Source organism: Candidatus Methylomirabilota bacterium (assembly GCA_035764725.1).
In the GTDB taxonomy this organism is placed as follows: domain Bacteria; phylum Methylomirabilota; class Methylomirabilia; order Rokubacteriales; family CSP1-6; genus DASRWT01.
In genome coordinates, this window is the sequence record DASTYT010000010.1 from 1 (window position 1) to 56,376 (window position 56,376).

At 70.9% G+C, this 56,376-nt stretch carries 53 protein-coding genes (1 of these 53 only partly in view); 21 read left to right on the forward strand and 32 right to left on the reverse strand.

The annotated features are described in order from the left end of the window. Nucleotides 1-503, forward strand: a 503-nt coding sequence (locus tag VFX14_00990; protein HEU5188241.1) for a DUF5110 domain-containing protein, incomplete at its 5' end; no start/stop codon positions are given. Here VFX14_00990 and VFX14_00995 read toward each other — a convergent pair. After that, nucleotides 493-2,574: an ABC transporter substrate-binding protein gene (locus VFX14_00995; GenBank protein HEU5188242.1), complete on the reverse strand. Its 2,082-nt coding sequence runs from the start codon at nt 2,572-2,574 to the stop codon at nt 493-495. The genes VFX14_00990 and VFX14_00995 overlap by 11 nt on opposite strands. Before the next feature lie 28 nt (nt 2,575-2,602). Beyond that, entirely contained in the window at nt 2,603-3,400 is a 798-nt protein-coding gene (locus tag VFX14_01000) for an enoyl-CoA hydratase/isomerase family protein (protein ID HEU5188243.1), read from the reverse strand. Between the two features lie 80 nt (nt 3,401-3,480). Here VFX14_01000 and VFX14_01005 point away from each other — a divergent pair, with 80 nt between their 5' ends. The 4 genes from VFX14_01005 (at nt 3,481) to VFX14_01020 (ending at nt 7,010) form a co-directional block, all read left to right on the forward strand. Further along, nucleotides 3,481-4,257 (forward strand): SDR family oxidoreductase, encoded by a 777-nt coding sequence (locus tag VFX14_01005; protein ID HEU5188244.1) that lies wholly within the window; start codon nt 3,481-3,483, stop codon nt 4,255-4,257. Between the two features lie 81 nt (nt 4,258-4,338). Then, nucleotides 4,339-4,650, forward strand: a complete 312-nt coding sequence (locus tag VFX14_01010) for a hypothetical protein (GenBank protein ID HEU5188245.1) — start codon at nt 4,339-4,341, stop codon at nt 4,648-4,650. Nucleotides 4,651-4,701: 51 nt separating this feature from the next. Further along, the gene (locus VFX14_01015) at nt 4,702-5,937 is read left to right on the forward strand and encodes an acyl-CoA dehydrogenase family protein (GenBank protein HEU5188246.1); all 1,236 of its coding nucleotides are present in this window, start codon (nt 4,702-4,704) and stop codon (nt 5,935-5,937) included. Then, on the forward strand, nt 5,934-7,010 hold the full coding sequence (locus VFX14_01020; GenBank protein ID HEU5188247.1) for a hypothetical protein: 1,077 nt from the start codon (nt 5,934-5,936) through the stop codon (nt 7,008-7,010). Before VFX14_01015 ends, VFX14_01020 begins: the two co-directional genes overlap by 4 nt. Here VFX14_01020 and VFX14_01025 read toward each other — a convergent pair. Together VFX14_01025 and VFX14_01030 are read right to left on the reverse strand one after the other, a co-directional pair. Then, nucleotides 6,965-7,264, reverse strand: a complete 300-nt coding sequence (locus tag VFX14_01025) for a hypothetical protein (protein HEU5188248.1) — start codon at nt 7,262-7,264, stop codon at nt 6,965-6,967. The two genes, VFX14_01020 and VFX14_01025, sit on opposite strands and share 46 nt — an antisense overlap. 53 nt (nt 7,265-7,317) lie before the next feature. Further along, entirely contained in the window at nt 7,318-8,979 is a 1,662-nt protein-coding gene (locus tag VFX14_01030) for a hypothetical protein (protein ID HEU5188249.1), read from the reverse strand. A 67-nt stretch (nt 8,980-9,046) separates the two neighbouring features. Between VFX14_01030 and VFX14_01035 the strand changes: the two genes are divergently transcribed. After that, nucleotides 9,047-9,985 carry a glycosyltransferase gene (locus VFX14_01035; GenBank protein ID HEU5188250.1) on the forward strand — a complete coding sequence of 313 codons (939 nt, stop codon included), beginning with the start codon at nt 9,047-9,049 and terminating at the stop codon, nt 9,983-9,985. Here the strand turns inward: VFX14_01035 and VFX14_01040 are convergent, their stop codons facing one another. Together VFX14_01040 and VFX14_01045 are read right to left on the reverse strand one after the other, a co-directional pair. Next, nucleotides 9,986-10,492, reverse strand: a complete 507-nt coding sequence (locus VFX14_01040) for a pyridoxamine 5'-phosphate oxidase family protein (protein ID HEU5188251.1) — start codon at nt 10,490-10,492, stop codon at nt 9,986-9,988. 54 nt (nt 10,493-10,546) lie between these two features. Next, nucleotides 10,547-12,625: a C1 family peptidase gene (locus VFX14_01045; protein HEU5188252.1), complete on the reverse strand. Its 2,079-nt coding sequence runs from the start codon at nt 12,623-12,625 to the stop codon at nt 10,547-10,549. A 279-nt stretch (nt 12,626-12,904) separates the two neighbouring features. Between VFX14_01045 and VFX14_01050 the strand changes: the two genes are divergently transcribed. Next, nucleotides 12,905-14,326, forward strand: coding sequence for an amidase (locus VFX14_01050; GenBank protein HEU5188253.1), 1,422 nt, complete (start codon nt 12,905-12,907; stop codon nt 14,324-14,326). Between the two features lie 23 nt (nt 14,327-14,349). Further along, nucleotides 14,350-15,147: a class I SAM-dependent methyltransferase gene (locus VFX14_01055; GenBank protein ID HEU5188254.1), complete on the forward strand. Its 798-nt coding sequence runs from the start codon at nt 14,350-14,352 to the stop codon at nt 15,145-15,147. Nucleotides 15,148-15,174: 27 nt separating this feature from the next. On the opposite strand, the gene ppc is transcribed toward VFX14_01055, so the two are convergent. The 12 genes from ppc to VFX14_01115 form a co-directional block, all read right to left on the reverse strand. Beyond that, complete coding sequence (gene ppc / locus VFX14_01060) at nt 15,175-17,883, reverse strand: phosphoenolpyruvate carboxylase (GenBank protein ID HEU5188255.1); 2,709 nt, start codon at nt 17,881-17,883, stop codon at nt 15,175-15,177. A gap of 89 nt (nt 17,884-17,972) precedes the next feature. Next, complete coding sequence (locus VFX14_01065; protein ID HEU5188256.1) at nt 17,973-18,824, reverse strand: ABC transporter permease; 852 nt, start codon at nt 18,822-18,824, stop codon at nt 17,973-17,975. Further along, a complete protein-coding gene (locus VFX14_01070) occupies nt 18,821-19,765 on the reverse strand; it encodes an ABC transporter permease (protein ID HEU5188257.1) in 945 nt (314 codons plus the stop codon). The genes VFX14_01065 and VFX14_01070 overlap by 4 nt, the downstream gene beginning before the upstream one ends. 9 nt (nt 19,766-19,774) lie before the next feature. Further along, entirely contained in the window at nt 19,775-21,337 is a 1,563-nt protein-coding gene (locus VFX14_01075; GenBank protein HEU5188258.1) for an ABC transporter substrate-binding protein, read from the reverse strand. A gap of 2 nt (nt 21,338-21,339) precedes the next feature. Beyond that, nucleotides 21,340-22,512 (reverse strand): amidohydrolase family protein, encoded by a 1,173-nt coding sequence (locus VFX14_01080; protein ID HEU5188259.1) that lies wholly within the window; start codon nt 22,510-22,512, stop codon nt 21,340-21,342. Nucleotides 22,513-22,515: 3 nt separating this feature from the next. Further along, on the reverse strand, nt 22,516-24,198 hold the full coding sequence (locus VFX14_01085) for a hydantoinase B/oxoprolinase family protein (protein ID HEU5188260.1): 1,683 nt from the start codon (nt 24,196-24,198) through the stop codon (nt 22,516-22,518). 3 nt (nt 24,199-24,201) lie between these two features. Then, a complete protein-coding gene (locus VFX14_01090) occupies nt 24,202-26,223 on the reverse strand; it encodes a hydantoinase/oxoprolinase family protein (GenBank protein ID HEU5188261.1) in 2,022 nt (673 codons plus the stop codon). 63 nt (nt 26,224-26,286) lie between these two features. After that, entirely contained in the window at nt 26,287-27,303 is a 1,017-nt protein-coding gene (locus tag VFX14_01095; protein ID HEU5188262.1) for a DUF481 domain-containing protein, read from the reverse strand. An 87-nt stretch (nt 27,304-27,390) separates the two neighbouring features. Continuing rightward, the gene (locus tag VFX14_01100; GenBank protein ID HEU5188263.1) at nt 27,391-27,777 is read right to left on the reverse strand and encodes an EthD domain-containing protein; all 387 of its coding nucleotides are present in this window, start codon (nt 27,775-27,777) and stop codon (nt 27,391-27,393) included. Further along, on the reverse strand, nt 27,774-28,877 hold the full coding sequence (locus VFX14_01105) for an Ldh family oxidoreductase (protein HEU5188264.1): 1,104 nt from the start codon (nt 28,875-28,877) through the stop codon (nt 27,774-27,776). The genes VFX14_01100 and VFX14_01105 overlap by 4 nt, the downstream gene beginning before the upstream one ends. A 9-nt stretch (nt 28,878-28,886) precedes the next feature. Continuing rightward, entirely contained in the window at nt 28,887-29,837 is a 951-nt protein-coding gene (locus tag VFX14_01110; GenBank protein HEU5188265.1) for a catechol 1,2-dioxygenase, read from the reverse strand. A gap of 11 nt (nt 29,838-29,848) precedes the next feature. Beyond that, nucleotides 29,849-31,006, reverse strand: coding sequence for a cobalamin-independent methionine synthase II family protein (locus VFX14_01115; GenBank protein HEU5188266.1), 1,158 nt, complete (start codon nt 31,004-31,006; stop codon nt 29,849-29,851). 137 nt (nt 31,007-31,143) lie between these two features. Here VFX14_01115 and VFX14_01120 point away from each other — a divergent pair, with 137 nt between their 5' ends. The 4 genes from VFX14_01120 to VFX14_01135 are packed head-to-tail and all read left to right on the forward strand — an operon-like array spanning nt 31,144 to nt 35,650. Next, a complete protein-coding gene (locus tag VFX14_01120) occupies nt 31,144-32,352 on the forward strand; it encodes an amino acid ABC transporter substrate-binding protein (protein HEU5188267.1) in 1,209 nt (402 codons plus the stop codon). Nucleotides 32,353-32,356: 4 nt separating this feature from the next. After that, nucleotides 32,357-33,208 (forward strand): branched-chain amino acid ABC transporter permease, encoded by an 852-nt coding sequence (locus tag VFX14_01125; protein ID HEU5188268.1) that lies wholly within the window; start codon nt 32,357-32,359, stop codon nt 33,206-33,208. Continuing rightward, nucleotides 33,205-34,944: a branched-chain amino acid ABC transporter ATP-binding protein/permease gene (locus tag VFX14_01130; protein ID HEU5188269.1), complete on the forward strand. Its 1,740-nt coding sequence runs from the start codon at nt 33,205-33,207 to the stop codon at nt 34,942-34,944. Before VFX14_01125 ends, VFX14_01130 begins: the two co-directional genes overlap by 4 nt. Further along, entirely contained in the window at nt 34,934-35,650 is a 717-nt protein-coding gene (locus tag VFX14_01135; GenBank protein ID HEU5188270.1) for an ABC transporter ATP-binding protein, read from the forward strand. Before VFX14_01130 ends, VFX14_01135 begins: the two co-directional genes overlap by 11 nt. Nucleotides 35,651-35,658: 8 nt before the next feature. On the opposite strand, the gene VFX14_01140 is transcribed toward VFX14_01135, so the two are convergent. Next, nucleotides 35,659-36,324: a UdgX family uracil-DNA binding protein gene (locus VFX14_01140; protein HEU5188271.1), complete on the reverse strand. Its 666-nt coding sequence runs from the start codon at nt 36,322-36,324 to the stop codon at nt 35,659-35,661. A 149-nt stretch (nt 36,325-36,473) separates the two neighbouring features. On the opposite strand from VFX14_01140, the gene VFX14_01145 reads away from it, so the two are divergent. The 3 genes from VFX14_01145 (at nt 36,474) to VFX14_01155 (ending at nt 40,987) form a co-directional block, all read left to right on the forward strand. Next, nucleotides 36,474-36,998 carry a DUF4142 domain-containing protein gene (locus VFX14_01145; protein ID HEU5188272.1) on the forward strand — a complete coding sequence of 175 codons (525 nt, stop codon included), beginning with the start codon at nt 36,474-36,476 and terminating at the stop codon, nt 36,996-36,998. Nucleotides 36,999-37,190: 192 nt separating this feature from the next. Further along, nucleotides 37,191-38,276 carry a DNA topoisomerase IB gene (locus VFX14_01150; GenBank protein HEU5188273.1) on the forward strand — a complete coding sequence of 362 codons (1,086 nt, stop codon included), beginning with the start codon at nt 37,191-37,193 and terminating at the stop codon, nt 38,274-38,276. Nucleotides 38,277-38,323: 47 nt separating this feature from the next. Next, entirely contained in the window at nt 38,324-40,987 is a 2,664-nt protein-coding gene (locus VFX14_01155) for an ATP-binding protein (protein ID HEU5188274.1), read from the forward strand. 4 nt (nt 40,988-40,991) lie between these two features. Here the strand turns inward: VFX14_01155 and VFX14_01160 are convergent, their stop codons facing one another. Next, entirely contained in the window at nt 40,992-41,414 is a 423-nt protein-coding gene (locus VFX14_01160) for a cupin domain-containing protein (protein HEU5188275.1), read from the reverse strand. A gap of 32 nt (nt 41,415-41,446) precedes the next feature. Between VFX14_01160 and VFX14_01165 the strand changes: the two genes are divergently transcribed. Next, nucleotides 41,447-42,340, forward strand: coding sequence for an EamA family transporter (locus VFX14_01165; protein HEU5188276.1), 894 nt, complete (start codon nt 41,447-41,449; stop codon nt 42,338-42,340). On the opposite strand, the gene VFX14_01170 is transcribed toward VFX14_01165, so the two are convergent. Then, a complete protein-coding gene (locus VFX14_01170) occupies nt 42,328-43,158 on the reverse strand; it encodes a TauD/TfdA family dioxygenase (protein ID HEU5188277.1) in 831 nt (276 codons plus the stop codon). The genes VFX14_01165 and VFX14_01170 overlap by 13 nt on opposite strands. An 89-nt stretch (nt 43,159-43,247) precedes the next feature. Between VFX14_01170 and VFX14_01175 the strand changes: the two genes are divergently transcribed. Continuing rightward, nucleotides 43,248-44,957, forward strand: a complete 1,710-nt coding sequence (locus VFX14_01175) for an amidase family protein (GenBank protein ID HEU5188278.1) — start codon at nt 43,248-43,250, stop codon at nt 44,955-44,957. Nucleotides 44,958-44,973: 16 nt separating this feature from the next. After that, the gene (locus tag VFX14_01180; protein HEU5188279.1) at nt 44,974-46,512 is read left to right on the forward strand and encodes a lytic transglycosylase F; all 1,539 of its coding nucleotides are present in this window, start codon (nt 44,974-44,976) and stop codon (nt 46,510-46,512) included. Nucleotides 46,513-46,522: 10 nt separating this feature from the next. Here VFX14_01180 and VFX14_01185 read toward each other — a convergent pair whose 3' ends face one another. The 5 genes from VFX14_01185 to VFX14_01205 all read right to left on the reverse strand — a co-directional run bounded on the left by VFX14_01185 (nt 46,523) and on the right by VFX14_01205 (nt 49,260). After that, the gene (locus tag VFX14_01185; protein ID HEU5188280.1) at nt 46,523-47,413 is read right to left on the reverse strand and encodes an alpha/beta hydrolase; all 891 of its coding nucleotides are present in this window, start codon (nt 47,411-47,413) and stop codon (nt 46,523-46,525) included. After that, complete coding sequence (locus tag VFX14_01190; protein HEU5188281.1) at nt 47,413-47,865, reverse strand: dienelactone hydrolase family protein; 453 nt, start codon at nt 47,863-47,865, stop codon at nt 47,413-47,415. Before VFX14_01190 ends, VFX14_01185 begins: the two co-directional genes overlap by 1 nt. Next, a complete protein-coding gene (locus VFX14_01195; GenBank protein ID HEU5188282.1) occupies nt 47,862-48,095 on the reverse strand; it encodes a hypothetical protein in 234 nt (77 codons plus the stop codon). Before VFX14_01195 ends, VFX14_01190 begins: the two co-directional genes overlap by 4 nt. A 370-nt stretch (nt 48,096-48,465) precedes the next feature. Continuing rightward, on the reverse strand, nt 48,466-48,636 hold the full coding sequence (locus tag VFX14_01200) for a hypothetical protein (GenBank protein HEU5188283.1): 171 nt from the start codon (nt 48,634-48,636) through the stop codon (nt 48,466-48,468). Nucleotides 48,637-48,789: 153 nt separating this feature from the next. Further along, on the reverse strand, nt 48,790-49,260 hold the full coding sequence (locus VFX14_01205) for a hypothetical protein (GenBank protein HEU5188284.1): 471 nt from the start codon (nt 49,258-49,260) through the stop codon (nt 48,790-48,792). Between the two features lie 139 nt (nt 49,261-49,399). On the opposite strand from VFX14_01205, the gene VFX14_01210 reads away from it, so the two are divergent. Next, the gene (locus VFX14_01210; GenBank protein HEU5188285.1) at nt 49,400-50,065 is read left to right on the forward strand and encodes a class I SAM-dependent methyltransferase; all 666 of its coding nucleotides are present in this window, start codon (nt 49,400-49,402) and stop codon (nt 50,063-50,065) included. A 205-nt stretch (nt 50,066-50,270) separates the two neighbouring features. Here VFX14_01210 and VFX14_01215 read toward each other — a convergent pair whose 3' ends face one another. The 4 genes from VFX14_01215 to VFX14_01230 are packed head-to-tail and all read right to left on the reverse strand — an operon-like array spanning nt 50,271 to nt 52,422. After that, nucleotides 50,271-50,711, reverse strand: coding sequence for a hypothetical protein (locus VFX14_01215; GenBank protein HEU5188286.1), 441 nt, complete (start codon nt 50,709-50,711; stop codon nt 50,271-50,273). Between the two features lie 36 nt (nt 50,712-50,747). Continuing rightward, nucleotides 50,748-51,128, reverse strand: coding sequence for a hypothetical protein (locus VFX14_01220; protein HEU5188287.1), 381 nt, complete (start codon nt 51,126-51,128; stop codon nt 50,748-50,750). A gap of 18 nt (nt 51,129-51,146) precedes the next feature. Next, entirely contained in the window at nt 51,147-51,677 is a 531-nt protein-coding gene (locus VFX14_01225; protein ID HEU5188288.1) for a cupin domain-containing protein, read from the reverse strand. Nucleotides 51,678-51,699: 22 nt separating this feature from the next. Further along, nucleotides 51,700-52,422, reverse strand: a complete 723-nt coding sequence (locus tag VFX14_01230) for an aspartate/glutamate racemase family protein (GenBank protein ID HEU5188289.1) — start codon at nt 52,420-52,422, stop codon at nt 51,700-51,702. Nucleotides 52,423-52,497: 75 nt separating this feature from the next. Between VFX14_01230 and VFX14_01235 the strand changes: the two genes are divergently transcribed. Then, nucleotides 52,498-53,598, forward strand: a complete 1,101-nt coding sequence (locus tag VFX14_01235) for a ResA-like WAxxUGC motif-containing protein (protein ID HEU5188290.1) — start codon at nt 52,498-52,500, stop codon at nt 53,596-53,598. A gap of 21 nt (nt 53,599-53,619) precedes the next feature. On the opposite strand, the gene VFX14_01240 is transcribed toward VFX14_01235, so the two are convergent. Continuing rightward, nucleotides 53,620-54,567, reverse strand: a complete 948-nt coding sequence (locus VFX14_01240; protein ID HEU5188291.1) for a cyclase family protein — start codon at nt 54,565-54,567, stop codon at nt 53,620-53,622. A gap of 35 nt (nt 54,568-54,602) precedes the next feature. On the opposite strand from VFX14_01240, the gene VFX14_01245 reads away from it, so the two are divergent. Continuing rightward, on the forward strand, nt 54,603-56,147 hold the full coding sequence (locus VFX14_01245) for an ABC transporter substrate-binding protein (GenBank protein HEU5188292.1): 1,545 nt from the start codon (nt 54,603-54,605) through the stop codon (nt 56,145-56,147). Between the two features lie 9 nt (nt 56,148-56,156). Here the strand turns inward: VFX14_01245 and VFX14_01250 are convergent, their stop codons facing one another. Next, nucleotides 56,157-56,376, reverse strand: the 3' end of a protein-coding gene (locus VFX14_01250; protein ID HEU5188293.1) for an acyl-CoA dehydrogenase family protein. Its footprint extends 932 nt past the window's final position; 220 of the gene's 1,152 nt are visible here — the last part of the coding sequence; the start codon falls outside the window, past its right edge; its stop codon occupies nt 56,157-56,159.

The following is a 56,376-nucleotide window of genomic DNA, read 5'->3' on the forward strand; positions in this document are numbered from 1 at the left end:
GCGCGCGCCACGCGGGCCCCGGCGGCGTCACGGTGGACGCGCCGCTCGAGCGCCTCCCCCTCTTCGTGCGCGCCGGCGCCATCCTGCCCATGGGCCCCGTGATGCAGCACTCGGGCGAACGGCCCCTGGACGAGCTGATTCTGCGGCTGCACCCGGAGAGGACGTCGCGCTTCGAGCTCTACGAGGACGATGGCCGGACCCAGGGCTACCGCGAGGGGAGCTACGCGCGCACCATCTTCGAGTGCGCGGTCGCGGCCGACGAGGTGACGGTGCGGATCGGCGCTCCCGCGGGGGACACGAGCGTGCTACCCGCGCGGCGGCGCTATACGCTCGAGCTCGGCGCCCCCGCGCCTCGCGCCGTCTCGGTGGACGGCCACGGCGACCTGCCGCGCCGCGACGGTCCCGACGAGGCGGGCGCGGGCTGGTGGGTGGACGCGCGGGGCTTCACCCTCGTGCGCCTTCCCGACCGGCCCGCGCCGCTGACGGTGCGGCTCAGGACTTGAAGTACCAGGTCTCCGTGTGAGCGATGTGGGGGTTGTCGCTCACCGCGCTGTTCCAGAGGCGTTCGGGGATATTGCCCATGTTGGTCTTGATCACCCGCACGCCCTGCGAGGCGGGTGAGTTCGATACCACCGGGATCATCCACAGCTCGTCGAGCACGATCTTCCACACGTCCTTCGCCATCTTCACCCGCTCCGCGTCCTTCACGCTGAGCGACTTCCGGTACTTGTCCATCAGCTCGCGCATGCGCGGCGGCGGCGTCTTGCCCTTGGCGCCGGCGGAGGAGTACCAGTCGCCGTAGAGCGGGCCCAGCGGTATCCCGCGCTCCGAGGCGAAGATCCACGGGGTGTGGCCGTAGATGTTGTCCGCGCCCCACTGGGTCTCGAAGTAGATCTGATGCTCGTTACTGGTCATCCGGGCCGTCGCTGCCCCGCGCTCCATCTCCTGCACCTCGCCACGGATGCCGATCTTCTTCCAGTGCTCCGCCACCATCTCGGCGATCTGGCTGAAGGGGAGGAAGCCCACGTAGGTAGTGAGGGCGAGACGCAGCCGGCCCCCGCCGTCCAGGCGCAGGCGATAGCCCTCCGAATCCTTCTTGGTCAGTCCCAGCTTGTCCAGCATCTCATTGGCCTTCTTGACGTCGAGCGTGGCGTGGAGCGTCTTGTACTCCGGGCCCGGGAAGTAGAGGGTCCGCTCGCCGGGTGCGCCCGAGCCCGTCTGGCCCAGGCTCAGGACGAAGGTCTCGTTGATCTGGGCACGGTCGATGGCCTGGGACAGCGCGATGCGGAACTCGCGCGTGCTCAGCCACTTCGCGACCTCCGCGTCCTTCTCGTAGGACTGATTGCAAAACAGGCCCACGTCGGCGCCCTGATCGGACGGATCGAGGTACACGCGGTAGCCGCCCTTCTGCTGGTTCTCGAGCAGCACCGGCAGCTTGCTGATGTCGATGTGGCGCGCCTGCGAGTCGTACTCGCCCGCGATGGCGCGCAGGTTGATGACCTCGAGATTCTCGCCCAGGGTCATGCGGATGCGGTCGATGTAGGGGAGCTGATTGCCGTCGGTGTCCACCCAGACGCTGTAAGGATTACGCTCGAACACCCAGCTCGGGCTGGTGATGGGCGACGTCGTCTTCCACGGCGTCACCACCGGAAGGTCGGCGTTCCGGCAAGCGTCGTTGCGGTTCTTGAACAGCGTGACCCAGCTGTCCACACCCTGCTCGGCCGCCTTCTTGCTGAGCTCGTCCTGGGACGAGTACTTCGGGAGGAACTGTTTCATGTAGTGCGCGGGGGCGAAGCCGCCCAGCGCAGAGCGGCCGAACCGCGCGTGATGCCCGATGCCCCACACGGAGGCGAGGACGATGGGGAGCGCGTAGTACGGCTCGGGCGAAATAAATCGGATGGTGCTCGCGTCTGCTTTCTCCATCATGATCGGCTTGCCGCCCACCGTCATCACCGAGAGGGGAGTGGGAACAAGGTCCTTGTTCAGGTACACATCCTGGTACCAGAAGATGAAGTCGTCCGCGGTGAAGGGCTGACCGTCACTCCACCGCATGCCGCGGCGGAGGAGGAGCGTCGTGACCTTGCCGTCGGGGCTGACCTCCCATCCCCGGGCGATGTTGGGAACGAGCTTGGTGCCCGTGTAGTCGTAATAGAGGAGCTTGTCGTTCTGGGCAACCCGGTGCCCGTTGGAAGTGTCGAAGGGCCCGGTGAAGCCGCGGCGCCACGTGCCGCCGTACTTTCCGATCTCGCGCAGCGGCTTGATGACGAGGGGGTCCTCGCCGATGCGCTGCTGCACCGGCGGCAGCTTGCCCGCCTTCACGAGCTCGGCGAGCTGCGGCGCCTCCTTGAAGGTCTTCGGGAAGCGCGCGGGGTCCGTGATCACCTCCGCCCCCTCGAGCTTGCCGATCAGATTGGCCCCGAGCTTCATGGGCGTCTGGGTGGCGCCGGGCGGAGCGAAGGCGAGCGCCCCCTGCGAGGCCGCCGCGGTCAGGAGGCCGAGCTTCAGGAGATCGCGCCGGCTCAGGCCGAGACTGTCATGGTCGGATGCACGATCCACTTCGTCGTGGTCGCTCATTAGGAGCCTCCTCGTCGGGAAGGGCGCTTCACATGGCGGATGGAAAGCGCGGCGCCCGCTTTTCACGGATCGCTCGCGCGCCCTCGCGCACGTCCTCGTCCATGAACGTCAGCATCTCGAGCGCGATGGACTGATCGAAGATCGGCCCCGCCATCCGGAGCCAGTTGTTCAGGGAACGCTTGGTCCAGCGAATAGCTTGCTGGGCGCCGGTGGCCAGCTTGTCGGCCACCTCGAAGGCCTTCGGCAGCACCTCGGCGGCGGGCAGGCTCATGCTGACCAGCCCGATGCGCTCGGCCTCCTTGCCGTCGATGAAGTCGCTGGTGAGGAGGTAGTACTTGGCCTTGGCCATCCCGCAGAGGAGCGGCCAGATGATGGCGGCGTGGTCACCCGCCACCACGCCGAGCTTGGTGTGCCCGTCGGTGAAGCGGGCGGTCTCGGAGATGATGCTGATGTCGGAGAGCAGCGCGACCACCAGCCCCGCGCCCACCGCCACGCCGTTGATGGCGGAGATCACGGGCTTGTCCAGGTTGATCAGGTTGTAGACGAGGTCGGAGGCCTCGCGGGTCATACGGGCCAGGCGCTTGGGGTCGCGGGCGTTGGCGTCCACCATGTCGAGGTCACCGCCCGCGGAGAACGCGCGCCCCGCGCCGGTGATCACCGCCACCCGGGCGCTCTCGTCGGCGTCGAGGGTGAGCCACACCTGGGTGAGCTCCCAGTGCAGGCGGTCGTTGGTGGCGTTGAGCACCTCGGGCCGGTTGATGGTGATGAGCACCACGCCGTGGGGGCGCCGCTCGAAGACGAGGTGCTGATAGTCCTTGTAGTCCATGGGGTCGAGCCTCCTGGGTCGGTGCCAGGAGGCTAGCACAGGGTCTTGCCCCGCGGCCGACCCAACGGTACAAGGGGGCCATGACTACCCCCGGCCGGTTCGAGGGCAAGGTGGTGGCGGTGACGGGCGCGGCCAAGGGATTCGGCGAGGCCATCGCCCGCCGCTTCGCCGCGGAGGGCGCGCGGGTGGTGCTGGGCGACGTCGACGAGGCGGCGGGCACGGCGGTCGCGCGGAGCATCGAGACGGCCGGCGGCCGCGCCCGGTTCCGCCCGTGCGACGTGGCGGCGGCCGCGGACGTAGAAGCGTTGGTGGGCGCCGCGGTCGAGGGCGAGGGCGGGCTCGACGTCATGGTCAACAATGCCGGCTTCTCCCACACGTCGATGCCGCTGTGGGATCTGCCCGAGGCGGACTTCGACCGGCAGATCGCGGTGAACTTCAAGGGCGTGTTCCTGGGCTGCAAGTACGCGGTGCCCGCGCTGCGCAACCGCGGCGGCGGCGTCATCGTGAACACCGCGTCCATCGGCGCGCGGCGGCCCCGCCGCGGCGTCACCGTGTACAACGCGACGAAAGGCGCGGTGCTGACCCTCACGCGCGGCCTTGCCGGCGAGGTCGCTCGCGACGGGATCCGCGTCTGCGCGGTGTGCCCGGTGGCGGCCGACACCGCCTTTATGGTGACCGCGCGCGGCGGCACGCCCCTCGACGACCGCACGCGCGAGAGCCTGGTGCGCGGCATCCCGCTGGGACGCCTCTGCGCCCCGGACGACGTGGCGGGCGCGGTGACGTTCCTCGCTTCGCCGGACGCGGCGTTCCTCACCGGGGTGTGCCTCGACGTCGACGGGGGGCGGTCGATCGAGTAGGGGGCGTCGCGGCGGGGCTCGGCGGTTCGCTTGACGCCGCGGGCGGCCGGGCGGACGATCGGAGGGCAGGAGATCCCGCGTATGGCTGCCGCGCTCGAGCTTCCGACGCTGACCGACGTGATGGCGGAGCTCGCCGCACGCGGCTTCACCGATCAGTTCCGGGTTGCCGGAGACCGGCTACGCGCGGTCAGCAGCGGCACGCTCTACGCGCCCGGCGATCTGCGCCTGGTCGACTTCCATCGCTTCGAGGGCGTGTCCGATCCCGACGACATGGCCATCGTGTATGCCCTGGAGACACGCGGCGGAGTGCGGGGCACCCTGACCGACGCCTTCGGCGTCTACGCCGAGCCCGGCGTGGGGGCGTTCATGGAGCAGGTGAAGCGCGCCGCCTAGCTCACGCCGGGCTTGCGCTGGCGGCGGGGATGGGTGACACAATGGCTGCCCATGGACCTCGCCCCCTCGCCCCGCCAGCGTGAGCTGATCGACCTCGCCCGCCGCCTCGCCCGCGAGCGCTTCGCGCCCCGCGCCGAGCGCCACGACCGCGAGGCCTCGTTTCCCTTCGACGACTATGCGGACCTGCGCGCGGTGGGCCTGCTCGGCCTCTGCGTGCCCGAGCGCTTCGGCGGGCTCGGCGCGGACTACGAGACCTACTGCCTGGTCGCCGAGCAGCTCGCGCAGGGGAACGCCTCGACCTCGCTCACCTTCAACATGCACTGCCTCACCATGCTGATGATGGGCCCCATCGCCGACACGATGCCGTTGCCGCCGGCCGTGCGCGAGCGCCACGACAAGCTGCGCGCGGCCAAGTTCCGCGAGGTGGTGGAGCAGGGCGCCTTCTACGGTCAGCCGCACTCGGAGCCGGTGGAGCAGGGGCAGACCGACACCAAGCTCAGCATGGGCGGGCGGCGCTTCGGCACCACCGCGAAGAAGGTGGACGGCGGCTACGTGGTGAACGGGCGAAAGTTCTTCGTGTCGCTCGCGGGCTCCGCGCCCTACTTCGCCACGCCGGCGATCCGCCTGGGCGACGAGCCGTGGATCGAACGGACGCTCTACCTCCAGGTGCCCAAGGACGCGCCGGGGGTGTCGTTTCCCGGCGAGTGGGATCCCATGGGCATGCGGGGAACGGTGAGCCGCGACATGGTGCTCGAGAACGTCTTCGTGCCCGACGACGGCGAGGTGCTGCCGCCGGGGATGTTCGGCGCCATGTATAACGCCTTCCCCCATCTCTCGCCGCTCACGTTCTGCGCCACCTTCCTCGGCCTCATGCAGGCGGCCTACGACGGCGCCCTCGCATACCTCCGGGGCGAGCTGGCGGGCTCGCCGGGGCTGCACACCGAGGCGGCGGTGAAGGGCCACGCGGTGGCCGAAATGCTCTTCACGCTGGAGGCGACCCGCGCCCTCTACTACCGCGCGATCTCGGAAGCCCGAGTCGACGCGCCCGCGGACGCCGTGCAGCGCGCGCGGGCGGCCCACGTCACCGTGCAGCGCTCGACGGTGACGGTGACCCAGGAGGCCATTCGCGTGTGCGGGGGGCGCGGTCTCCTCAAGCGCTATCCGCTCGAGCGCTACGCGCGCGACGCGCGCGCGGGGGCCCTCATGCGGCCCTGGACCCAGGAGATCGCCACCCAGCAGGCGTGGGAGTCCGCGCTCGGGCTCGGAGGCGCCGCGGAGGCCCGATGACCGCCGCCTGGGCGCACGATCCGGGCGGCGTGCACCTGATCGGCAGCGTGCCGATGGCGGATGCGGAGTCGGTGTTCCGCGCCGTGGCGGACGCGCTCGGTCGCCACCTGCGCCGCCTGCCCGACGGTGAGACGGGCGAGCGCCGGCGCTGGATCTTCTTCCAGAACCTGATGCTGCGGCGGCATCCGGACATGGAGGACGATCCGACGGTGCCGCCCTTCGCGCTGCGCCAGTGGGATGGCAAGCTCCTGCGCGAGATGACGCTGCTGCGCTTTCGCTCCGGCGTGGACCCGGAGCGGGTGCGCTTCGAGACCGGCTACGCGGAGGCCGCGCGCGCCTCCTTCACGGTCTTCGCGCGCCTCCAGGCCGAGGGCGTCCTCCCCGCCGGCGTGCGCTTCCAGGTGTGCCTGCCCACGCCGATGGCCAGCGGCTACATGTACGTGAGCCCGCGGGCGCGCGCGCCCTATCTGCCCGTCTACGAGCGGGCGCTGCGCGGCGCCCTCGAGGAGATCGTGGCGACGATTCCCGCCGAGCGCCTCGCAATCCAGTGGGACGTGTGCCAGGAGGTGCTGATCCACGAGGGCTTCTTCCCGGACCGGCCCGCCGATTTTGCGGCGCAAATCGCGGCCGAATTGGCCCGTCTCGGTGATGCCGTGCCCGCGGCGGTCGAGATGGGCTATCACCTCTGCTACGGCTCACCCGCGGACGAGCATCTCGTGATGCCGCGGGACCTCGGCGTCTTGGTGGACATGACGCGGGCTCTCCGCCGCTCGCTCCGCCGGCGCATGGACTTCCTGCATCTGCCCGTGCCGAAGGATCGCACCGATGCCGCATACTTCCGGCCGCTCGAACGGCTCGAGGGCGATTCCGAGACCGCGCTCTACCTGGGTCTGATTCACTACGGCGATGAGGCGGGCGACACCGCCCGGATCGCCGCCGCGCAGGTCTTCGTGCGCGACTTCGGTGTGGCGTCCGAATGCGGCTGGGGGCGCACCGACCCCGGGCGCGTGCCCGGCCTGCTGGAGAGTCACCGGCGCGCGGCGGAGCGCCTCGCCGGCTCCCGCTCCCGGTAGCGAGCCTCGACGAGGCGCCGGAGCGCTCGGCGGCTCGTCGCCGTGATCGGGGTGGGCAGCTCGAGCGAGGTCCAGCCGTCGCGCCCCCGTACATCGGCGCGGCGCTCGCCCTCGCGTGTGAGGTGGAAGTGGAGGAGCGGCTGGCGGCGTGCGTAGAACACGGCGCGCGATTTCTCGACCACGCCCGGCCAGCGGCGCAGGTCGGCGAAGAGGGGGGCCAGATCCTTCAGGAGCGCGGGCGGGCAATGGGCCATTGGTCGCGCATTGCCTCGTGTGCTATCTCTACCGCGTCACCATGCGAGCGCGCTCACTGGGACGTGGACGCGGCGGCGAGGAGGCTAGCGCCACACACATGGGCTGGCGGGGGGCATCCCAGGAGATCGAGCACGGTGGGCACGACGTCGAAGGCCGAGTGCTCGCCGCGATCGCCGGGGACCAAGCCCGGCGCGGCGATGTACGCCATGCCGTGCCGTCCGGTATGGCCGCCCGTGCGCCGCAGAGCCACCGGCCCCACGACTCCCAGGCGCGGGTGCTCGAGCGCGGCGGCGGGGCCTCGCCACACCACGATGAGGTCGCACTCGGAGCCCGCGAGGGCGAGGGGATCGCGCGTCGCGGAGCGCTCGATGTCCTCCACCGCCTGCTCGCCGGTGCGCGGGTCGCGGCATTCGCGGAGCAGCGCCTCGATCTCACGGCACGTCTCCTCGTAGCGCGCGGGGTCCACGAGGCCGTCGCGCTCGCGCCCACGCAGGTTGATTCGGATCCGCCCGTCGTAGAAGGACGGCAGCGCGAAGGCGCGCATGCGAGGCCACTGCTCGCGATAGTGCGTGGCCGGCTGCCACGTCAGATCGGGCCGTGGGGCGGGGGCGCGGCCTGATCGCCACCGCTCGACGCCGGCCCGCGCGCCCTTGAGCGCCGCCCGGATCGGCCGAGGGAGCGAGCGGGCCAGCGTGTGCAGCGCGGCCGCCCCATCCGTCGCCGCAGCGGGGTGCGGAATGAGCCGCACAGGCTCCCAGCGTTCGTCCGCCTCCAGGATAGGAACGGCGCCGGGCGCCGCCGCCCAAGCGCCCGGCACTGTCAGCAGGGATCGGCCGAAGGCATGGCGATAGAGCAGCTCGGGCAGGAGCACCATCGACTGCACGTCGGAGTGGTTGGTCCCCATGCCGCCCATGGTGAAGGCGACCACCGCCGCCCCCCCGGCCGTGCGCGTGAGTTCGCCCACCATGCGGTCGAGCCCCCGGTGAACGGCGAGCAGGGCTTCGGCCGCGGCGGGGGCCGAGGGATGAGTGTGAAGAGGATGCCGGGGGTCGACTCCGTGCCACAGCCCCTCCACCGAGCCGTGCAGCTCTCCCGCCACCGCGATGAAGAGATCCCAGTCGGGCAGCCGCTCGGTCATGAGCCAGCGCGCCGCGCGCGTCCGGACGTCGAGGGCCCCGCTAAGGGCCTCACCCATGGTCTGAGCGCGCTCAGCGGAAGGCCACGGAATCCCGTACGTCCAGGGCGCCGCGGGGTAGCGACCGAAGCGCGCCAAGAACTCGTCGAGCACCCCGGCGGGGCGACCGGTGAGGAAGGTCCCCGGGTCGTGGGCCCCCCACGCCACGATGCCGCGGGTCCTGGGCGCGCGTCGGAGATCCACATAGGGTGTGTCGAAGACGACGGGGCGGCGGTCGATGCGCTCCCACCACGGCTCGAAGCGAGCCCCGTCCTGCCAGACGCGATAGGTCGAGGGGTCGAACTCCACGGCAGCCCAACGGCGCGCCGCGTCTGGCGTCTGTCCGGACGCCACGTGCTCCCATGCCAGGCCCGTCCGCTGCGCGGGGCCGTGGTCGAGGAGGAAGCGTGCGGAGCGCCGTCCCAACTCGGCGAGTGCCGGCAGCTCGCCCGCCGCCATCAGTCGCTCGGCATGGGTCACCTCGAGGCCGTCGAGCCCGATCACCACGACGCGCTGCCCTCTGGCGTGCCCCTTCTCCACGAGCGTCAGTCTAGCGCACCGTGGACGCCCCGCGAAGCCGGCGCGACCGTGTCCTAGCCCCTCCGTCATGGACGTCTCCGTCATCCTCTGCACCTACAATCGCGCGCGCTCCCTCGGGGTCACACTGCGGGCCCTCGACGAGCAGGTGGTGCCCACCGGGCTCAAGTGGGAGCTGCTGATCATCGACAACAAATCACCCGACGGGACGCGGGCCGTGGTGGAGGCCTTCGCAGCTTCCGCGCGCATCGACGTGCGCTATTTCTTCGAGGCGCGCCAGGGCCTGAGCCACGCGCGCAATGCCGGCATCGCGCGGGCCGGGGGCGCCATCATCGCCTTCACGGACGACGACGTGAGCCCGGCCCCGGACTGGGTGGCAAACGTGACGGCCGCGATGCGCGGGACCGACGCGGACATCGTAAGCGGGCGCATCCTGCCCCAGTGGGAGCATCCTCCACCACCGTGGCTGGTCGGTCGGCCTTTCCTGCACGGCGCCTACGCGATCATGGAGCATGCAGAGCCAGGAGAGGTAGTGGCCTTCCGGAGACTGCCCCGGGTGTGGGGCGCCAACATGGCGTTTCGCCGCGGTGTCTTCGCCACCGCGGGGCTCTTCGACGCAGATCGGGGCGTCAGGGGCGGGAAGCTCTATGGCGGCGAGGAGTGGGAACTGGTGAAGCGCGCGCTGGCCAGCGGCCGGCGCGCCTTCTACGATCCGCGCATCGTGGTCTGGCACCGCATCGCCGCCCACCGGATGCGGCGGCGGTATGTGTCTCGTCACTACTTCGAGCGGGCCGAGGGCGAGGCGCTGGCCCAGGCGCTCCCCGCGGGGCGTCAGCTCCTGGGCGCCCCGCTCTTCATGTACGGTCAGGCGGCGGCGCGGATCGGCGGGTGGTTGTGGGCGGTGACGCGGGGCCGGCCGGACTCGCTCGATCGATGGCTGGCGAGTTGCGAGGTGATGGGAGGCCTCTGGGGGGGATGGAAGCGGCGCGCGCGCCGGGAGCGCCGGTGATCAGCTCTCAGGCCGCCACGCACGCCGCACGGGGCGCATCTCCGGCGTGAGCGGATGCTCCCAGCGCGTGTGCTGCACGCGCTCCAGCCACAGCTCGAAGATGATCTCCGATGGATTCCACATGTGCCGCGCGCTCCGGAACACGGCGTCACGCTCCGCGGGGCCCGCGACGAGCACGGCGCGCCCAGCCACGTAGAACTCGTCGCTGCCCGCCTTGGGCTGGGGGAAGGTCTGGAGCGCGTAGCGGCCGTCGCGCTCGAGATCGCCTCGCTTCGGGGAGTCGGGCGTGATCAGGACGTGCAGCCGCTCCGCGGTGAGCACGGGGCACACGGGGTGGAGGCGCGGCGCGCCGTCCTGCCGGACCGTGGCGAGGAACGCGAGCCCCACCCCACCGAACTGCTGCAGCAGCGACCGGCCGGTCTCGGCGAGATCGGGCGCGTCGGCGGCGAGCGTGGCCCAGCGACAGAGCCGCCCGCCCGACTGGATGCGTGTGGAGTGGATGGTCACCGCCGCCCTCGTCCGCCCGATACTGCGGCGGCGAGGGCGGCGGCGTCAAGCGCTCTAGAAGCCGTGGAGATCGCTCACCGCCACCTTGGGCTCGCGGCCGAGGATGCGCGCAAGGGTGCGCGTAATCGTGTCGCGATCGTTGTCGAAGCAGCCATGGGCGGCGGGAATACTCTCCCGTCCGTCCGACACGGACGGCGCCGACAGCTCGCGCGGTCGGGCGCCGGGGCCCCAGAAGGCGAGCCACTTGTCTACCTCGCCTGCGAGCTCGGGGCCGCCCAGCGCGTCGGCGGTCTTGGGGTCGCCCGGCTTGCGGCTCCAGATCGACGCCAGACCGAGTATCGGCGTCTTGTGGTGATCCTCGAGCGCCCGCGACACGAGGTACAGGAGCGACTTGCCGTAGGGCCCAACGGAGTCGCTGAGCTCCCGCGGGTCGCTCAGGATGTCGAAGGACAGCGCCTGGCGGCCGAGCACGCCGGCCTCGATGGCCGGGCGGTAGTGGTCCAGGGCGAAGCGCACCGTGCACGCGGGCGCGTAGAGCGAGCAGGTCTGTGCGGTGAGCGATTGGGCCCCCAGTTGATCGAGGAGATGGCCCAGGATGATCGACCCGGCGGAGTGGCCGATCAGGTGCAGGCGCAGGTCCGAGTCCTTCGGAAGCAGGGTCCGGAGATGTTGGGAGGCGAGTCCCAGGGTGGGCCTGGGCTCGTGGGCGGCCGCGTAGGCGTTCTGCTTCATCTGACTCCACACCGCGCGCACGAGCATCTCCTGGCACGCGACCTCGATGGCGCGATCGCGCGCCTCTTTCGCCTGGTCCTTGATGGACTTCCAGAGATCGCTCCAGATGCCCCGGGACGGCACGCCGCGGATCTCGTCACCGACGATCCCCGCGAGGCTCTCGAGGAAGCCCGTACGCCAGACGAAGAAGATGGGATAGATGCCGTTGGCCTCGAAGTAGGGGCCCAGCAGCCGGACGCGATCGAGCGCGCCGTCCTCCGAGTTGAGCCCGCCGTGCGCGTAGATCGCCACGTGCTTTGCCTTCTGCGCGCCGAGCCAGGCGCGCGGCTCGTCGAGCATCACCTGACGGAGGGCGTCGAGCCCGTTGGCGGCGGTGAGGCTCCGGTTCAGCACCACGCCGTTGTTGCCCATCACGATGGCGTGGGCATAGGCCTGCTCCGTGGTCCAGGCGGGGACGTCGCGCGGCATCGTGGGCATCCGCGTCGCGCGGGCCTTGAGCGGCACGCGATCGAGCCCCTGGCTCACGCCCTTCTCGAGGGCAACCGGCACGTGATAGCGCGGCGCCGCGGCGCCCTCCATCGGGGCGCCCATGACCGCGACCCAGGCGTCGGTACCGCGCTGCACCCAGTCGGTGAAGGGGAGGATGGCGAAGCCCTGCACGCCCCACCCCGGGCCCCACGAGTTCTGCACGACGAAACCCTCGCGCGTGTAGCCCACGAGGGCGAAGGCGTGGCCGCCGACGTTTCCGCCGTTCTCCGGCGTCTCGATGACGGGGAGGCCGATCGGCGCCATGCGACCCACCGGCTGCAGGAACCAACCCTTGTGCACGGAGGCGGAGGCATAGATCGCGCCCACCTCCACCAGCGCCGCCTGCATGTCGGTGATCGAGTCCTTGTCGATGCGGTAGTACGCGCCGAGGGGACGCTTCGCCGCGTCGGCGTCCCAGCCCGACTGGGGGCGCACGAACGCCACGCTGCCCTGCCCGTCGCGGTAGGGCCAGAGGGTTTCGGCGCACACGCCATGTCGCTGCCACCCTTTCATGGCGCCGCGGCAGCTCGAGCCCTCGTAGTCCTCGCCCGGCCACTCGTCGTAGAAGCGGGCGAGGTGATAGAACATGCGCTCGCTCACCTTCTCCGGCGCCTTCTCGCCGGCGTCCACCGCCAGCTTCCAGCGGAGGTAATTCACGACCCCGGCAAGGCCGAAGCCCGTGCAGGCGCCCTCGCTGCCCTGGTCGAGGATCATCTGGTCTTGCTGATAGCGCGCCAGGTATCGGGCGATGTCGACGGGCGGCGGGTACTGGAGCGGCAGCGAGTGAAGCCGCGGCTGATACGGGCGATCGCGCAGGTCGACGCGGTCGGGGCGCGCGTCGAGCGTCCGGTTGGCGAAGGTCGTGGTGGGCATCGCGTACCTCCTTGCCGGGCGGGTCCGGGTTGACGAGGGCATTCCTCGCGCTCACGACACAGCAAGAGCGGGACCAGCGGTTGGGCGCCCGCGGCGGCGCCGCGATTTCAGCGGCTTCCCGATGTTGCCGCCATCCGGTCGCGTGCGGCGGGCCGGGCAGTCCATCGGGCGTGGCCACGGCGACCGGGCCGAATGCCCTCGCCTCGTCGCCGCGCGCGCTGACGCGTATTTGGGGTATATAGGTGAGGGCGCGCTCGCCCGAGGAGGACGGCAGCGGTGATGGACTTCGACAAGTACGACGGTCTCGGCCTGGCCGAGCTGATCCGGCGGCGAGACGCTACCCCCGCGGAGGTCCTGGAGGCGGCCATCGCGCGGATCGAGGCACGCAATCCCGCGTTGAACGCGATCGTGACGCGCCTCGACGATGAGGCGCGCGCCGCGGTGAAGGCGGGCCTGCCCGCCGGGCCCTTCACCGGTGTGCCCTACGCCCTCAAGGATCTGGGGGCGCTCTACACGGGCGCGGTGACGAGTTACGGGAGCCGACTCTTCGCCGACAATCGCGCCGATCACGACTCCGAGCTGACGCTCCGGCTCAAGCGCGCGGGGCTGGTGATCCTCGGCAAGACCAATACGCCGGAGATGGGCCTGGCGCCGTCCACCGAGCCGCGGCTCTTCGGGCCGACGCGCAATCCGTGGAATCGCGAGGTCAGCGCGGGCGGGTCCAGCGGCGGCGCAGCCGCCGCGGTGGCCGGGGGCATGCTGCCGATGGCGCATGCGACCGACGGGGGCGGGTCCATCCGGATTCCCGCCTCCGCCTGCGGACTCTTCGGGCTCAAGCCCACGCGCGCGCGCAACCCAATGGGCCCCGACGCCGGCGAGGGCTGGGGCGGCGCCTCGGTAGGCCATGCGGTCACGCGGAGCGTGCGGGACAGCGCGGCGCTGCTCGACGCCACGTCGGGCCCCGACGTGGGGGACCCGTACTGGGCTCCGCCGCCGCCCGGCCCGTTCCTCGCCGAGGTCGGCCGGGCGCCGGGCCGGCTCCGCGTCGCGCTCACCGTCAAGCCCTGGGTCGAGGTGCCGGTGGACGGGGAATGCGCAGAGGCGGCGCGCGAGGCGGGGCGGCTCTGCGCGAGCCTCGGGCATCACGTGGAGGAGGCGCGGCCCGAGATCGACGCCTCGGCGCTGGGCCAGGCCACGCGCACCATCATCGGCGCCAACGTGCGCGCCCAGCTCGAGGCGCGGGCCGCCGCGCTCGGCCGGCCGCTTACCGACGCGGACGTGGAGCGCGTCACCTGGGCCAGGGCGGAGGACGGGCGGAAGGCCACGGCGGCGGATTACGCGCGGGCCATCGGCGTGGTGCACCGGACGGGGCGCGCGGTGGCGCGCTTCTTCCTCGACCACGACATCCTGCTCTCGCCGACGATGTGCCAGCCACCGCATCCGCTCGGCGTGCTCGACATGAGCAGCACCAACGACAAGGCGTACCTCGACGCCGTGTTCGCCAGCATCGGCTTCACCTCGCTCTTCAATTCATCTGGCAATCCCGCGATGTCGGTACCGCTTGGTTGGTCGCGTCGCGGGCTGCCGCTGGGCGTGCAGTTCGTCGCGCCCTTCGGCGCGGAGGGGCTGCTGTTTCGCCTGGCCGGTCAGCTCGAGTCCGCCGCGCCGTGGGCGGATCGCCGGCCCGCGCTCCCGTCCTAGCGGGGGAGAGGGGCGTTGGGCCCGTGGACGCGCGCATCCGGAGCCTGCTCTATCGCGAGCCCCGTCTCTACGACCTCGCATTCCCCGACGATGAGGAGCGCGAGGTGGCGATGTGCCGCGCGGCATGGACGCGGTTCGGCCCGCCCGCGCCGCGCGCGGCGCTCGATCTCGGCTGCGGCACCGCGCGGAACCTCGAGCGCCTCGCGCGCACCATTCCCGAGTGCTGGGGGGTGGACTTCCTGGAGTCGAACATCGCCTACGCGCGAGCGGTGCGGCCCGGGCTCAATCTGCGCGTTGGAGACATGCGGACGATCCGCCTGGGACGCACCTTCGACGTGATCACCTGCTTCGGCAACGCCCTGTCCTATGCGCTGACCGACGGAGACCTCGCGCAGGTGGCCGCGACCTTCGCCGCGCACGCCCACGCGGGCACGCTCCTCATGGTCGACGCGCTGAACGCGCGCGCCTATCTGGAGGGCGTGGGCGTGGCCGAGCGGGTCGAAGGGACCCTCGCCACGCCGGAATTCACCGCGACGTCCGTGTCCACCCACACCGTGGACCGCGCGCGGCGCCGGCTCACGCGCACCCGCGTGTGGCGCATCGCCGGCCGGCCCGACGTGGAGGATTACGCGGAGTACCGCCTGCTCGGGCCCGACGAGCTGCGCGCCCTCGTCACCGCGGCCGGCTTCGAGGTGCGCGCGCTCCACGACAACCGCGAGTTCGTCGACTCGGACCTCCGCGGCGCACCGTCGGCCACCCCGGACGTGGGCGGCATGCGCGGCCGCAAGCTCTTTCTCTTCGCCTCAGCCGCGCGCGGCTGACGGGCCTGTCCCCGCGGCGCGAGAGCGTCAGCCGGTGTTGCGAAGCCCGGCCGAGATGCCGTTGATCGTGAGCACGATGATCTCGCGCAGCTCTCCGGCCTCGCGGCCGTCACGGTCCGGCAGGGCGCGCAGCCGCCGGAGCATCTCGACCTGGAGGTAGTTCAGGGGGTCCACGTACGGATTGCGGAGCTGCACGGAGCGCTGGATCACCGGATCGTCCTCCATGAGCGCGCGCCGGCCGGTCGCGCCCAGCAGCGCATCGCGCGCGCGGGCGTGCTCCGACGTGATCCGCGCGAACACGGCGTCGGCGAGCGCGCGATCGGGCACCAGGCTCGAGTAGAGCGCGGCGATCCCCATGTCCGCCTTGAGCAGCGACATCTCGGCGTTGTCGAGGAGAGCCTGGAAGAACGGCCACACCTCGTACATCTCGCGCAGACGGCCCCGCTCGACACGCGCCAGGGCGGCGCCAAGGCCGTACCAGCCCGGCAGATTGAAGCGGCTCTGCATCCACGAGAACACCCAGGGAATCGCGCGCACGGCGCCGCGGCTCAGCGTGCCCCCGCGCCGCGCGGTGGGACGGGAGCCTATGCGCAGCCGGCTGATCTCGTCGATGGGCGTCGCTGCCTGCCAGTACTCGAGAAAGCCCGGCGTCCCGTCGACCAGGGTGAGGTACTCCGCGCGCGCCGCCTCCGCCATCGCGCTCATGGTGCCCCGCCACGGCTCCGCGACATCGCCGCGCGGGGCCTCCACCGAGGCCAGCAGCACCGCGCTCACGATCTGCTCGAGGTGCCGGTGGGCGAGGGCGGGATCGGTGTAGCGCGACGCGATGGTCTCGCCCTGCTCGGTCAGCCGGAACCGCCCGCGCACGGTGCCGGGGGGCTGGGCGCGGATCGCGCGGCCCGCGGGGCCGCCGCCGCGCGCCACGGTGCCCCCGCGGCCGTGGAAGAGAGTGGGCCGCACGCCGTGCTCGGCGCAGACCCGCGCGATCGCCTCCTGGGCGCGGTAGAGGGCCCAGTTGGCGGCGAGGTAGCCGCCGTCCTTGTTGCTGTCGGAGTAGCCGATCATCACCATCTGCTCATCGCCACCGCCGGCGAGATGCGTCCGATAGACGGGCAGCCGGAACAGCGACTCGAGGATGCGCGGCGCGGCGTCCAGATCGTCGAGGGTCTCGAAGAGCGGCACGATGGCCAGCCCCGCGTCGCCGCCCGACCAGCGGGCGAGGAGCAGCACCGTGAGCACGTCGGCGGGCCCGCGCGTCATCGAGATCACGAACGGCCCGAGCGAGGCGTCGCCGTAGACGTCGCGGGCCCGCGCGAGCAGACGGAAGAGCCGCCATGTCTCCGCCGCGGGCTCCTCGCGCGCGGCCGCGGCGATCTCCGCGGGCTTGGGCCCCGGCTCCGCCAGGAGCGCCTGCACGCGCCGCCCGCGCTCCCGCTCGCTTGCCTCCGCGAAGCCGGGCGCGTGCCCGAGCCCGGCGAGGAGCGCGCCCAGGGCCGCGGCGAGGCGTCCGGAGTCCTCTCGAATATCGAGGCGCGCTCCGTGCAGGCCGAAGGTCGCGAGCTGCGCACGCAGCGGCCCGAGCGTGTCGTCCGCAAGCTCGGGCGGGACGGCGCGCGCGACCTCGGTGACGACGCGCTCGATCTCACCGGCGTCGGCGAGGGCGCGGTGCGGCGCATCGTCGAGCAGCCGCGCCATCATGTCCTCTCCCGACGCGACCTCGAGGTCGGCGGCGAGCAGGGAGAGGGCCAGGCGATGCGGCTCGTCAGCGTAGCGCGTCTCGAGGGAGGCGACGCGTGCGGGAAGGGGACGCCGCGCGTCGAGCCAGGAGGCCAGGGCGGGCGACGGCGGGCAGCGGCGGCCGCTCACACTGAGCCGCCGCGCCGCCTCGCGGAGGGCGCGACGATGGCGCGCCACCGCGAGGCCCCGGTGCAGGCGGAGGGTCTCGGCGGTGACCGCGGCCACCACGGAAGGGTTCCCGTCGCGGTCGCCGCCGATCCACGACGCGAGCGTGAGCCAGCGCGGGGTGGGTGTGAGGCCGGGATAGTGCGTGCGAAGCGCGGCGGTCAGATCGGCGGTGAGCCGGGGCAGCGCGTCCCAGAAGATCGCGTCCACGAAGTAGAGGCCGGTGCGCACCTCGTCGGTGACCGCGGGTTTGGTGGTGCGCGAGCGGTCGGTGAGCCAGAGGGCGGTGATCTCGGCGCGCAGCGACGCCATGTGCGCCCGCCGCTCCGCGGGCAGGAGATCGGGGTCGTTGAGGCGGGCCAGGAGCTCCGCCACGCGCTTGAGCTTGGACAGAATGGTGCGCCGCTTGGCCTCGGTCGGATGCGCGGTGAGGACGAGCTCGACGTGGAGGTCCGCGACGAGCGCGGCCATGGCGGCATCGGTGACGCCCTGGGTCTTCAGGCGAGCGACCGCTGCGCCGACCGACTCCGCGATGGGCGCGGGGTCCTGGGCGCGCTCCCGCGCCCGCAGGGCGCGGACGCGGTGCGCCTCCTCGGCAAGATTGACGAGGTCGAAGTAGACCGCGAACGCCGAGGCGGTGGCGCGTGCGGCGTCCAGCGGGAGCGCGGCCACCGCGGCGGCCAGGCGCCCCGCCGCCTCGGGGTCGCCCGCGCGCCGCGCCTTGGCGAGAGCGCGCACGGACTCCTCAGTCTCGAAGAGGGCGAGGGATTCCTGAGCGCGCAGCACCGCGCCGAGGGTGTCACCGAGGAGATTGATGGTGGCCGGCAGATCCACGTTCCGCAGTCCCTCCTGCAGGGCCCGCCGCGCTGCAGGGCGCTCGCGCGCGTCGCTCGAGGAGAGTTAGCGGCCGGGCCGACGGGAAGTCAAGAGCGTCCTGCCGCCTGCTGGGGATCCAACCAGTCGCGGAGCCCGTCCGCCACCATGTTGAAGCCGAGCACCGCCGCCATGATGGCGAGGCCTGGGAACACCACCATCCACGGCGCCTGCACCATGAAGCCGCGCCCGTCCGCGAGCATGAGCCCCAGCGACGGCGTGGGCGGGCGCACCCCCACGCCGAGGAAGGACAGCGAGGCCTCGACGAGGATGGCGATGGCCATGAGAACGGAGGCCTGCACCAGCACCGGGGTGGCCGCATTGGGCAGGATGTGGCGAAGGACCACGCGGGGCACCGGCGCGCCCAGCGCCCGGGCGCCGTCGACATAGATCTCGACCTTGGCGGCGAGCACGGCCGCGCGCACCACCCGCGCCACGATGGGCGTGTACACCACCGCGAGCGAGGCGGCCACGAGGAGAACGCCGGTCCCGAAGACGGCCATGAGGGCGATGGCGAGAAGAATGGCGGGGAAGGACATGAGGACGTCGAGCGGCCGCATGATGAGCTGGTCGAGCCCGCCCTCTGCGTACCCCGCGATCAAGCCCAGGGGCACCCCCACCGCCAGCGCCAGCAGCACCGAGGCCACTGCGACGCCGAGCGAGACCCGGTAGGCGTGGGCCACGCGGCTCAGGATGCTCCGACCCAGATCGTCCATGCCGAAGGGCTGGGCGAGCGTGGGTGGCCGGAGCGCGTGGTCCTTGGCGATCTCGGTGGGGCTGCCCGGCACGATCCACGGCGCGAGCAGGGCGACGAGGGCGAGGGCGCCGATCACGAGCGCGCCGGCCAGCGTGACGCCCCGATGCCGCGAGGGGAACAGGCGGGCCAGGGTGCCGGACGTCATCGCCGGCGCACCCGCGGGTCGATCCAGCCGTAGAGCACGTCGGTGATCAGGTTCACCAGCATGAAGAGCGCGCCGATGACCAGCACCGTGCTCTGGACCACGGGGTAGTTCCGCTCCAGCACCGCGTCCAGCGTCATGCGTCCCACGCCGGGCAGCGTGAAGATCATCTCCACCACGATGGCGCCGCCCAGCATGTATCCGACCTGGAGACCCAGCACCGTCACGATGGGAATGGCCGCGTTCGGGAGCACGTGGCGGAAGAGAATGGCGCGTTCGCCGAGGCCCTTGGCGCGGGCGTACTGCACGAAGCCGCGATGCACGGTGTCGAGCACGGCGGCGCGCGTGAGCCGGCCCAGGACGGCGGCGCGGGACACCGCCAGCGTGATGGCGGGCAAGGCGAAGTGGAGAAGGTTCTCCAGCGGGCTCTCGGTGAACGGCACCCAGCCGCCGGAGGGCAGGAGCCCCGCCCCCAGCGAGAGGCCGAGGATCAGCATGATGCCGAGCCAGAAGTCGGGGATGGACACGCCCACGAGCCCCACCGCGAGGGCGGCGCGATCGGCGGCGGTGCCGCGTCGCCCGCCCGCGAACAGGCCCAGCGGCACGCCGATGAGCGCGGTGCAGGCGGCGGCGAGCAGGGTGAGCTCGAGCGTGACGGGGAGGCGGTCGAGGATCATGCGGCCGATGGGCTCGTTCTGGCGAAAGTCCAGGCCGAAGTCGCCGCGCGCGACGCCGGCGAGCCACCGGAGATACTGCTGCGCCACCGGCTCGTCGAGGTGAAAGGCCTCGCGCAGCGCGCGGACGCCCTCGGGTGTCGCCTTGAAGCCCAGCACCACCGTCGCGGGATCGCCGGGCACCACCCGCATGAGCGCGAAGATCAGCACGCTCATCCCCAGCAAGAGCGGCACGGTGAGGGCCACCCGCCGTGCCGCGTAGACGAGCATGCGCGGAAGCTACGCCAGCCAGGCGTCCTCGAAGCGCAACTCGAGCGAGGACAGCGGCACCGAGCCCTGGACGTTGGGCTTGGTCCAGTAGCGCTGGATCTCGTTGCTGAAGATCAGCAGCGAGCCCTCCTCCTGGAAGTAGCGGACCAGCTCGGGGTACATGCGCTTACGCGCCGCCGGGCTCGGGGTGGTGCGGAAGGCGTCGAGGCGCTTGTCCGCCTCCTCCGACTTGAAGCCGGTGAAGTTCCAGCCCGAGGAGGAATGCTGCATCGGGTAGTAGAACATGTCTGGGTCCACGGTGACGCTCCACCACGCCCCCGCGATGTCGTACTTCTTGCCCACCAGCTCCTCGAAGTACTGGCCGGATTCGAGCGGCCGCACCTCGAGCGTGATGCCCACCTTCTTCAGCTGCTCGCGGAGGATCTCGCCGGTCTTCACGAGCACCGGCACCTGCGACTTCACGAGGTATGTGAGGGTGAGCCCGCCGCCCTTGCCCGCGTCGGCGAGGAGCTGCTTGGCCTTGGCGAGGTCGGGGCCGCCCTTGTGGATGTTGACGCCGGTCGCCCACGGGCTCGGCTCCGGCGTGGGCTCCGCGGTGACGACGTGCGAGTCGTAGTACACGAGCTTCACGATCTCCGAGCGGTCGAGCGCCCAGGCGATGCCCTGGCGCAGCCGCTTGTCGTTGAGCGGAGGGCGGCTCGCGTTGAGCATGAGATAGAAGGGGAAGTACGGCCGGCTCGGAGAGGACTTCATGTCGCGCCCGCGCTCGAGCTCCGGGATGCGCTGGGGTGGTACCGTCTGGATCCAGTTGTAGCGCCCGGTCTGCAGCCCGGTCAGGCGGACGGTGTCGTCCGCGGGCGCGTAGAAGGTCACGCGGTCGAGGTACGGCTTGCCGGGGCGGAAGTACTTGTCCCAGCGCTCGAGGGTGACGTGGTCGTCCTTCACCCACTCGACGAACTTGAAGGGGCCAGTGCCGACGGGGAACAGCTTGGGGTCCTTCTCGCCGAGGGCCTTCTCGTTGACGATCTCGGTCGCCTGCGACAGCACCGCGAGGAAGGGCCCGTAGGGGCGGCTGAGGTTGAAGCGCACCTGGTGGGCGCCGAGCGCCTCCACGCCCTCCACCGGCGAGAAGAACACGCGCATCGGCAGCTTGTTCTTGGCGTCGAGGAGCCGGGTGAAGGTGAAGACGACGTCCTTCGCGGAGAAGGGCTCGCCGTTGTGGAAGGTGGCGTTGTCGACCAAGTCGAAGACCCAGGCTTTTTCGCCGTCTTGCTTCCAGGATTTCGCGAGGCCCGGGACGAAATTGCCCGCCTCGTCCACGTAGACGAGCTTGTTGTAGACGTTCTGGTAGATCTGGAGCGACGAGTAGAGCTGGGCGTAGCCCGGGTCCATGTTGACCGGCTTGTCCACGGTGGCCACGCGCAGGGTGCCGCCGCGCTTCGGCGTGCCGCCCTGGGCCCACGCCGCCCGTCGCACGCCCGGGCCGACGAGGGACCCGAGGGTCGCCGCCGCCGCCGCGCCACCCGCGCCCTCGAGCCACTGCCGCCGTGTGGTGCCCTGTCGATCGCTCATGGTCAAGTCTCCTGTGTCACGCCGTCCTTCATGACGAGGCGGACGTTCCGGAGGGCCTCGATGTGCTCCAGGGGATTGCCGTCGATCGCGATGAGGTCCGCGCGCTTCCCGGGGATCAGCGTGCCCACCTCGGCGTCCACCCGGCAGGCCTCGGCGCCGCCGCGCGTGCCCGCGATGAGCGCGTCACGCGTGGAGCAGCCGAGCCGCACCAGGGTGGCCAGCTCGAAGGGCATGAGGCCGTGCATGCTGTCGGTCCCGGCGGCGATGCGGATGCCGGTGGCGAGATGGCGCGGGAAGTTGTCGGCCACGACCTGACGCGCCCAGCGCACCTTGTCCATGATGGCGCGGTTCCGCCCATCGCCCTGCTCGATCCCGGTGGGATGCATGAAGATCGAGAACGTGCAGACGAGCCACACCCCGCGCTCGTTCATGAGCCGCACATCATCGTCGGTCGCGAGCACGCCGTGCTCGATGGTGGCCACACCTTCCTCGACGGCGAGGCGCAGGCCGAGACCCCCGTGAGCATGCGCCGCCGCGTACTTGCCCACCCGGCGGGCCTCTTCGACGGCGGCGCGGATCTCCTCTCGAGAATAGACGGCGTTTTCCAGCGCGGTGCCCGCCGAGCTCACGCCGCCGGTGGCGAAGAGCTTCACGTGGTCGGCCCCGCGCTGGAAGTTCTCCCGCACGCCGCGGCGAATCTCGTCCACCCCGTCGAAGGCCGAGTGGGCGCGGCCGTGGCCGTTGCTCGCGGTGATGCCGCGCGTCGCGCAGAGCAGGCGCGGCCCCAGAATCACGCCGGCCTCGATGGCGTCGCGCACCTGCACGTCGAGGAAGTTTTCCTCGGCCATGACTCGCATGGTCGTGGTGCCGGCGGCGAGATCGCGCCGGAGATTGGCGCTCGCGCGGAGGGCCTGGGGCACCGGAGGCTGGCGGAGCTGGCCGATCTGGTCGCCGTCCCCGGGCACGATGGAGATATGGCTGTGGGCGTCCACCAGGCCGGGCATCACGAAGCGATCGCCCAGGTCCACGGTGTCCGCCCCGGCGGGCAGGGGCGTGGAGGCGGCGGGGCCGACCGCGGCGATGCGCCCCCCCTCCACGATCACCACGGCGTCGCGCACCGGGGCGGCCCCGGTGCCATCGAACAGCGTGCCGCAACGGAGGGCGCGCACCGCCATGTCCTACTCGCGCGCGCCGTAGTCGCGCCGCGCCGCCTCGGCCGAGACATAGCCCTCTCGCACGTCGCGGCGCACCGCCTCCGGATCGCGCGAGGCGGGCGGGCCGTAGCCGCCGCCGCCCCCCGTCATGATGCGCACGCGCTCGCCGGCGCCGATGGGGTGCTGGGTCGCCTTGCGCACCTGGCGCACCGCGCCGTCGGGCGCCGTGATCTCGACGCCGTTGACCGCGCCGTCGCGGCCGCCGGCGAGGCCCCACGGCGGCGTCACCTTGCGCTCGAGGCTGAAGGTGATGAAGGCCGGCGCGAGGAACTCGTACTCGCGCTCGATGCCGAGGCCGCCGCGGTAGCGGCCGGCACCGCCCGAGTCCTGGCGCAGCCCGTAGCGGAGGATGCGGATGGCGCCGTTGCGCGACTCCACGACCTCCACGGGATTGTTGCGGGCGGTGGAGCCCGCGAAGATGATCATGCCGGACTCGCCGTCGTGTGCGGGGCGCCCGCCGGTGCCGCCCGCGTTGAGATCGCCCTGGATGAAGAGCCGACCCGTCTCCGGGTGCGTGCCGAAGGCGATCGTGGGCATCTGGTCGCCGTAGGAGCCGGCGGGGATGCGCTCTGGCATGGCCGGGGCGAGCGCGCGCAGGCCCAGATCGATGAGGAGATTGATCGGCACGTAGTAGCGCGCGGTGGGCGCGGGCTCCTCGGCGGCGAGAACCGACCGCCTTGGGATCTTCACCGCGAGGGGGCGGAAGCACCCCTCGTCCACCGGCGTGAGCGGGGTGGTCAGGCATTTGATGAGGAGGCGGCAGGCGCTGATCGTGATGGCGTCGCCGCAATTGAATGGCCCCGCCACCTGGGGGCTCGACCCCTCGAAGTCCACCGTCATGCCGCGCTCGTCGACGGTGATCGCCATCGCCACCCGCACCGGCTGGTCGAGGGTGATGCCGTCGTTGTCGAAGTGCGCGACCGCCTGATACGTGCCGGCGGGGACCTTCGCCAGCTCGGCGCGGGTGCGTCGCTCCGACTGCTCCATGTAGACGCGCGTGGACTCGAGCACGGTGTCGCGGCCGTACTTGGCCAGGATCTCCTTGAAGTAGGCCTCGCCGGCGCGGCAGACCGCGATCATGGCCTGGACGTCCTTGAGCGTGCCGCTCTCCGTGCGGATGTTGGCGCGGATGAGCCGCATCACCTCGTCGTTCATCTGGCCGCGATCGAACAACCGGACGGATTGAAAACGCAGCCCTTCCTGCCGGAACTCGCGCGAGCCCACCTGCATGCTGCTGGGCACCGGGCCGCCCACGTCGCTCCAGTGCGCCTTCACGGAGACGAAGCCGGTGAGCTGGCCCTCCCAGAACACGGGCGCGTACATGGCCACGTCGTTCAGGTGATTGCCGTTGCCGGCATAGGGATCGTTGTGGATGAAGACGTCGCCCTCGCGGAAGGCCCCGATTCCCCGGTCGCGGATCGTCGCCTCGATGGGGAAGCCCAGGTGCCCCTGGAACACCGGAAGGCCGATGCCCTGGGCGATCATCTGCACGTCGGGATCGAAGATCGCGCAGCCGAAGTCGAGGCTCTCGCTGATGATGTGGCTGTAGGCGGTCTTGATCATGGTGATCCGCATGCGCTCGGCCGCGGCATTGAGCGCGGCCCGCACCACCTCCACGGTCACGGCATCGAGCGGCTGATTGCCCATCGACTAGACTCCTTTCGCCACGGCGATCACGAGACAGGCGTTTCCTTCCACGCGGAGCTCGTCGCGCGGCTCGATCAGCGTGGTCGTGCCGGCTTCCTCGACGGCGGCGGGGCCCGCGAGGGTGTCACCGGCCCGGAGGCGCTCCCGCGCGACCACACGATACTCGAGGAGATCTCGAGTGAGCGTGGAGTAGATCTTCCGCGTCTCGACGGCGGGCGCGCGTCCGTCGCCCGGCGCGAGCGCGGGCAGGCGCGGCCGCTCCAGCGGGTACACCACGGCGAGGCGCAGGTTCAGGAGCTGCACCTCCACCTCCGGGGCGGCGTAGCCGTAGGCGCGCCGGTGCGCCTCGTCGAATCGCGCCCGCAGGGTGGACCACTCCGCCAGCGTCGCCACGTCCACCGTCACGGTGTGCTCCTGCCCGAGATAGCGGAGATCGGCGGCGCGATGCCGCGTGGACGCTCCCACCGCGGGCAGGATGGAGGTGATCTCCCGCTCCATCTCGGCGTATCGCGCCTCCGCCCAAGCAGCATCCGTGCCCTCGAGCGGCTCGAGCACGGTGCGGACCAGGTCGTGGCGGAGGTCGGTGGCGAGCATGCCCCACGCCGAGAACGTGGAGGGCGACGGAGGGACGATCACGCGCGGGATGCCCAGCTCGCGGGCGATGGCCACCGCGTGCAGGGGACCGCCCCCGCCGTAGGCGACCAGGGTGTAGTCGCGAGGGTCGAGGCCGCGCTCGGTGATAATGCTGCGCACCGCGAGGGCCATCTTCACGTCGGCGAGGCGCACCACGCCGGCTGCCGCGCTGTGCCGCGCGAGGCCGAGCGGCAGGGCGAGGCGGTCGTCGATGGCGCGATTGGCGGCGGCGAGGTCGAGCGGCATGGTGCCGCCCAGGAACCGGTCGGGGGCGATGCGGCCCAGCGCCAGGTTGGCGTCGGTGACGGTGGGCTCGATGCCGCCGCGTCCATACGAAACCGGGCCAGGATCGGCGCCCGCGCTCTGCGGCCCCAGGGTCAGCGCGCCGCCTGCGTCGATCCACGCGATGGTGCCGCCGCCCGCGCTCACCTCGTTGATGTCGATGACGGGAATCCGCAGCGGGTGGCCGTCCACGTGGTATTCGTCCGTGGTCTGCACCAGCCCGCGCTCCACGATGGCGCACTTCGCGGTGGTCCCGCCCATGTCGAACGAGATGAGGCGATCGGCGCCCAGCGCCTGCGCGAGGCTCGCGCAGCCGATGGCGCCCGCGGCCGGACCCGACTCGATCGTGTGCACGGGCTTGGAGGACGCCGCGGCCAGGGAGCAGGCGCCGCCGTTGGACTGGGTGATGAGGAGCTGCCCGCCGAAGCCCCGGCCTCGGAGCCCGTCCTCGAAGGCGCCGAGGTAGCGGTCCATGGTGGGCCGGATGTAGGCGTTGACCACGGTGGTGCTCGTCCGCTCGTACTCGCGCCACTCCTGGGTGATCCGGTGCGACACCGAGACCGAGGCGCCCGGCATCACCTCCGCGATCAGCTCGGCGGCGCGCCGCTCGTGCGCCGGGTTGCGGAACGAGAAGAGCAGGCACACCGCCACCGACTCGACGCCGTCGGCGGCGAGCCGGCGGGCCGCGTCGCGTAGGGCGTCCTCGTCCAGCGGCACCAGCACGTCACCATGAGACGTCAGCCGCTCTTTCACCTCGAGACAGCGCCCGCGCGGCACCAGGGGCGTGGGGCGCTGGTAGAGGACGTCGTACATGCGGAGGAAGTTGCCGCGGCCGATCTCCAGCACGTCCCGGAAGCCCGCGGTGGTGATGAGCCCCGTGCGCGCGCCCTTGCGCTCGAGCAGCGCGTTGATGCCGATGGTCGTGCCGTGGATCGCCAGCCGGCAGTCGGCCAGCCGGGCGCCGACCTGATCCACGCAGCGGAGGATGCCCTCGAGAAGATCGTGAGGGGTAGAGAGAGCCTTGGTGTCCACCATGGCGCCGGTCGCCTCGTCGAGCGCGACCAGGTCGGTGAAGGTGCCCCCGATGTCGATGCCGATCCGGAGTGCCACTTTGCGCGAAGTATAGGGGTCGCGCAAAGGGCCCGCAAGGGTCGCGGCCGAGGGGCCGCGGGCTCAGAAGTCCCAGCCCACCCCGAGGAGGAAGCGCGTGTCGGACTTCTCGCGTCCGCGGGCGGGGGTGCTGTCATACGCCCACTCGAACCGCGCGTTCGTGAAGAAGGACTTGACGATCCTCACCTTCGCGCCCGCGGTGAGGTTGATGAGGTAATCGCCCGTGAAATCGTCGAAGGCCGGGATGTACTCGAACGTGTGGAAGAGCGTCAGCACCGGAATGGGCGTCCAGTCGACTGCGTAGGCGAAGCGGGGGCCGAGGAAGTCCTGGCTGTCCTGGTGCTTGAATTTTTCGTAGACGTACGCCAAGCCGACCTCCGTCGAGAGGTTGAAGGTCGGCCCCTCGAACCACTGATACCCCGGGCCCACGCTGGACGAGAGGCGGATCTCGAGGTCGGCCACCTCGTCGTGCTCGATCTTGGCGAGGGCATAGCCGTACAATTTTTTCGTGAAGAAGTGATCGAACTTGGCGGACGCGAACCCGTAGTCGGTGGTCGTTCTCTTCTCGTTGGTGTCGGGATCCTTTTCGCGCCCGAACGTGTAGCCGGCGAGGAAAGTGAGCCGCTCGGTCTCCCAGCGCTTGCTCGCCGCCGCGCTGAAGCCGATCTGCGTCGTCTCGGAGTTGCCACTGGTGAAGAGGCCGGTCAGGGCGAGCGACCCGTGCCACGTGGGCGGCTCGGGATTGAGGGCGGTGATGTCCTTGATCGCCAGCGGTTGCGGCGTGGTGCCCGGCGCGATCTGCGCCTGCACCTGCCCGTCGTTGCCGGGGGTGACCTTGGAGCTCACCTGGGTCTGCTCCCCGACCTTCACCAGGATGGGCTCGTCGGTGGAGAAGGTCTTGACCTTGGTCATGTCGATGGTGATCTCGCCGGCGGCGTCGGTCTTCAGGACGAGCTTGCCCCCGGTGGCGCTGACGATCTTGCCCGTGAGGCGGTCGCCGTTGAGGAAGACGACCTCATCGGCATAGGCCGGGGTAGTCGCGAGCATCAGCGCTGCCACGAGCATGATCCGGGTCCACATGATGTCCTCCTGGCCTCGAGGGTGTACGGCATCGAGTCAGGACGACGGTGGCACCCCGGCGGGGGCGCCCTCAATGGGACCAAGGTCTCAGCGGGCGGCAGGGGACGGGGCGACCACCTCGTACTCCTCGGCGATCCAGACGGGTGACCGCGCGAGGTCGATGAAGCGCCGCTCGTCTTCGAGGAGCCGGCGTCCGGCGGCGCGCCCCTCCGGCGTGGCCCCCGAGGCGACGAGCGTGTCCAGGCTGTCGAACCAGAGCTCGGCGACGCCGTCGTATTCCTCGGGGCCGCCGCGCCCGCGACGGAGCCCCTCGTTCACGGGGCTCGTGAGGGTGTGCACCTGCACATAGCGTCGGGCGCCCAGCGCGGCCGCCGCCTCGCGCACCAGCGGCGCGTGACGCTCGCGCCAGTAGCGCTGGAACTCCTCGCGGCTGAGATGCGGCTGGCGCCGGAGGCAGAACACGAGCTTGATCATCGCGGCGCTCCCGCGGCCAGGAGGAACGACACCTTCGCCCGCTCGGCCACCTCGCGGAGCTGGACCATCAGGTCTTCGGGAACGGGCACGCCCGTCTCCAGTCGCTGTTGCCGGGTGATCAGCTCGGGGTCGCCCGCAACGAGCACGGGCTGGGCGGCGTCGGCCCGGCGCGCGCCGTGCAGCACCTCGATGACCTGGTCCAGATCCTCCTCGAATTCACCGGGGTCTCGGAAGGCGCGCGGGTCGATGGCGAGGAAGAAGTGGCCGATGTCGTGGGGGTCGGAGGGGCGCTGGGTGCGGTTGCGGATGGGAGAGAAAGACGAGCCGGAGAGGGTGCCGGCGAGGATGTGGACGAGCACGGCGAGGCCATAGCCCTTGTGGCCGCCGAGATCCCGCGTGCCCCCGAGGGGGGAGATGCCGCCCTCAGGCCGGTCGAACACGTAGCCGAAGGCCTGCTCGGGATCGGTGACCGCGCGGCCGTCACCGTCCACCACCCAGCCCGGAGGCACGGGCTTGTGATTGAGCTTGTAGACCTTCACCTTGCCGGCCGCCACGGTGGTGGTGGCCATGTCGAGGAGGAAGGGCGGATTGCGCCGGGCGGGCGCGGCGAAGGCGATGGGGTTCGTGCCCATCACCGGCTCGGCGCCGAAGGTCGGCACCATGGTGACGCCGCGGGTCGCGGAGGTCACGAGCCCGATCACGCCGCGGTCCGCCGCGATCTTGGCGTAGCAGCCGGCGGCGCCGAAGTGGTGCGAGTTCCGCACGGTGACCACGCCCACGCCGGCGGCGAGGCACTTGTCCACGGCGAGGTTCATGGCGTGCGCGGACACGGGATGACCCAGCGACGCGTCGGCGTCGATGAGCGCAAAGGCGGGGCCTTCCCGCACCGTCTTGAAGGTCGGCGTCATGTTGAGGCGACCCGCGCGCTGCTCGCGGTCGTAGGTCGGCAGCATGGAGATCCCGTGGGAATCCACGCCGCGGAGATCGGTCTCCACCATCATGTCCGCGGTGGTCTGGGCGTGCGGGGCGCTCATACCCCAGGCGGCGAGCACGGAGACGAGCTGATCGCGAATGACGTCGGCCTTGACGTTGGTCGGCATGGCGCGCGCTCAGGGGGAGACGTGGCCGAGGAACTTCTTCGGCGGGTCGGCGCCCCACTGGCTCACGAAGCCCTCCTCGGCGGTCAGGAGATTGGAGCCGCTCTTCACATTGAGCCGGTCGGTGTCGGCCCAGCGCTCGTGCACCCGGCCCCACGGATCGGCCCAGTAGTCGTAGACCTGGCTCCCGAGGAGATGCCGGCCCACGCCCCACATGTGCTCGTACTTGCCGAGCCCGGCCAGGTACTCGTGGTCCTTGAAGACGGCGTCCACGTCCGGCACCTCGAAGGACATGTGGTTGAGGCCGGCGCGCTCGTTCATCACGCAGAAGAGCGAGTGGTGGTCCACGTACTCGTCGCCGCAGTCGACCCGGTTGAACGAGCCGATGATGTTGTCCTTCGACCCCAAATAGATGTCGTCCGAGCCGATGAAGCCGAGCATGTCGCGGAACCAGGCCACGGTCTCCCGTACCTTGGGCGTGCCCAGCACTCCATGACCGATACGCTTGATGGGGGCGGGGGACTTGGGCAGGCGCAGCACCCGGCCGGCGCGGCGCAGCGGATCGTTGCCGGTGTTCATCTCATCGCGCGCCACGGCGATCTCGGGGAGGGCGGCGATCCCGTGCACCACTTCCATCTGATACCCATTGGGCTCGCGGAGCCGCACCCGCTTGCCCCCGCCTGGCTCGTCGAGGGGCTCGACAGGGGAGGCGCCGGGCGCCTTCGCGATTCGGACGAGGTCATCCTCGCTCGCCGCGAGGTAGGCGAAGCCGATGAAGGCGGCGTCGGCGGCCTTGTGCGTGACGTGGATGTGGTGCCGGGGTCCGGTGCCGCGCATGTAGAGGGCGTCGGGGGTGCGCGCGGCGCGGATCATCCCGAAGTGGGTGAGGAACTCCTCCTGCGCGTCGAGATCCGGCGCGTGGAGGCGGCCGAAGGCGAGGTCGCGCACCTTGATGACCGGCATGACAGGGTCTCCTATCCAGCGAAGGTGAAGCGGGGATCCGCGGCGGGAATGTCCACCTCGGGAAGGCGGAGCTCGCGGCGGACGATGTTGGCGCCGAGATTGATGCTGACGGACTTGTAGAAGGCGATGCGGCGGGCCAGGCCCTCGCGGCCGAACCCGCAGTCGGTGGAGAGGATGAGCCGCTCGGGGGGCACGTGCTCCAGCGCCTTCCGGGTGATGCCGGCCACGAACTCCGGCGGCTCCACCGCCGCGATGGAGTGGTTCACCACGCCGATGGCGATCTTCTTGTCGGTGCGGTGCTTCCCGAGCAGGTGGAGGTCGCGCCCGTTCGTGGACGCGCACTCCAGCGTGAGCACGTCGGCGTCGGTGGCGAGGAGATAGGGCAGGGAGCGTTCGTAGCTCGGCCGCTCCCAGTGCAACGGTTGCTGATTGGGATTGCCCCAGCAGGTGTGCAGCCAGATCTCGGTGTCCACGCCCGCGATCTCGCGATTGACCGCCTCGGTATAGAACTCGAGGTCCTTGTCGCTCGCGCCCTGAGCGCCTCCGATGTGGTGCTGGGGCTCTTCGACCTGGATGACGCGGCAGCCTGCCGCCGCCACCTTGCGCAGCTCGGCGTTGAAGATGTCGGCGAGGGCAAGGATGAGATCGCGATCGGCGGCGTAGTGCCGGTTCACGAGCATCTTGGCGAGGGACTGGGCGGTGATGGCGCCGAACTTGACGGGGCGCGCAGTCATGCGCTGGGCGACCTTGAAGAGGGCGTCGTACTGGAGGTCGCCGCCGTCCACCGCCGCGCCTACCACCGCAGGCTGATAGGCCTCCATCACCTCGTAGAGGATGTGCCCGGGCTTGAGCGAGGTCCAGCCGCGGCCCGCCGACCGGTCCACATGGCCCGTGATGCCGCGCAGCCGCTCGATCACGTAGAAGAACCAGGACTTGCCACCCACCGTGAGATCGAAGCGCGAGTCGCCGTCGGTCACGATGTGAAGGCCGGCCGACTCCTGCTCGCGGATCAGGCACGCCACCGCGTCCAGGTACTGCTCGCGGAAGCGCGAATCGCCCAGCGCGTCCTTGAAGCCGCGGCCGCGCAGCTCCTCGGTGAACCAGTGAGGGCGGGGATAGGACCCGGTGATGCTTGTGGGGAGGATCTGGCCACGCGTGGCGTTGAGCATGGGCAGACTCTGCGCGGCGCCCCCGCGGGCTGTCAAGCCCGGCGACCCCCGATGCATTGACATTCGGCGGCGCAGCCCCTAGTGTTCGCACGATTGGTCGACCGGCCGTCGCTCTAACCCTCATCGGGGAGGGCAGCATGCTCGGACTACACCGGATCGGTCGGCGCGGCGCCGGCGCCGCCCTCGCGCTGCTCATGGTCGCCGCGCCGGCGTTGGCCGCCCCGTCCGGCCCGCCCATCCGCATCGGCGGCACCCTGGCCCTCACCGGCCCCCTCGCCCCCACCGCGCTGCTGCATAAGATCGCGGGCGAGATTTACGTGGAGGAGCTCAACAAAGGCAACGGGCTGCTCGGACGCCCGGTGGAGTGGGTGCTGCTCGACGATCAGTCCAAGGCCGATGTCACGCGGAGTCTTTACGAGAAGCTCATCACCGTCGACAAGGTCGACCTCATCATCGGGCCCTACGCGACGGGCGGCATCCTGTCGGCGATGTCGGTGGCGGAGCGGTACCAGAAGATCTACGTGCACCACTCGTTCGGCATGCCCCACCTGGCCAAGTACGCGTACCACTTCCCCACCGCGGCCTTCGGCCCGGAGCCGGCGAAGACCGTTCCCACTCTGGTGTACGACGCGCTCGCCGCCACATCGAAGCCGCCGAAGACCGTGGCCATCGTGACCAGCAAGTTCCCGTCCGCCCAGTTCCAGTCCTCGGGCGCGAAGGAGGTGGCGGAGAAGCGCGGACTCAAGGTGCCGCTCTACATCGAGTACGAGTTCGGCACGCGCGACTTTGGCGCCATTGCCGCGCGCATCAAGGACGCCAACGCGGATTTCCTGTGGATCGGGGCCCTGGGTCTCGATGGCAATCAGATCCTGGAGGCGCTCAAGAAGCTGGACTACACGCCGTCGCGCCATTTCCACCTCTTTCCCGCGCCCGGTCCGCTGGCGCTCGCGCCCGACGGCAAGCTCGCTCTCTCTCACACCTTCTACGAGGAGCACCCGCCGATGCTCAACAACACGGGCGCGGCGAAGCTGATCCCGCTCTTCCGCGAGCGCGCGGCGAAGGCGAACGTCCCGTACACGGTCGTGGACTCCCAGGTCGCCAACTCCTTTGCCGCCTGGCAGGTGATCGAGGCGGCGGTTACCGCCACGAAGAGCCTGGACGACAAGGTGCTCGGCGAGTGGATCAAGAAGAACCGCATCGACACCATCGTGGGGCGCTTGCGCTTCGACGGCCCCAACAACTACGGCGACGACCTCTCGAAGGTGAAGCAGGTGCAGGACGGCAAGTGGGTGGTGGTATGGCCCAAGGAGTTCGCCGCCCCCGGCGCCCGCCTGCTGCCCCCGTGATCGCTTGCCGAGCCTGACCCTTCTCGGGCAGGCGCTGGTGTCGGGCCTCCTCGCGGGGGGCCTCTACGCGCTGCTGGCGCTCGGGCTCAGCCTGTCGTGGGGCCTGCTGCGCCTGGTCAACCTCGCATACTTCGCCCTCGCTCTACTCGGCGCGTACCTCACCTATCAGCTCGGCGTGGCCTTCCACGTCCCTCCCTGGCTTGCGGTGCTCGCCATCGTGCCCGCGTTCTTCCTCGTCGGCGTCCTTCTCCACCTCGTCTTCGCCTACTTCCGGGTCACCGAGTTCACCTCGCTACTGGTGACCTTCGGCCTCACCGTCATCCTCGAGTCCGTGATCCAGTGGTTCTGGACGGCGGACTTCCGCCGCTACGAGACCCCGTACGCGACGGCTTCGCTGCGGGCCGGGCCGATCTTCGTCCCGCTGCTCGAGCTGGCCGCGTGCGTGACCGCGGTGGCGCTGGCCCTGGGCACGTGGGCGTGGCTCCGTTTCACCTACGTCGGCAAGTCACTGCGGGCCAGCGCCGAGGATCCGGCCATGGCCGCCGCCTTCGGCGTGAACCACCGGGCGCAGGCGCTGCTCCTCTCGGGCGTGAGCGCGGCCTATGCTGGCATCGCCGGGGCCTTCATCGCCCTGATCGCCACCCTGGCGCCCGCTCAGATCTGGGCGTGGGTCGGCGTGGTGTTCGCGGTCGCCATCATCGGCGGCCTCGCCAATCCCATCGGCGCGCTGCTCGCGGGGCTCTTCATCGGGATCAGCGAGTCGCTCACGATGGCGGTGGTGGCGCCGGCCTGGGCGCCCCTGGTGTCGTTCTCCGCGCTGATCGTGCTGCTGATCGCGCGGCCGGGGCGCGCGTGACAGCGAGCGCGCGGCCGGTCGTCGTCGCCCTGGCGGCGGTCTTCGTGGGCCTGGCCGCCCTCCTCGAGGCGGGGCTGCCCGCCTTCTACGAGTCGTTCCTCTACCTGATCTTCTCGTGGATGGCGCTCGCCACGAGCTGGAGCCTCCTCAGCGGCTATGCCGGCTACTTCAGCTTCGGGCACGGCGCGTTCTTCGGCGCCGGCATGTACACGACGGCAACCTTGACCGCCGGGCTCGGCGTGCCGTTCCTGTGGACGCTGCCCGCCGCGGGTCTCGTGGCGGCGCTTTTGGCCGCCGGCATCGGCGCGGTCGTGTTCCGGGTGCGGCAGCTCCGCGGCGAGCTCTTCGGCCTTCTGACCCTGGCGATCACTTTCGTGCTCGCCACGATCGTGCTCAACACGCGGATTGACGGCGGCCCCGGCGTGTATCTGAGCGGGGTCGCGCTGCCTCGGCTGGCGCGCTCGCCGACGGGGACGCTGTATCTGCTCGCCCTGACCCTCGCGGTGGGCACGGTGGGCCTGGCCTACGCCATCACGCGGTCGCGCTTCGGGCTTGGACTCTACGCCATCCACGACGACGAGGACGTGGCCGAGGTGGAGGGCGTTCCCACGTTCCGCTACAAGCTCACCGCCTTCGTGCTGTCGGCGGGCATCGCGGGGATGGCGGGAGGTGTCCAGGCCGTCTACGTCAGCTACATCACCGTGGGTGAGACCTTCTCGATCACGGTGCCCCTCTATGTCGTCCTGATGAGCGTGCTGGGCGGCGCGCGGCACTGGCTGGGCCCCGCGGTGGGGGCGGCCATCATCGCGTCGTCGCTTTACGTCTTCACCGGCGGCGCCCAGGCCATTCTCGGGCGGGCGGTAGTGGCCCTCGTCCTCGTCCTCGTGATCCTGCTGCTTCCGGACGGCGTGGTGCCGGCGCTCCTGGGTCAGCGACGCGGCCGCCGGCCGGCCGCGGTGTCGGTGCGCGCGGCGCCCACGCCCGCGACGGCAGCCCGGGTGGGGGACGGGGGCGCCCTCGAGTGCCGCGACGTCTGGAAGGCCTTCGGCGGTATCCAAGCGCTGCGGGGCGTGAGCGTGCAGGTGGCGGCGGGCGAGATCGTGGGGCTCGTCGGCCCCAACGGCTCGGGCAAGACCACGTTGATCAACGTGATCAGCGGGCACTACGCGGCGGACCGCGGGCGCGTCGCGCTCGACGAGCACGTCCTCACCGGGCACCCCGCGCACGAGATCGCTGCGCGGGGCGTCTCGCGCACCTACCAGATCCCGCGCCCCTTCGCCCGTCTCAGCGTGCTGGAGAACGTGACGGTGGCCGCCACCTTCGGCCGCGCGCGGCATCCCGCGCGGGAGGCGCGCGCCGCCGCGCTCGGCTGGCTCGAGTTCACGGGCCTCGCCGCGCGCGCGCACGCGCTGCCCGGCGCGCTGAACCTGCACGAGCGGAAGTTCCTGGAGCTCGCCCGCGCGCTCGCCGCCGAGCCGCGTCTGATCCTCCTCGACGAGGTCCTGTCCGGGCTCAACCCTGTCGAGATCGCCAGCGCCATCCGGCTCGTGCGCGCGATCCGCGAGCGCGGGGTCAGCATTCTCTTCGTGGATCACCTCATGCGGGCGGTGCTCGAGCTCGCCGACCGTGTGATCGTGCTGAACGAGGGCGAGGTGATCGCGTCGGGCCGCCCGCGTGAGGCGATGGCCGATCCACGCGTGATCGCGGTCTACCTGGGGACCTCGCATGCTGCTTGAGGCGCGCGGGCTGTCCGTCGCCTACGGGGACGCGCCCGCCATCTGGGATGCCTCGCTCGCGGTGGGGGAGGGGGAGGTGGTGGCGGTGATCGGGCCCAACGGGGCGGGAAAGACCACGCTCGTCAACACCATCGCAGGTCTCCAGCGCGCGCGGGCGGGCACGCTCGCCTTCGACGGCGCGGATCTCAGGAGCGTGCGAAGCCATCTCGTGTGCCGCCACGGCATCGCGCTGGTGCCCGAGGGACGCCGGCTCTTCACCCGCATGTCGGTCGAGGAGAACCTCGAGATGGGCGCGTATCGCGGCGAGGCGCGGCGTCGGCGCACCGAGACCCTCGAGCACGTCTACGGGCTCTTCCCCATCCTCGGCCAGCGCCGGCGTCAGCTCGCGGGCTCGCTGTCGGGCGGGCAGCAGCAGATGGTGGCCATCGGCCGCGCTCTCATGGCCCGGCCGCGGCTCCTGCTGATGGACGAGCCCTCCCTCGGTCTCGCGCCGGCCGTCGTCGATCTGCTGTTCGAGATCGCCCACGCCATCCACCGAGAGGGGGTGGCGATCCTCCTGGTCGAGCAGAACGTGGCGCGCGCCCTCGAGATCGCGAGTCGGGCGTACGTACTCGAGGAGGGGCGCATCGTCGCCGAGGGGCCCGCCGGCGCGCTGCGCGACGATCCGCGCATCCGTCAGGCCTATCTCGGTCTCGCCCCCGCGTGACCGCGGGGCTAGCGCCCGCGTCCCTCGAGCGTGCGGGCGGCGACGCGGAGATCGGCCACGAAGCGCTCCATGGCCTGGTCCCGCTCCGTGTCGTCGGTGATGCGCAGCAGCGATGACGGATGCACGGTGAGCAGCACGCGCGCGCCGAGCGGCGCGTCGAGCACGTGTCCGCGCTCCTTGGTGACGCGAACGGCGGGCCCGAGCAGGCTCTGCGCGGCGGTCGCGCCCAGCGCCACCACGAGGTCGGGCTTCACCAGATCCAGCTCGGTCTGAAACCACGGCCGGCAGGCCTCGACCTCGCGGGCGGTGGGCTTCTCGTGAATGCGCCGCTTGCCGCGCGGCGTCCACTTGAAATGCTTGACCGCGTTCGTGACATAGGTCGCGCGGCGGTCGAGCCCGGCCTCGGCGAGGGCGCGGTCGAGGAGGCGACCGGCCGGGCCGACGAAGGGACGGCCCGCGAGGTCCTCGTCGTTGCCGGGCTGCTCGCCCACCAGCATGATGCGCGCATGGCTCGGCCCCTCGCCTAGGACCCCCTGCGTGGCGTGGCGGTACAGCTCGCATCCGCGGCATGCGCTCACCGCCTCGCGGCACGCCGCAAGCGTGGGGTGCGGGGGAATGAACGACGCGGCCGAGGTCGTCGCGGAGGTGCGTCCTTGCCCAGTTCGTCCTGCCATGGCGTGGTCCTTTCTACCGGGTAGATCGCGCCACGTGCGACCGCGCGGCGCCCGAATGCGTGCCTTCTGGCTCCCTCACGCCCATGACATGCAAGTGCCGCGCACGCGGCACGACGCTTGCTGCCTCGTGAGCGCAGGAGGAGATGACCATGCGCATGGGAGGGTGGGCGATGGCGGGTGCGGTGCTCGCGAGCGCGCTCGTCGGGACCTCGATCGTGGGCGCGCAGACCGTGAGCCGGAGCGATACGAAGTTCATTCAGCACGTCGTGCCCGCGAATCTCGCCGAAGTCGAGCTCGGGAAGCTGGCGCAGGAGAAGGCTGGCGATCAGCGCATTCGGCAGTTCGGTGAGCGGATGGCGAGTGATCACAGCCAGGCGGCCAAGGAGCTCCAGCAGCTCGCTTCGGAGAAGGGGGTCTCGGTGGGCAGCGACCTCCCGGGCTCGGACCTGCGGCTGCGCGATCGGCTGGCGAAGCTCCAGCCCTCGGTGTTCGACCGCGAGTATGTGAAGGAGATGGTGAAGGACCACAAGAAGGACGTGGCGGAGTTCCGGCGGATGAGCGAGAAGGCGCAGGATCCCACCCTCAAGGCGTGGGTCGTGAAGACGCTGCCCACGCTCGAGGATCACTTGAAGACGATCGAGAACCTGGAGGCCAGCCTCACGGCCAAGCGCTGACGGCGGAGGGCGGGCCGCGCAGCTTCTGCGCAGCCTGCCCCGAACCGTCCCCCCGGTGACAGCGGTGGTCAGGGGAGCCGGGGTCGCGGCGGCCGACGCTACCTGGATCACAGCCCACTCTACGCCTGCGTTTCTAGGAAGTTAGAGCGGTCGACGGCCCCCATGGCACATGGCTTGCTGCCTTGGCGGTCCATGGCCCTCGCCCTCGCGCCGTTGCTGCCGAAGTCCCGTCGCCGGCCGCGCCTCCGCCGGATTGCCCTCGATCCGGGCGAGGCCGCGGATGCCGCGTCGCTCCGCTACGTCTCGGACACGCGGCCCGGCATTCAGCGGGTGCGGCACGGCCGCGCGTTCCGCTACGTCAGCGGAAACGGCGAGCCGGTGCAGGATCTTCCGACGCTGCGGCGCATCCGCAGCCTCGCCATTCCCCCCGCGTGGACCCAGGTGTGGATCTGCCCGGTGGCGCACGGTCACATCCAGGCGGTGGGACGCGACGCGCGCGGCCGTAAGCAGTACCGCTATCACGCGCGCTGGCGCGCGGTGCGGGACGAGGCCAAGTTCGACCGGGTGATCCAGTTCGGTCGCGCGCTGCCCGCGATCCGCGAGCGCGTCGACAAGGACCTCGCGCGTCCCGGGCTGTCCCGCGAGAAGGTGCTGGCGAGCGTGGTGCGGCTCCTCGAGACCACGCTCATCCGCATCGGCAACGCGGAGTACGCGCGCGCGAATCGCTCCTACGGGCTCACGACGCTGCGCGCCCGTCACGTCACCGTGGAGGGCGCGCGGCTGCGCTTCGAGTTCCGCGGCAAGGGCGGCAAGCACCATACCGTCGACGTGAGCGACCGGTTGCTGGCCCGCGTCGTGCGGCGTTGCCAGGACCTGCCCGGCCACGAGCTCTTCCAGTATCTCGACGAGGACGGCCAGCGGCAGGCCATCGACTCCGCGGACGTCAATACGTACCTCCGCGAGGTCTGCGGCGAGGAGTTCACCGCCAAGGACTTCCGCACCTGGGGCGGCACCGTCCTCGCCGCGCAGGCCCTCGCCGCGCCGGCCGAGGAGGCCGACGCCCGCCGGCGGCTCACCGCCGCCATCGTGGAGGTGGCCTCGCGCCTGGGGAACACCCCCACGATCTGCCGCAAGTGCTACATCCATCCCGACATCGTGGGCGCCCACGCCGATGGTGAGCTCGCGGAGGGATTGGGCGGCCGCGAATCGAGCGGCCTGAGCGCCGAGGAAGCAGCCGTCCTGCGCCTGCTCGAGCGTCGCGCGTCCCGCCGAAACTAGCGCGCCCCCGTTCCCGCTGGCCCGTCCGATGTAGGATGGACGCCAGCATGCGCCTTCGCAGTCATCTCATCGCCCTGGTCCTCGCCGCCCTCGTCCCCCTGCTGGGCTTCTCCGCGCTGGTGATCCGGGAAAACGACCGGCTCCAGCTCGCGGCCACCGAGCGCGGCATGCGCGAGACCACGCAGGCCATCGCCACCACCGTCGACGAGGTGGTGCTGAGCGCGATCTCTGCGCTGGAGGCGCTCGCGGACTCCGACCATCTCGATGCGCCGGACCTCCACAAGTTCGGCGAGTACTCGCGGCGGGTGACCAGGGCGCACGGCTGGACCAACGTGTTCCTGTTCGACTTGCGGGGACAGGCGCTCACCACCACGTCGGGGCCGGGTGTCCCGCCGCCGCACGCGCGGCAGCCGCGCGAGCTCGCACGGGCGCGCGACACGCGAAAGCCGGTGGTGTCCGACCTCTTCGACGGCAGCGTCAACCGCAACATCATCGGGGTCTACGTCCCGGTGGTGCGCGACGGCGCCGTGCGCTTCGTGCTCGCCGCGGGGATCCCCGCGGGGACCTTCAGCGAGGTCCTGCGCGCCCAGAGCTTCGGCCGTGACTCGGTGGCCACCATCTACGACAGCCGCGACGTGATCGTGGCGCGCACCAAGGGCGAGCCCAAGATGATCGGGCGGCCGGCGGCCAGCCCTGTGCCGGGGCGGGAGGGGTGGGCGCGCGGCCGCTTCGGCGAGGGGCGGGAAGTGTACGCCGCCTACGCCACGGCGCCTCGCTCCAACTGGCGCGTGGTCCTCACGACTCCGGTCGACGTGGTCGAAGGCCCGCTCCGGCGCATACTCTGGCAGATCCTCGCGGGCGCCGCGCTGGCCGCGGCCCTCGCCGGCGGGCTCGCGTTCGTGCTCGGGCGTCGCATTGCCGACGCCATGGGCTCGCTGGTGCGAATAGCGCGTTCGCTGGAGCGCGGCGAGCCGGCGGCACCGCTGCGCACCGGAGTGGCCGAGGTCAACACCGTGGCCGAGCGGCTTCGGGACGCCGCTGATCTCGTGCGGCAGCGCGAGCACGAAGCGGCGCGGCGGGAGAAGCAGGCCCGCGCCATCGGCGAGGTGGCCCACGCGCTCAATGCCTCACCGGACCTCGACGCCATCCTCCGTACCGCGCTCGGCGCGGCGCGTCGGCTGGTGGAGGCCGACTCCTCGCGTATCGCGCTCGTGGACGAGGCCGGGCGACTCGTGCTGCGCTTCTCCTCGGTGGCATCCACGGCGATGGCGCCCGGGTTCGTGATCGAGCGTGGCCGCGGCCTCGGCGGGCTGGCCTGGGCGCGCGCGCAGCCGATTCGCAGCGACGACTTCGCCGCGGACCCCCGCTTCCGCGACGATCCGTATCTCCCCATCGCGCGGGCGGACGGCATCCTGGCCTGTATGGCGGTTCCGATCATGAGCGCGGGGGTGGTGGTGGGCGTGATCTACGCGAACCGCGTGAGCCGTGAGCCGTTCACCGCCGCCGACGAGCAGGCGCTGGTCACGCTCGCCGATCACGCGGCGGTGGCGCTGCAGAAGGCGAGGCTCCTCGCCGGCGAGCACGCGGCGCGTGCCGAGGCGGAGGCGGCGAGCCGGGGTAAGGACGAGCTCCTCGCCATGCTGGGCCACGAGCTACGCAATCCGCTCTCCGCGATCGCGAGCGCGACCTACATCCTGGAGTCCCCCGAGGCCTCGCCCGATGCCACGCGGCTCGCGCGCGAGATCATCGGGCGGCAGAACCGCCACCTCGCGCATCTGGTCGACGACCTACTCGACGTGGCGCGCGTCACCTCCGGCAAGATCGTGCTCTCGCGCCGGCCTCTCGAGCTGGCGGAGACGGTGGGCCGCGCGGTGGCCGCGCTTGCCACCGCGGGGCGCACGGAGCGGCACCACCTCACCACCGACCTCGAGCCGGTGTGGGCCGACGTTGACGAGACGCGCCTCGAGCAGATCGTCACGAATCTGGTGGGCAATGCGGTGAAGTTCACCCCGCCCGGCGGCGCCATCGAGGTGACGCTGCGGAGGGAGGGCGGGGAAGCGGCGCTCACCGTGCGCGACACCGGGGTGGGGATCGCCGCGGACATGCTCCCGCGCGTGTTCGAGATGTTCGTGCAGGTCGAGCGGGGGCCCCGCGCCGGAGTGGGCGGGCTCGGCCTCGGGCTCACCCTCGTGCGCTGCATCGCCGAGCTCCACGGCGGGCGCGTGGACGCGGCCAGCGAGGGCGTGGGGCGCGGGAGCGCGTTCACCGTGCGGCTCCCCGCGATCGCCAGTCCGCCGCGCGTCGGGGCCGTCGCGCATGCGCGCGGCGACGGGGCGAGCGCGGTGCGGCGCATCCTCGTGATCGAGGACAACGCGGACGCGCGCGTGATGCTACGCGGGATGCTCGAGATGGAGGGGCACGAGGTCTACGAGGCGACGGACGGTCCTTCCGGGCTGGAGACGGCCCTGCGTCTGCGGCCCGACGTGGCGGTGATCGACATCGGCCTGCCCGGCATGGACGGCTACGAGATCGCGCGCCGGATTCGCACCACGGCGGGCGGCGCCATCCGGCTGATCGCGCTCACCGGCTACGGTCAGCCCGAGGACCGGCGCCAGGCGTTCGAGGTGGGGTTCGACGCGCACCTGGTCAAGCCCGCCACGCCGGCGACGCTGTTCGACGCCCTCCACGGGGCCGCCGCTGAGCGCGCCTGACCGACTAGGTGTCGCCGATCCGGTATCCCCGGGCGTCGGTCTCGCTTCCGTCCGCGTAGCGCACGATGCGCCGCGGCGACACGTGGGTGCCGAGGAGCCGCATGGGCGCATCGCCGACCACGCGGAAGGCGTGGAGGGTCTCCGCGGGAATCGCGATCGTGTCGCCGGGAGCCAGGCGCACCGGATGGGCCTCCTGGCCTTCCAGCCACGCCTCCGCGCGCCCCTCCAGCACGTGCAGGACCTCGATGTAGGGATGCGAGTGCAGGGGAGCCTGATAGCCGGGCTGCGAGGTCTGGATGCCGGTGCGGATGGGGAAGCGACCCTCGGCGTCGCCCAGGATGGGTTGATAGGTCGCGTCGGGCCCGAACTTCACGACCTCGGTATCGGCCAGATACACGATCGTCATCGCCGCCTTGTCGTCGCTCACGATGTCGCTCCTCTCTCCCTGCGGGGCCGCGCGTGAGCGGCCCTCATGTCGCGCTCGCCGTCCTCGTCGCGTGCATCTGGGGCGTGGCCTTCGTGGCCACACGCATCGCGCTCGATGCCTTCTCGCCGCCCTTGCTGGCCTTCCTGCGCTTCGTCATCGCCGCCGTGCCCGTGCTCGCCCTCGCCCGGCCGCCGGTGCCGTGGCCGGCGCTCATCCTCGTGGGGCTCTTCCTCTTCGCCGGCCAGTTCCTGTTCCAGTTCTTCGGCATCGCCCTCGGGATGCCGCCGGGGCTCGCCGCGATCGTGGTCCAGACCCAGGCGCTCTACACCATTCTCTTCGCCGCGTTCGCCTTGCGCGAGCGGCCGTCGCCGCGGCAGCTCGCGGGCACCGCGCTCGCGTTCGGCGGCCTCGTGCTGATCGCCGCCACCGTCGGCGGCGATCTCACCGGCGCGGGCCTCGCGCTGACCACACTGTCCGCGATCAGCTGGGGCGTCGGCAATGTGCTGCTCAAGCGGCTGCCTCCCGCGGACACCGTGAGCCTGATGGTCTGGCTCAGCCTGATCCCGCCGCTCCCCGCGCTCGCCATCGCCCTGGCCATGGATGGCCCGGCCGCGCTCGTCGCCTCCCTCGCGCACGCCCCGTGGCCGGGAATGGCCGCCGCGCTCTATCTCGGGCTCGTGGCCACCGTGCTGGCCTATGCGATCTGGGGTACCCTCCTGCGGCGCTATCCCGCCGCCGCGGTCGCGCCCTTCGCCCTCCTCGTGCCGTTCGTCGCCGCGGCGGCCTCGGCGCTCGTGTTCGGCGAGCGCTTCGGCTTCGTGCGTCTCGCCGGCATGGCCCTCGTCCTCGCCGGCCTCGCCGTGATCGTGCTGCCCGTCGGGCTCTCCGCCGTCGCCCCCTCGTCCGGCTCCGCTCAGGCGCGATAGAAGGGTCGGTCGCCCTTGATGGTCACGCGGTGCCCGTGCCGCCGCTGCGGATAGTAGTCCCACAGCGCGTGGTGCTGGGCGCACCGGTTGTCCCAGAACGCCACCGAGTTGACGCGCCAGCGGAAGCGGCAGTGAAACTCCGGCGTCTCGATGTGCCGGTAGAGCATGCCGAGCACGCCCTCGCTCTCGAGGCGGCCCAGCTGGACGATGCGGGTGGTGAAGAAGCGGTTCACGAACAGCGCCTTGCGGCCGGACACGGGGTGCGTCCGGATGACCGGATGCTCCGCCTCGGGGAACGCCTTGCCCGCGTCGTTCACGCCGTAGCGCCCGCGGTAGACGTGCTCGCCGCGATGGATGGCGGTCATGCCCTCGAGCAGGCGCTTCATGGGCTCGGAGAGGGCCTCGTAGGCGGCGTACATGCTGGCGAAGAGCGTGTCGCCGCCCACCGCGGGCAGCTCCTTCATGTAGAGCACGCTGCCCATCGGCGGCTCGGGATCGCAGGAGACGTCGGAGTGCCAGTCCTCGCCGGCCACGTGCTTGGAGCTCTCGTCGGCGTGGATGACGAGGATCTCCGGATGCCCCTCCACGAGACCCGGGGCGGCGGGATGGACGGCCAGCTCCCCGAAGAGCCGCCCGAACGCCTTCTGGGACTCGGGGCTGAGGTGCTGATCGCGGAAGAAGATCACCGAGCTCTCGATGAGCGCATCGTGGATCTGCTTGAACGTGGGCTCGTCCAGCGGCCGGCCCAGGTCCACGCCGTGGACCTCGGCTCCGATGTGGGGGGTGAGCTTCTCGACGGTCAGGGTCTCTCCTGGCATGCGCGCCTCCCGGGCCGAGCGGATCGCTCGATCTTACCCGGTTCTTGGGCTCTTCGGCTACACTACGCGCGACCAAAGGGGGGATCTCCATGCGCCGACCCGCCTTCGCCCCGATCTTCCTCGCCATGCTCGTCACCCTGGGCTGCGCCGCGCCGATGGCCGGCCAGAAGCCCTTCACCGTCGTCGAGACCGGCATCCCCGAGCTCCGCCAGGCGCTGGCGGACGGGCGCATGACTTCCCGCCAGTTGGTCATCGCGTACCTGACGCGCATCGCGCTTTACGAGGATCAGCTCAAGGCCATCATCACGGTGAACCCGCGCGTGCTCGAGGAGGCGGACGCTCTCGATCGCGAGCGCGCGCAGGGGACGCTGCGCGGCCCGCTTCACGGCATTCCCATCGCGCTCAAGGACAACATCCACACGATGGACATGCCGACGACGGGCGGCGCCGTCGCGTTCGAGGGCTACCGCCCGCCCTACGAGGCGACGATCACGCGGCTCCTCCGCGAAGGCGGGGCCATCATCATCGCCAAGACCGTGATGACGGAGCTGGCGAACTGGGTGGCGGGGCCGCCGACGCCGATGCCCGCCAACTACAGCGGGCTCGCCGGCTATGGGCTCAATCCCTACGATCCGCGCCGCGACCCCCGTGAGTGGATCAACGACGGCCGGCCGGTCCTGCTCACCGGCGGCTCCAGCTCTGGCATCGGCACCGCGGCGAGCTTCTGGGCGGCCAACGTGGGCACTGAGACCTCCGGCTCCATTCTCAGTCCCGCGAACCAGACCATGCTGGTGGGGATCAAGCCCACGGTGGGACGGGTGAGCCGCTACGGCATTATCCCGATCACCGCGGACCAGGACATCGCGGGCCCCATGGCGCGCACGGTCACCGACGCCGCGATTCTCCTGGGCGCGCTCGAAGGCCTGGCGCCGGATCCCAATGACCCCGCTACGCGGACCTGCCCGCTCACCCCCAACCGCGACTACACCGTGTTCCTCAAGCGCGAGGCGCTCAAGGGCGCGCGCATCGGGATCCCGCGCGCGTTCTTCTACGACAAGTACACCCCGCCCGGCGAGACGGCGGCCCGCGGCGGGCTCAACGAGGATCAGGCACGGGTGATGGCCGAGGCCATCGAGGTGCTCAAGCGCGAGGGCGCGGTGATCGTCGATCCCGCAGACCCTCCCAGCGTCGTGGATCCCGACCCCGCGCAGAACCACACGCTGTGGGGCCTGTGCTCGGGTGTCCCGGGGGCCAAGGGCTCCGACGCGAACTGCTCGGTGACGTTCAAGTACGGCATGAAGCGCGACTTCAACCGGTGGCTGGAGTCGCTCGGCCCCGCCGCGCCGGTGAAGAGCCTGACCGAGCTCCGCAACTACAACCTGACTCGCTTCTCGCGCGGCGCCATCAAGTACGGCCAGTCCCAGCTCGACATCTCCGACGAGATGAACCTCGTGGCCGATCGTGAGCGCTACGAGGCCGACCGCGCCAAGGACATCCGGCTCGCGGGGACCAACGGGATCGACGCGATCATGAAGGCCCAGCGGCTGGACGCGCTGCTCTTTCCCGGCGCTACCGGCGCTCTGATTGCCTCGCGCCCCGGCTATCCCTCGGTGATCGTGCCCTGGGCCCTCATCCCCAACGCGTCCACGCCGCCGTTCCCCGAGGGCTATGTGCCGCGGCCGGCGCCCTTCGGCGTCACGTTCACGGGCATGGCCTGCAGCGAGGGGCGCCTGATCGAGCTGGGGTACGCCTTCGAGCAGGCGACGAAGCGCCGGGTGCCTCCGCCCTCAACGCCCTGATCCGGAGAGGCCGCACATGAGCGTGCGACTGCTCGGCGTTCTGGCGGGATTGCTTCTCCTGGTGGCCGCCGCGGCCGCCCAGACGCCGGAGCCCACACGGCCCGCGGCGCCGGTGAAGCCGTCGGCCCCGAAGGCCGCGGCGGCGCCCACGAAGTCCGGGACCGCGCCCGCCGCGTCCAAGCCCGCGCGCATGGGTCTGGCCATGCCCGACGCGGTCTGGACAGGCGATCTCGACGGCATGATCGGCCGGCGCCAGATCCGCGCGCTCGTGCCCTACAGCAAGACCTTCTACTTCGTGGACAAGGGCCAGCCCCGCGGCGTCTCGTACGATGCGCTCTCGACCTTCGAGGAGACGCTGAACCGGAAGGTCAAGACCAAGAACCTGCGCGTGCACGTGGTCTTCATTCCCACGTCGCGCGACCGCCTGCTGCCGGCCCTCGCGGAGGGGAAGGGCGACGTCGTCGCCGCCAACCTGACCATCACCGAGGACCGCCTCGCCGTCGTGGACTTCACCGATCCGCTTCTGACCGGCATCAACGAGATCGTGGTCACCGGGCCGGGCTCGCCGACGGCGCTGACGAGCGACGATCTCGGCCGCCGGGAGATCTTCGTCCGGAAGTCCAGCAGCTACTGGGACAGCCTCGAGACGTTCAACGAGGAACGGAAGAAGGCGGGCAAGCCGGAGGCGGTGCTCGTGCCGGCTCCGGAGCAGCTCGAGGACGAGGACCTTCTCGAGATGCTCAATGCCGGCCTCATCAAGATGGTGGTGGTCGACAGCCACAAGGCCGCCTTCTGGAAGCAGATCTTCCCCAAGCTGGTCATCCACGGCGACGTGGCGCTGCGGACGGGCGGCCAAATCGCCTGGGCGATCCGAAAGGGCAGCCCCAAGCTCAAGGCCGAGCTCGACGCCTTCATCAAGACGCATGGGGAGAATTCCGCGTTCGGCAAGACGGTGCTGCGGAAGTACCTGAAGGACACGCGCTACGTGAAGGACGCCGCCTCCGAGGCGGAGATGCGGAAGTTCCGCTCGCTGGTCGGGCTTTTCCGCAAGTACGGCGACAAGTACGGCATGGACTGGATGCTGATGGCCGCGCAGGGCTACCAGGAGTCGCGGCTGGACCAGAGCGCGCGGAGCCACGTGGGCGCGATCGGGGTCATGCAGGTGATGCCGGAGACGGGCAAGGAGCTGAAGGTCGGCGACATCACGAAGACCGAGCCCAACATCCACGCGGGGGTGAAGTACATCCGCTTCATGGTGGACCAGTACTACTGGGACGAACCCATGACGGACCTCGACAAGGGCCTCTTCGCCTTCGCCGCCTACAACTGCGGGGCGGGGCGCGTCAACGCGCTGCGCCGCGAGGCGGAGAAGCGCGGGCTCGATCGGAACGTGTGGTTCGACAACGTGGAGCGGGTGGCCGCGGACAGGATCGGGCGGGAGACGGTCACCTACGTGAGCAACATCTACAAGTACTATATCGCCTATCGCCTCGTGCAGGGCGAGTACCTTGAGCGCGAGGCGGCGAAGAAATCGCTGCGCGAGACCAAGCCCTGAGGGCCGCCGGCTAGCCCAGCAGGGACCGAAGCGCCTCCACCACCGCGCCGGGCTGCTCGCGCGGGAAGAAGTGCCCGGCGCCCGCCACCACGTCCTGCCGGGTCCCCGCGGGAAACCGGTCGAGGTCCCGCTCACCCGGCCGCTGGAGGGCCACGCCGTCTTCCGCCCCGTGGAGCACCATGCTCGCCACCGTGATGGCCGGGCGCGTGGCGAGATGCCGCTCGATCGGGTCGTAGCGCGGCTCGCCGGGCGCGTGGCCGTGACGGTGCCGGTAGGAATGGATCACGATCGGCACGAAGTCGGGGCTATCCCACGAGGCCGCGGTGGCCTCGAAGGTGGCGTCGTCGAACCGGTAGCCCGGCGACCAGTCTCGCCAGAGCAGCCGGCAGATCTCGCGACGGTTCGCGGTGAGCCCCGCCACCCCGCGGGCGGTGTTGAAGTACCACTGATACCAGTTGGCGCGCTCTTGCAGCGCCGAGGCGGGACGCGGCGGCGCCAGCGTGTTCTGGACGTTGTAGCCGCCGATGGTGACGAGCGCGCGCACACGCGCGGGGCGGAGGATCGCGGTGATGCAGGCGGCGCGGCCGCCCCAGTCGTAGCCGGCCAGCGCGGCGGGCGGCAGTGCGAGGGCGTCGAGGAAGTCGATAAGATCCTGGCCGATCGCCGCCTGCTGCGCCATGCGCGGCGCGCTCGGGTCGAGGAAGCGCGTGGCGCCGTAGCCTCGCAGATACGGCACGAGCACGCGGAAGCCGGCCGCGGCGAGCGGCCCCACCGCTCCGTCCCACGCGCGCACGTCGTCGGGGAAGCCGTGCAGGAGCACGACCGGCACCCCGCCGGGCGGCCCCGACTCCTCGTAGGCGATCTCGAGGGTGGGCGTGCGGAGAGAGCGTTGCGCGCCCATCAGCGGGAGCCTACGGCGGGCGCGAGGCGCTGGTCGAAGAAGGCGAGCACCCCGCAGATGCTGTCCGCCCACGCCTCCGCATTGCCGCCGGTGGTGGCGCCCCGCCCGCCCGACGCGTTGGGATTGATGCGGGTGCCCATATAACGTACAGGGTTCGCGCTGTCGAAGGAGTGGTGCGCGCCCCCATAGATCTTGATGGCGGCGGGGTGGCGGGCGGCGCGCGCGGTCTCGACCATCTGGCGGCACGGCTCGGCCGGCGTCCAGTCATCGAGCACGCCGATGAGGACGAGCAGCGGGGCGACCGGATGATAGACGCCGCCCACGCCATTCCAGTCGCCGAGTCGTGCGCGGCACGCGGGGGAGAGGGCCACCGCCGCGGCGAAGCCGCCCTCGGCCTGCGGTGCCAGCAGGCTGTATTGCGTCGTCGAGCCACCGTGCCAGCCGCCCATCATGAGAAGCTATCCGGCATCACCGTCACATAGCCGTGACCGGTCAGCGTCTGCGCCCAACGCGCGGGCTCGAGAGGGCCGTCCCCACTCGGACGCGTGATCGACACGAGGATGCGCTCGACGGCGCCGCCGGGCGCCGGCGTCCCCATCGTGTCCGCGGCGGCGGCGCCGGCGCCCGAGGCGAGCAGCAGGAGGACCACCGCGAGACGGAGCGCCGGTTGACGGGCCTGCATGGCGGGGAGATTGTAGTCCGACCAGACGCCGCGCGGCGCTTCATGCGCGCCTCCCGCAAGGCCCGCGCCTGGGTGGTGACGAGCCCGGCGGTGACGATTGCCGAGGCCGAGGCGCCGCACTTCCCGACATCGACCGGGCCGTCCTCACCGCGACCATCGCGACCTACCAGACGCTCGGCTGCTGGACGCCGCACGTGGAGATCACGCGACCGGCGCTCGACGTCGCGATTGACGTGTTCGTCCATGCTGGCCAGATCACGCGGCGCGCCCGTCTCGAGGACGTCGTCGCGCCGCCTCCCGACGACTGATCGACCCACGACGGGCGGTGATGGTCTCGGACCGCCACCGCCCGTCTCTCCCCGACGCGGCGCTACCGCCGAGGAGTGTCGAGATCTTCGTCCTCGCCTTCCGCGTCGCCCAGGTCCGCGTCGTCCAGGTCCTCGTCGTCGAGCTCCTCGTCGTCGAGCTCCTCGACCTCATCGACGTGCCGAGGTGCATAGGGCGTCTTGGGGTCCGGGTCCTTGTCCGTGCGCCTGTCCATTGTTATGGCCTCCTCTCCGGGGTCGGGCGCGTCAGCGGCCCACCCCGAGCAGGAACAAGATGATCAAGAGGCTCGCGGGCACGCCCAGCATCCACAGCAGCAGATAGGGCAGCACTCGGCCGTGCTGATCCATTGAGATCCTCCTTTCTCTGGCTATGCGTCCAGCGGATCGTGCCGCCGGCTCCACGCGCGCCACGCCGTCGGGTGTCGGGGGAACAGCACGCTCAGCATGCCGACCGTGGCCAGGAGGTTCGCGAGCACCAGAGACCACCACGGGATCGGGTCGAGCGCCCATTCCGCCGTGACCTTCAGGATCGCGATGAACGCGACCTGGAAGCAGCACAGCAGCATGAACGCGGCGAACAGCACTGCGGGCTCCCGATCCGCGATCCGGAACAGGCCGGTCACCGCCATGCCGAAGAGCACGAATGCGGCCGCGTGCAAGACGGTGTACTTCGCCACGAGCCCCAGGCTCACCACCACGGGGCCGCCCCCACCGAAGAGCGCGGTCCCGAGCACGCTCGGCGTATACAGCGGCGCGCCGTGCGCGAGGTCATACGCGAGGAACCACCCCGCCACCAGCACCGCCCCCACAAGCCCGACCAGGGCGCCTTCCTGAATCAATCCAATTCGGTGTCGTTCGGCTGTCCTGAACATTGAGGACCTCCTGCGCGATGAGGATTGCCAGAGCCGTGCCAGAAGAGCAGGGTAGGAACCGGTGAGAAGGAACTACTCGGTGGCCCTGTCGCGATGGGCACGGTAGTTGCTGCCACTCACGGTGTGGTGGTGGTTGGGGCACCTGGCGATGACGACGGCGACGACGCGCAGCCCGTGGGATCAGGAATACGTACGACGGTCGGATACGTACGTGTTCGGCACGGCGCCCTCGCTGCTCGCGCTGGAGCTGGCGCCGAGTATCCCGCCCGGCGGGCGCGTCTTGGATCTGGGCTGCGGCGAAGGGCGGGACAGCGTGTTCTTCGCCTCACGCGGCTTCGAGGTGACCGGCGTCGATCCCTCCGCCGCGGGGCTGCGCAAGGCGCAGCGGCTCGCCGAGGAGCGCGGGGTGGAGGTGACCTGGGTGGAGGCGACGCCTCCCGACCTGTCGGTGAGCGGGCGCTTCGACCTCGTGTATTCGTGCGGAGCGATTCACTACGTTCCGCGGCGCGACCGCCGACGGCTCTTCCGGGCGCTGCGCTTCCTCACGGCGGTGGGCGGTCGGGAGGCTCACATCGTCTTCACCGATCGCTGGATCTACCGAGAGCGAGGCGAGCTGATCGATTACTTCGCCCCCGGGGAGCTGGCGAGCGCGTTCGCGCCCGGCGAGATCCTCCGGCGGGAAGAGCGCATGATCAGCTGTGCCCAGGATGGCCGGCCCCACCTGCACAGCGTGGAGCTCCTCGTCGCCGCACCGCTTGACGTCCGGTTGTAGTCTCCTCCGCCTGTCGTTTTGACTCGGAAAGAACTACCTGGCAGCGCGGGCGTCGGGTCCTTAAAAGTCCCAGAGATAGACGCGGAGCCCGAGCGAGACGAACACCGGGGCCCAGGATTCGCCTCGTGCCGGGACTCCCCTGCCAGCTTGAGGGGGCCGTGGGTGTAGAGGTACTTGACCTCCGCGCCGACCGCCACGCTCCGCGTCAGGAGGTACTCGGTCTCGTAGCCCTCGAAGGCCAGCTCCACGCCCAGGTGAGGGGTGATGTGGAGGCCCAGGGCCCCGCCGAAGTACTGGTTGAAGGGCCCGATAGCGGGCGGCTCCGGCTCGATCGTGATGTGATCCGACACGTGCGATCCGTCACGGCGGCGGCGCCCACGCGCAGGACGCGGTAGAGGCGCATGCGGCCACCCGCCGGATCGATCGGCGGCGCGGTCGGCCGCTCGGGGTAGAACATGCGCACGCCGAACGCGGTGAACAGCGACGCGATCGAGTGGGAGTGCTCCACGTTGTGGATGCGCAGGGTCTGGTCGCCTGCGAAGAGGTACTTCACCTCCGCGCCTACCGCGAGGCCGTCGGCCAGGAAGTACTCGATGCCGGCGCCGAGCGTCCCCACCGGCACGGGCGCGGTCGGCGTCCACGCCATGCCCGAAGGTGCCCTGCTTGCGATCGTTGAACTCGCCTACCGCGAAGCCCGCCCCGCCACGGCGTACGGCGTGAGCTTGCCGTCGAGCAGCGGATAGCGCACGCGAATCTGGGGCACGATCGCGGTGACCGCGTACTCGCCCACGGACCCGAAGCCCTGGACCTTGAGGCGGCGCTCGAACAGATCGCCGGACAGCTCGCCCCCGAGATAGCGGTTCACGTTGCCGCCGACGGACAGGCCCCAGTAGTCGCGCACGTGGGTGCCGGGATTCGAGCCGAACCCGCGGACGCCGAGGTAGGCGCGCGGCTCGTCGCCGTCGTGGGCGGTGACGGGAAGGGCCGCGAGGAAGACCGCCGAGGCGCAGAGCCCCACCGCGGTCAGGCGTCCGATGTGGGTTCGGACCGTCGACCCGCGCATGGTCGAAGGCAGTCTACTCTAGACTCGCTCCGCGCTCACCAAAATGAACGCCACGAGGCAGGGCGCGTCGCTTCGGTTGGCCCACGCATGATTTGTGCCCCGTTGCACGAGGCAGTCGCCGGCCTTCATGAGGGTCTCGCCCTCGTCCATGAGGGCCCAGATCTCGCCGGACAGGACGATGGCGTAGTCCACGCTGTCGGTCTTGTGCATGCCGGGATGGCGGGACGCATCGGGATCCATCGCATGATCGGCGCCCATGGCGGAGAAGGCCTGCTTGCGATCGAAGGCGCCGCCGGTCTTCTCGGGCGGGAACTCGACCACTCGAAAGATGGTCCCGTGCTTCGGCGGCTCCAGCACCACCGGACGATCCGCGGCGTCCGCGCTTCCCGTGTTGCGGGCGGGCGTCGAATCGGTGACCCAGAGGTTGGTGAGGGCGAAGTCGGTGCGGCCGCCGATCGTGAGGACGTGGGGCGAGGGCCCGTCGCTCAAGAAGGTGGAGCGGCCCCGCGCGTCGTGGCCGGTGACGATACGCCGAATCTTCCGAACCATCGCTCGTCTCCTCTGGGTATGGCTAGGAGCGCAACAGGCGGCCGAAGCCGGGAATGGGCGCGCGGTGGCCCAGGCGACGCAGCGTCATCCAGATGCTCGCCTGGTTCGAGGTGACGACGGGTTTGCCGGTGCGGCGCTCGATCTCTTCCACCGCCTCCACCGAGCGCCAGGCCGTGCACGAGCAGAGCAGCGCGTCGGCGTCGGGCCGGCACGCCCGCGTGGCGAATTCCACGATGACCGACGGGTCCTGATCGTTGATGCCCTGGTTCCCGGCGCAGGCCGCGCTCGGCTCGGCCTCGAGGTTCAACACCTCGAAGCCCTGGGCGGCGAGGTAGGTGCGGAGCCGCTGATTGTTCCAGTCCGGATACGGCGTGGCGACGGAGAGGCGGCGGGCGCCGAAGAGCCGCAGGGCCTCGACCACGGCGGGGCTGGTCGCCACCGCGGGTACCTTCGCGGTGTCCTCGATGAGGGCGATCATCTCCCGGTCCCAGCCGGGGCCCTTGAAGAAGCTCCCGGTGGTGCAGCCGTAGGAGATCGCGTCCACGCGCGCGGTGGCGAGATAGCGCGCCCCGCTCTCGATCTCGCCGTTCATGCGCACCATGCCCGCCTCGCCGAGATCGTCGTTGGTGAGCCAGAGCCGCTGCCCGTGCACGGTGAAGCCGCGCGGCACCACCATCTGGAAATCGGCCTCGCACGTGGTATTGGTGGACGGCACCATCACGCCGATTCGCTGTCGCGTCGCCATCGGATCGATCCCCCCGCGGCCGTCGCCGCCGCGCTAGTATAGCCTGCGAGCCGAAGACAACCGGGGAGGAGCGATATGGTGACCCTGCTGACGGACCGTGGGATGCGCGCGGTAGACGCGCGCGTGGAGGGCGAGCGGCTCTGGCTCGATGCCGGGGCGCTCGAGGACGCGACGGGCTGGGGGCTCAAGCCCGAGGGGCTGTGCCGGGACGGGGCCTGCGTGCCGCTGCCGCCGGGCCGGCAGGGCGCGTTCGTCCAGGGCGGGCGCGTGGACGCCGCGGCGCTCTGGAGGCACCTGGACAATCCCGTCGTGCACGACGAGGCCCGCCGGATCTGGGTTCTGGGTGAGGGCGCCGATGAGCGCGCGGCCTCGCTGGCCTCGCTCATCGCCCCGGACTTCACCCTGCCCGACGTGAACGGACGCTCGCACGCGCTGTCCGACTACCGCGGCAAGAAGGTCTTCCTCGTCTCGTGGGCGTCCTGGTGAGGGTGCCGGCGTGACCTGCCCGTGTGGCAGGAGCTCTACGAGAGCCTGAAGGACCGGGGGTTCGTGGTGATCGCGGTGGCGCTGGACAGCCGGCCGGCCGATCCGCTCCCGTGGATCGAGGCGGCCAAGCCCACGTATCCGTGCCTCATCGACCGCGACCATCGTCTGGCGGACCTCTACGGCATGGTGAACGTGCCGCAGGCGGTGTGGATCGACGAGGCCGGGCGCATCGTGCGCCCCACGGAGTCGGCCGGCGCCTATGAGGGCTTCCGGAAGATGAACCGGGTCACGCGCGAGATGCCGGCGGATGTGGCCAAGATGAATGCCGACGCCCGGGCGACCTATGTGGCCGCGATTCGCGACTGGGTGGCGCGCGGGGCCCAGAGCGAGCACGCCTTCGAGGGCGCCGAGGCGCGGGCGCATCTCCCCGCGATCACCGCGGACATGGCGCGCGCTCATGCCGCCTTCCGGCTCGGCCAGTACCTGATCCGCGAGGGCCGCGCCGACGAGGGAGACCGCTGGCTCGCCAAGGCGAGCAGCCTCCACCCGGAGTCGTGGGCGATGTGGCGCCAGCGGGCCGGCGTCAACGAGATGGGGTTCGCCTCGCTGCCGGACTTCTGGGAGCGGGTGGACGCCCTCGGCGCGAAGCGCTACTACGCGCCGGTGGACATGAAGGGGATGCCGGGCTAGGCGCGCGGGCGGCCGCTACGACTACTTCAGCGCGTAGGGATTGATGGGCGTCCCGACCGCGCGCGTCACCGGGAGCGGGGGCGCGACGAGCAGGAAGCTCCAGTGCCCGTCGGCCACGCAGTCCTCGGCGAGGGCCTCCAGGTAGAAGATCTCGCCGAGCGTCAGGCCCATATTGGGGATGGCGCAGACGTGGAAGGGATTGCGGAAGCCGATGATCTCGGAGGGCCGCACCTCGACCGCGTAGTTGTCGCTGGCCACCGCGGCGATCTCTTTGGCGTGCATCCAGGGCGCGGTGTACACGGACACGCCCGGGAACGGGTCGAGGTCGAAGTAGTGCCAGTCGCTCCGGTCGAGGTACCGGGTCATGTGGCCGGTGCGCACGAGGAGGATGTCGCCGCGCTCGACCTCCACGCCCTCGGCGGCGGCAGTGCCCTCGAGATCGTCCACGGTGACGGCGTAGCCCGGCTCCAGCGCGCGCACGCCCTTCCATCGCGCGACGTCAAGGAGCACACCGCGACCCACGATCCGGTCGATGGTCTTGTCGATGCTGTTCTTGGCTGCGCCGGTGCTGGTGACGAGGCTGGCGTCGTAGCCGTTCCACATCTTCCCCTCGTAGAAGATATGCGCGAGGCTGTCCCACTGGGTCGCGCACTGGAGCGGCATGACGATCCAGTCGTCGGAGCCGCCGTAGCCCTCCATCGCCTCCACCTCCGCCGGGGTGCGCGGCTGATCCCCGCCGTCACGGAACATGGAGTGAATGGGGTTGAAGCGCTGCCGCGTGCCGCTCTGCGGCCCCTCGCGCTGGAGGGGAATGCCGAGCGCGAAGACCTTGCCGGCGGTGACGAGCCGGCTCGCCCGCGCGATCGTGTCGGGAGTGATGAAGTTCAGCGTCCCGATCTCGTCATCGGGCCCCCACCGTCCCCAGTTCCGCACCTGTAGGGCCAGCTTCCGAAGGGCGTCCTCGCTCATGCCGTCTCATGGTATACCCGCGGCGGAGGTGCGCGATGAACTTCATCCAGCGCCCGCTCTTGGGGCTGCTGCTGCTCGCCGTCCTGCTCGCCGCCCCCGGCGCGCGCGAGCGCGCGCGCGCCCAGCCGGTCCGCCCCGAGGGCGAGATGCGCTGGGCCATCTACATCACGCTCTCGCCCAACTGGTTCGACCCCGCGGAGGCGGTGGGGCAGCTCACGCCGTTCTGGGTGCTGTACGCCCTCCATGATGCTCTCATCAAGCCGCTCCCCGGCAATCTCATGGCGCCGAGCCTCGCAGAGTCGTGGACGGTGAGCGCGGACGGCAAGACCTACGAGTTCAAGCTCCGCGAGGGGCTCAAGTTTCACAACGGCGACCCATTCACCGCGGAGGACGTGAAGTTCAGCTTCCACCGCGCCAAGGCGCGCGCCATCCAGGAGCGCGTGCGCGAGGTGGTGGTGGTCAGCCCCTCTCGCGTGCGCTTCGTGCTCCACGAGCCCTGGCCGGACTTCCTCACCTACTATGGGAGCCTCGTGTCCGGGGCGGGCTGGGTCGTCCCCAAGAAGTACGTCGAGCAAGTGGGGGCGGAGGGCTTCAAGCGCAATCCCGTCGGGCTAGGGCCCTATCGCCTCGTCGGACACACGCCCGGCATCGAGCTCGTGATGGAGGCGAACGAGGGCTACTGGCGCAAGGTCCCCTCCGTGAAGCGGCTCGTGTGGAAGATGGTGCCCGACTCCAATACCCGTGTGGCCATGCTGAGGCGCGGCGAGGTGGACATCGCCTACCTGGTGGAGGTCCCGCAGGCGCAGGAGCTCAAGCGGGATCCCAATCTCCGCCTCGCCTTCTCAGGCGGTATCGCCGTCTTCTACCTCGACTTCTTCGATCAGTGGGATCCCAAGTCACCCTGGGCGGACAAGCGCGTGCGGCTGGCTGCCAACTACGCCATCGACCGCAAGGCGCTCAGCGAGGCGGAGACGCTGGGCGCATCGCGCCCGGCCGGGAACTTCGTCCCGCGAACCTTCGACTTCGCGCTGCCCATCGACCCGTACCCCTACGATCCCGCGCGGGCCCGGGCCCTCCTCGCCGAGGCCGGGTACGCCAACGGCTTCGACGGGGGGGAATTCCATCAGCTGCCGCCGTACTTCTCGCTGGGCGAGGCCATCGTCGGCTACTTCCGCGCGGTGGGCATCCGCATGACGATGCGCCCGATGGAGCGCGCCGCCTTTCTCGCCGCCGTGCAGTCGAAGAAGCTCAAAGGGGTGTGCGTGTGCTCGAGCGCCCTCTACGGGAACGCGGCCTCGCGGCTCTCCGAGGTGCTGCCGAGCGACGGCGCCTACGCGTACGGGGGCTATCCGGATCTCGACGCGCTCTACAAACAGCAGGGGCGCGAGACCGACCGGGCCAAGCGCGAGGCGATGCTCCACCAGATCCAGCGGCAGATGCACGAGCGCGTGCGCATGGGCCCCATCTTCGACTACATCTGGCCGAGCGGTATCGGGCCGCGGGTCGCCGAGCCGGCCCTGATGCTCATCGATCCCTACCCGTGGTCGGCGCCGCTGGAAGACGTTCGCCTGAAAAAGTAGCGCGCGCGGCTAGAGGCGCGTCTCGTCCACGGGCAGGCCCAGCCAGTGCTGGCCCACGAGCTCGTAGTGGGCGAAGCGGGCCTGCAGGTGCTGGCTGATGACGTGGATGTCCTGGAACTGGCGCTGGAGGGGGTGGCCGTCGTAGATCGCGGTCACGCCGGAGGCGTTGTACACCGCATCCACCACGCTCACCGCCTGCCTGATCCCGTGCGTGGTCGAGAGGCGTAGC

What these genes read in the sequence shown, in the direction of transcription:
- VFX14_00995 (HEU5188242.1), bottom strand. Translation starts at nt 2,574, where the DNA reads ATGAGCGACCACGACGAAGTGGATCGTGCATCCGACCATGACAGTCTC.
- VFX14_01000 (HEU5188243.1), bottom strand. Translation starts at nt 3,400, where the DNA reads ATGGACTACAAGGACTATCAGCACCTCGTCTTCGAGCGGCGCCCCCAC.
- VFX14_01005 (HEU5188244.1), top strand. Translation starts at nt 3,481, where the DNA reads ATGACTACCCCCGGCCGGTTCGAGGGCAAGGTGGTGGCGGTGACGGGC.
- VFX14_01010 (HEU5188245.1), top strand. Translation starts at nt 4,339, where the DNA reads ATGGCTGCCGCGCTCGAGCTTCCGACGCTGACCGACGTGATGGCGGAG.
- VFX14_01015 (HEU5188246.1), top strand. Translation starts at nt 4,702, where the DNA reads ATGGACCTCGCCCCCTCGCCCCGCCAGCGTGAGCTGATCGACCTCGCC.
- VFX14_01020 (HEU5188247.1), top strand. Translation starts at nt 5,934, where the DNA reads ATGACCGCCGCCTGGGCGCACGATCCGGGCGGCGTGCACCTGATCGGC.
- VFX14_01025 (HEU5188248.1), bottom strand. Translation starts at nt 7,264, where the DNA reads ATGGCCCATTGCCCGCCCGCGCTCCTGAAGGATCTGGCCCCCCTCTTC.
- VFX14_01035 (HEU5188250.1), top strand. Translation starts at nt 9,047, where the DNA reads ATGGACGTCTCCGTCATCCTCTGCACCTACAATCGCGCGCGCTCCCTC.
- VFX14_01045 (HEU5188252.1), bottom strand. Translation starts at nt 12,625, where the DNA reads ATGCCCACCACGACCTTCGCCAACCGGACGCTCGACGCGCGCCCCGAC.
- VFX14_01050 (HEU5188253.1), top strand. Translation starts at nt 12,905, where the DNA reads ATGGACTTCGACAAGTACGACGGTCTCGGCCTGGCCGAGCTGATCCGG.
- VFX14_01065 (HEU5188256.1), bottom strand. Translation starts at nt 18,824, where the DNA reads ATGACGTCCGGCACCCTGGCCCGCCTGTTCCCCTCGCGGCATCGGGGC.
- VFX14_01070 (HEU5188257.1), bottom strand. Translation starts at nt 19,765, where the DNA reads ATGCTCGTCTACGCGGCACGGCGGGTGGCCCTCACCGTGCCGCTCTTG.
- VFX14_01075 (HEU5188258.1), bottom strand. Translation starts at nt 21,337, where the DNA reads ATGAGCGATCGACAGGGCACCACACGGCGGCAGTGGCTCGAGGGCGCG.
- VFX14_01080 (HEU5188259.1), bottom strand. Translation starts at nt 22,512, where the DNA reads ATGGCGGTGCGCGCCCTCCGTTGCGGCACGCTGTTCGATGGCACCGGG.
- VFX14_01085 (HEU5188260.1), bottom strand. Translation starts at nt 24,198, where the DNA reads ATGGGCAATCAGCCGCTCGATGCCGTGACCGTGGAGGTGGTGCGGGCC.
- VFX14_01095 (HEU5188262.1), bottom strand. Translation starts at nt 27,303, where the DNA reads ATGTGGACCCGGATCATGCTCGTGGCAGCGCTGATGCTCGCGACTACC.
- VFX14_01100 (HEU5188263.1), bottom strand. Translation starts at nt 27,777, where the DNA reads ATGATCAAGCTCGTGTTCTGCCTCCGGCGCCAGCCGCATCTCAGCCGC.
- VFX14_01105 (HEU5188264.1), bottom strand. Translation starts at nt 28,877, where the DNA reads ATGCCGACCAACGTCAAGGCCGACGTCATTCGCGATCAGCTCGTCTCC.
- VFX14_01110 (HEU5188265.1), bottom strand. Translation starts at nt 29,837, where the DNA reads ATGCCGGTCATCAAGGTGCGCGACCTCGCCTTCGGCCGCCTCCACGCG.
- VFX14_01115 (HEU5188266.1), bottom strand. Translation starts at nt 31,006, where the DNA reads ATGCTCAACGCCACGCGTGGCCAGATCCTCCCCACAAGCATCACCGGG.
- VFX14_01120 (HEU5188267.1), top strand. Translation starts at nt 31,144, where the DNA reads ATGCTCGGACTACACCGGATCGGTCGGCGCGGCGCCGGCGCCGCCCTC.
- VFX14_01135 (HEU5188270.1), top strand. Translation starts at nt 34,934, where the DNA reads ATGCTGCTTGAGGCGCGCGGGCTGTCCGTCGCCTACGGGGACGCGCCC.
- VFX14_01140 (HEU5188271.1), bottom strand. Translation starts at nt 36,324, where the DNA reads ATGGCAGGACGAACTGGGCAAGGACGCACCTCCGCGACGACCTCGGCC.
- VFX14_01145 (HEU5188272.1), top strand. Translation starts at nt 36,474, where the DNA reads ATGCGCATGGGAGGGTGGGCGATGGCGGGTGCGGTGCTCGCGAGCGCG.
- VFX14_01150 (HEU5188273.1), top strand. Translation starts at nt 37,191, where the DNA reads ATGGCCCTCGCCCTCGCGCCGTTGCTGCCGAAGTCCCGTCGCCGGCCG.
- VFX14_01155 (HEU5188274.1), top strand. Translation starts at nt 38,324, where the DNA reads ATGCGCCTTCGCAGTCATCTCATCGCCCTGGTCCTCGCCGCCCTCGTC.
- VFX14_01170 (HEU5188277.1), bottom strand. Translation starts at nt 43,158, where the DNA reads ATGCCAGGAGAGACCCTGACCGTCGAGAAGCTCACCCCCCACATCGGA.
- VFX14_01175 (HEU5188278.1), top strand. Translation starts at nt 43,248, where the DNA reads ATGCGCCGACCCGCCTTCGCCCCGATCTTCCTCGCCATGCTCGTCACC.
- VFX14_01180 (HEU5188279.1), top strand. Translation starts at nt 44,974, where the DNA reads ATGAGCGTGCGACTGCTCGGCGTTCTGGCGGGATTGCTTCTCCTGGTG.
- VFX14_01185 (HEU5188280.1), bottom strand. Translation starts at nt 47,413, where the DNA reads ATGGGCGCGCAACGCTCTCTCCGCACGCCCACCCTCGAGATCGCCTAC.
- VFX14_01190 (HEU5188281.1), bottom strand. Translation starts at nt 47,865, where the DNA reads ATGATGGGCGGCTGGCACGGTGGCTCGACGACGCAATACAGCCTGCTG.
- VFX14_01195 (HEU5188282.1), bottom strand. Translation starts at nt 48,095, where the DNA reads ATGCAGGCCCGTCAACCGGCGCTCCGTCTCGCGGTGGTCCTCCTGCTG.
- VFX14_01200 (HEU5188283.1), bottom strand. Translation starts at nt 48,636, where the DNA reads ATGGACAGGCGCACGGACAAGGACCCGGACCCCAAGACGCCCTATGCA.
- VFX14_01215 (HEU5188286.1), bottom strand. Translation starts at nt 50,711, where the DNA reads ATGGCGTGGACGCCGACCGCGCCCGTGCCGGTGGGGACGCTCGGCGCC.
- VFX14_01220 (HEU5188287.1), bottom strand. Translation starts at nt 51,128, where the DNA reads ATGCGCGGGTCGACGGTCCGAACCCACATCGGACGCCTGACCGCGGTG.
- VFX14_01225 (HEU5188288.1), bottom strand. Translation starts at nt 51,677, where the DNA reads ATGGTTCGGAAGATTCGGCGTATCGTCACCGGCCACGACGCGCGGGGC.
- VFX14_01230 (HEU5188289.1), bottom strand. Translation starts at nt 52,422, where the DNA reads ATGGCGACGCGACAGCGAATCGGCGTGATGGTGCCGTCCACCAATACC.
- VFX14_01240 (HEU5188291.1), bottom strand. Translation starts at nt 54,567, where the DNA reads ATGAGCGAGGACGCCCTTCGGAAGCTGGCCCTACAGGTGCGGAACTGG.
- VFX14_01245 (HEU5188292.1), top strand. Translation starts at nt 54,603, where the DNA reads ATGAACTTCATCCAGCGCCCGCTCTTGGGGCTGCTGCTGCTCGCCGTC.